Below are 55,019 nucleotides of genomic sequence, written 5' to 3'. Positions count from 1 at the left end.
GGATGAAATCCACGGGGTGGTAGTAGGAAATGAATTGCAGGGCGTCGGCAACGCTCTGAATCAGGTCATCTTGCTTGATCACGGTCATGAGTCGCGCTCCTCTAAAAGACGGGAACATTCAATAAGGTGCTTGCAGCTTGGGTGCATCGGTCGGTCGCAAGCACCTTTCAAGGCACGCCGGGGCTGCTGGCGCGACGCTAAAAAGGCGCGGCAGTATACCGCGCCTCTTCAGGGCATACACGCGCCGGCAGTCATTCGTTGGTCGCATGGTTGGCGCACAATCCCTGTAGGAGCTGCCGAAGGCTGCGATCTTTTGTCTTTTTCTTTAGAAAGCAAGATCAAAAGATCGCAGCCTTCGGCAGCTCCTACAGGGCAATGCACAAGGGTTTTTGACGTCAATTATCAGGCCCGAAAATCGGTGGTCATTTATCGACCGCCCCTCTAAAGTGGCATCCGGTCTGTAGAGTAGGACACTCGGTCAGCCTCCTATCGCACGGTGAGTCAACGATTGACCCATAACGCCATTCAACGCCTTCTGCTCAAGCGCTTTGCCCTCGCTGCCGCCACCTACGGATTGGCCTTGCTGCTGCTGTGGCTGGCGTTTTTCACCGGGCATTACCCGCAGTCATTGAGCAGCGTGGCCACTGGCAGTGCGCTGGTGGTGATCTGCCAGGCGACGTTGTTTGCGCTGTTCTGGTCCGGGCGCAACCAGCGCTTTTCCGACCCGAGCATGACGGAAGCGCAAGTGCTGCTCGGGCTCGGCTGGCAGACCTGGCTGATCGCCCATCTGGGTGAAGCACGTGGCGCATTTCTGGTGTTCTACGTGCTGATCCTGCTGTTCGGTCTGTTCCATCTGTCCCGGCGCGCGTTCATTCGTTGTGCGCTGCTGGTGTTCTTCAGTTTCTGTGCGATCACCCTCTGGGACGGCTACCACTTTCGCCTGCCGGATCCGGCACTGGCGGCATTACAGGTGTGCATCCTGGCGATGGTGCTGGCGTGGCTGGTGATTTACGCGCGCTTCGTCCAGGTTTCACGGCAGCGCATGCGCCAGCGCCGGTTTGCCTTGCAGGCGCATCAGGACACTCTGCGCGGGATGATGCGCCAGCTCGAAGATCTGGTGGCCACTGATGAGCTGACCGGACTGTTCAATCGCCGGCATTTTCTGCGTCTGGCTTCGCGGGAACTGGCGGAGATGGAGCCGGGTGTGGTGCATGGTCTGGCGCTGATCGACCTCGATCACTTCAAGCGCATCAACGATCTGCACGGCCACGCCGCCGGTGATCAGGTATTGCAGGCCTTCGCCGGCGTGGCGGGTGCCTGCTTGCGTGACGGCGACGTGCTGGCGCGCTACGGTGGCGAAGAATTCGTGGTGTTGCTGCCCGACTGCGATGCCGAACGCCTGACCGCCTGTTGCGAACGCCTGCGCATCGCCTTCACCGATGTCGAACTGGTGGGGCTGAACGTGCGTAGCCTCAGCCTGTCGGCAGGCATGACCCTGCTGGAACTGGGCGACGATCTGGACGACGCCTTGCAGCGCGCCGATCAGGCGCTGTACCGGGCCAAGCGCGACGGGCGCAATCGCTGTGCGGCGGCGTGGGAGAATGTGGATGCCTGAACTTCGCGTCGGTGACCGGCAATGGTCGGTGGCGGCGGGCAGCAATTTGCTCGACGCGCTGAATCAGCACGGCGTCGCAGTGCCTTACAGCTGCCGCGCCGGCAGTTGCCATGCCTGTCTGGTGCAGTGCGTGAACGGCTTGCCCGCCGACAGTCGCCCGGATGCCTTGAGCGCCGAACAACGCCAGGAAGGCTGGCGGCTGGCCTGTCAGTGTCAGGTGACGGAAGACTTGCAGGTGCACACTTTCGATCCGATCACCGATGGTCGCCCGGCGGTGGTCGAGGCGCTGGACTGGCTCAGTGATCACGTGCTGCGTTTACGCCTGACCCCGCAACGTCCGCTGCGCTACGCCGCCGGGCAGCATCTGGTGTTGTGGATCAACCAGATTGCCAGACCCTATTCGCTGGCAAGCCTGCCGCAGGAGGATCGCTTTCTCGAATTCCACCTCGACTGCCGCCAGCCCGGCGAATTCAGCGATGCGGCGCGGCGCCTGCAGATCGGCGACCCGATCCGCCTCGGCGAACTGCGCGGCGGCGCCCTGCATTATGACCCGGACTGGCACACCCGACCGTTGTGGCTGCTGGCGGCCGGCACCGGGCTGGGGCCATTGTTCGGCGTGCTGCGTGAAGCCTTGCGTCAGGATCACCAAGGCGCCATTCGCGTCATTCACCTGGCCCATGACGCGCGCGAGCACTATCTGGCCAAACCCCTGGCGGCGCTTGCCGCGCAGCGCGAAAACCTCAGCGTCGAGCTGTGGACGGCGGCCGACTCAGCCGCCGCTTTGGCGCAACTGCGCCTTGTTTCCCGGCAAACCCTGGCCTTAGTCTGCGGCTCAACCGCCAGCGTCGATGCGTTTGCCAAGCGCCTGTACCTGGCCGGACTGCCGCGCAATCAACTGCTGGCGGATGTGTTTCTGGCCCGCGGTTAAGCGCAGATCGTTATCGGATGAGGGAGCTCTTGTGGCGAGGGAGCTTGCTCCCGCTTGAGTGCGCAGCGCTCACAGGCTTTTGTGGCCGCTGCGCGGCCTAGCGGGAGCAAGCTCCCTCGCCACAGATGAACCTTGTAACCTGCCATGTTGAGAAACGCCATGACCGAAGCCATCCTGCTCGAACGCGAACGCGGTTTGCTTACCCTGCGCCTCAATCGCCCGGACAAGAAAAACGCCCTGACCCGTGCGATGTACAGTCGCCTCGCCGAGGCCTTGCAACAGGCCGACAACGACCCTGAAATCAACGCCGTGCTGATCACCGGCAGCGCCGAGTGCTTCACCGCCGGCAACGACATTGCCGACTTCATCCAGCAACCGCCGAGCGACCTCGACAGCCCGGTGTTTCACTTCATGCTCAACCTGCTCGAATGCCGCAAACCGGTGATCGCCGCCGTGGCCGGTGCGGCGGTGGGCATCGGCACCACGTTGCTGCTGCATTGCGATCTGGTCTATGTCAGCCGCGATGCGCGGTTGCGCATGCCGTTCGTCAATCTGGGGCTGTGCCCGGAATTCGGTTCCAGCCTGATCCTGCCGCGTTTGCTCGGGCACGCGAAAGCGGCGGAGCTGTTGCTGCTCGGTGAAGGTTTCAGCGGTGAACAGGCGGCGCAATGGGGTATCGCCACCGAGGCGCTGGGCAGCGGCGAAGCGGCACTGAGCAAGGCACGGGAGATGGCCTTGCGTTTCGATGAACTGCCAGCAGAGGCGGTGCGCATCAGCAAGCAACTGATGAAGGCGCCGGATCGCGAGCTGATCCGTAAAGTGATCGAGGAGGAGGGCGCGCTGTTCACCCAGCGGCTGCGCTCGCCGGAGGCATTGGCGGCGTTGACCGGGTTTATCAAACGCCATTGAGATTTTCGCCGGCCGGGCTGCCCTCATCGCTGGCAAGCCAGCTCCCACAGTTTTTGTGGTGGATGCAAAATCTGTGATCGCCGGCGAACCCTGTGGGAGCTGGCTTGCCAGCGATGAGGCCAGAGCAGATAAAAAATCTGTTGGATCATTATGCAAAAAGCCCCGGCACTCACATGCCGGGGCTTTTGGTTTTCAGCGATACACTCAGACCTGCGGGTCGCCCACGTGCAGGATCTTCATGCCGTTGGTGCCGCCGGTGGTGTGGTAGCTGTCGCCCTTGGTCAGGATGACCCAGTCGCCTTTTTCCACAACGCCGCGTTTGACCAGCTCGTCGATTGCCTTCTGGCTGACTTCGTTCGGTGCCAGCGAGGCCGGGTCGAACGGCACGGTGTACACGCCACGGAACATCGCTGCGCGGGCCTGGGCTTCGCGGTGCGGGGTGAACGCGTAGATCGGCACCGAAGAACGGATACGCGACATGATCAGCGGGGTGTAGCCACTCTCGGTCAGGGCGATGATCGCTTTCACGCCCGGGAAGTGGTTGGCGGTGTACATGGTTGCCAGGGCGATGCTTTCGTCGCAGCGCTCGAATTCCTTGCCGATACGGTGGCTGGACGTCTTGCTGGTCGGGTGCTTTTCAGCGCCGACGCAGATACGCGCCATCGCCTGCACGGCTTCCAGCGGGTACAGACCGGCAGCGGATTCGGCCGAGAGCATCACGGCGTCGGTGTAGTCGAGCACGGCGTTGGCCACGTCGGACACTTCGGCGCGGGTCGGCATCGGGTTCTGGATCATCGACTCCATCATCTGGGTCGCCACGATCACCGCTTTGTTGTGGCGGCGTGCGTGCAGAATGATCTTCTTCTGAATGCCGACCAGTTCGGCGTCGCCGATTTCCACACCGAGGTCACCACGGGCAACCATCACCGCGTCGGACGCCTTGATCAGACCGTCGAGGGTTTCGTCATCGGCCACGGCTTCGGCGCGCTCGATCTTCGCCACCAGCCAGGCAGTACCGCCGGCTTCGTCGCGCAGTTGACGGGCGTAGTTCATGTCGGCCGCGTCACGCGGGAAGGACACCGCGAGGTAGTCGACTTCCATTTCGGCGGCGAGCTTGATGTCAGCCTTGTCTTTTTCAGTCAGGGCCGGCGCGGTCAGGCCGCCACCGCGACGGTTGATGCCTTTGTGGTCGGACAGCGGGCCGCCGATGGTCACCACGCAGTGCAGTTCGGTAGCGGTGGCGGTTTCGACGCGCATCACCACGCGGCCGTCGTCGAGCAGCAGCTCGTCGCCCACGCCGCAGTCTTTCACCAGATCCGGGTAGTCGATGCCGACCACTTGTTGGTTGCCTTCGGTCAGCGGATGGCTGGTGGAGAAGGTGAACTTGTCACCGATCTTCAGCTCGATGCGCTTGTTGGCGAATTTGGCGATACGGATTTTCGGGCCTTGCAGGTCACCCAGCAGGGCGACGAAGCGGCCGTGCTTGGCAGCGAGGTCACGCACCAGCTTCGCGCGAGCCTTGTGCTCGTCGGGGGTGCCGTGGGAGAAGTTCAGACGGGCGACGTCCAGACCAGCCAGAATCAGCTGTTCGAGAACTTCCGGCGAGTTACTGGCCGGGCCAAGGGTAGCGACGATTTTGGTACGACGGACGGACATGCAAAGACTCCTGAGTTCAAGCGCCAGCGAAGGCTACTATGCTCCGAGGGTGTAGTCATTGTTCGAATGCACTACTTATCGTTTTCTTTATTGAACGTGGCAACTTTGGGACAAACGCGCCTGAAGATTTCCGACCAGGGGTCGATACAGAACTCAAGACAGGAGAACCCCCATGCGATTGTTGCCCATTGCCGCCCTTGCCCTCAGCGCCCTTGCCGCCACGGGATGTACCCGTTGGGCGATGAACCACCATCTGAACAACGCCTACAGCGCCTATGATCGGGGCAATTGCGAGCAGGTGATGCTCGAACTGTCCAAGGTCGAACGCGACAGCCGCGCCCGCCCGTATGTGTGGCCGGAAGTGTCGATGATGCGCGGCCAGTGCCTGGAACGGCAAAAAATGTACATCGACGCGGCGCAGACCTACCAGTTCATCATCGCCTCGTACCCTGCCAGCGAATATGCCTTCCGCGCCCGCGCGCGCCTGGAAACCCTGCAGAGCCTGGGGCACTACCCGACCCGCAGTTCGGCAGCCGTGGCTCCTGCGCCGCGTTATTAAGGGTGGTTGTCATACAAACGCTGGCTGACTGTACAGCCTGAGCTATAGTCGAAAGATCCGGGTCTGGAGCCAATGCTCCGATTCCGGGGCAACACCTGCGACTGGTCAGTGGTTACGTGACGGCGAATTGGCGACCGGCACACCGGAAGCGGGGAGAGCGCGGCTGCGATGCAGGCGCGTTCCGAAGCAAAGGTGCGGCTCTGTGATGGAGCCTTGTATGGCGAACTGCGCATGTTTACCGACCGCCGAATAGAACGGCATCAGTTGCCGTACTTCCTCAGAGTGTTCAACAGCGTCACCGACAAACCCATCGGCTTTCTGGGCAACGTGTCCGACGACGGGCTGATGCTCATCAGTCAGTTGCCGATGATGATCGGTGCCGAATTCCATCTTCGTCTGAAAATCCCCGCCAGCGATGGTTGCCAACAGGTGATCGACCTCAATGCGTGCTGCCTGTGGTGCCACGAAGACGCGACGCCCCTGCATTACGACGCCGGTTTCAGCGTGCAGCGTCCACCCCCGGAATATGCGCAACTGGTGCAGGCGTTGAAGCAGTACTTCAGCTTTCAGCCCCTGCCTGCGTCTGCCTGATACAGCGAAAGCCAAAGCAAAAGATCGCAGCCTGCGGCAGCTCCTACAGGAAAATTGCGTTCCCTCTGTAGGAGCTGCCGCAGGCTGCGATCTTTTGATCTTCAAGCCATCAAGGCAATCGCTCGTTCACTGTCCAGCGTCTTCTCCGCCAGCAACAAACCCATCTCGCTCAACTGATAGATCGCCATCGCCAGGTGCCGTGGTTTGTCTTCCAGGCTGTCTGCCAGATCCAGCAGCAGAATGCTCACCGAGGAAAAGGTCTCGTAGGTCTGGATGGCGATGGCTTCGGGATTGAGGTCGGGGGCAACGCGGAACATCTGCATGCCGCGATCCACGGAATTGCGCGAGGGCGGTTCAGGTTTGAGGTAGTGGTCGAGGGCACGCTCGGCGGCTTCGTGGAGCTTTTTTGAATCGGGGGATTGATAGGGGGAAACGGTATCGGTTTCGGGTGGATTCGGAGTTGCTTTGAACATGGCGATTTTCCCTTGAATGATGCCAGCACGATCTCGCGACTAAACGAGAGGGTGGCGGCTGAACGCAGGTTAGTCGACCGGGGGAAACCATCACCAAAAACCGGCGCGCCCGAAGGCGCCCTGCGAACAGCCACCATCGAGTGCGGGGATAGGGAATACCCGACTTGATGACGCTTATACACATTGGTGAATCCCCCGGGCGACTAAACCCGACCACTGATTGGCAGCGGCACGGATCACGTTACGGGGCATCAGCCAAGCGCACAAGCCGGCGGATTCTGGCGGATCTGTAGGCAAAGGCGCAAGGCGTTGTAGTTTGCTGCGCGTGTCGAAGTAAGGCGTGGAAAACATTAGCTGTTTTGGTGATCAACCAAGGTTTTTTTAGACATATTTGATCTTTTCAACTGTCAGTTCTGACAGTGGTGACGCGCAATCAGCGCACGTATGTTGACCCACAACGTGAGCTAGTCATTGCCCGGAGCACTGCTGACATGAGCGACACCTTCGACGACGAAAAAGGCAGGGCCTGGCTGGATGCCGAAAAAGTTCAGATCAGTGATGCGCGGGTTACGGAACTGGAGGACGGGTCGCTCCGGGAGTTGGGCGACGGTGAGCAGTTTTCCGAGGTGTTCTGGGCGGATGCGGTCCAAACAACGCTTTACCAGACCCACCCGCGGGTGGAAGAGCTGCAAACTCAGATGGTGTGCCAGTACAAGTTCGAGAACAACCGGATCTATGTGAAGACCTTGCGTTACAAGATGACCACGCGAGGTCCCGCCGTATACAGGGCAAACATAGATCTTGGCCTGCAGGCCGGCACATGGGTGCGCAAGGATTCCCCTGACTCCATGGCACAAGACACCCTATGGCACGACTATGTTGTCTATATCGACTCCCCGCTCGGACCTCCTGATTTTGGCGTGACGCTGGCAATCCGGGTCGACTATGACGGGAAGAATAATGACGTGGACCCCACTGAAGGCTGGGGGCTGGATATTTACCCGGCGCAGAAACCGATCATCGAGGTACCCGCCAATAACGCAGAAGTCACGATGCCGTTCTCTGTGGCCGGAAAAAACGGTTTCTACGCCGCCAGGATTCGTCTGAAGTACCTGTACAACGGCACTGAAACCATATTCTACGAGATGAACGTGGAGCGGGATGGAACCTGGAGGGGCACCATCAGCCTGCCGGACAATATCCTGTCTTTCTATGCCGAGCAGGTCATACGCGGAGAGTATTCGGGGAACTCCAATACCGTCACCATCCGAAAACCCCCAATTTACGTGGCACCCTACATCCACTCTCCGGCAAACGGCGCGGTGTTCAATTCTGCCAGCGGATTACTGATCAAAGGCCGCGGTACCCGGGGTAAAGTCATTGATGTCATGACACCGGGGGGCGCTGTTTTACACGGCACGACAACCGTAAAGCCTGACGATACATGGGATGCCACATTCGCCCAGGCCAACTATCCCAACGGCGGACGCGTCGATATCACGGCTGGCCACCGTGACATGAATGACTGGACCGATCCGCAATACTTCACGTTGATTTTCGCGCCAACGATCACGACGCCTGCCAGTGCCGCAGTGACCGATCCGCGAGGCCCGATAGAAGGGGGGAGGGCTGCTTCAGGCGCGGTGGTCGAAGTCCTCAAGGACTTCGAACATTCATTCAAGATCGGGCAGGGCACAGCGGATGCCAACGGACAATGGCGCGTCACGACGTTCACTCGAGACATGCCGCCCGGAGCGTTCGCGATTGTCGCCCGGCAAACATTATCAGGGGGCACTTCCGAGATTAGTCTGCCCCGTGTGTTCAAGGTTCGCCCTCCGGCGTTGACCGCAGTCAGCGTTACCTACCCGACCCTCACGAGCACCGAGTTTTCCGGCTCAGGTTTTACCGACGCCACGGTCGAGATAACGATTGTCCGAGGTCCGGCAGGTGCGGCACTGCCACCTGCCGTAGTCGTGGCTGCAGGGAGTTGGAGAACGACCTCACAGAACTGGCCCATCGGCGACTACGATCTGAAGGTCGTGCAAAGGGTTTCCGACAACGCCGGCGGCTGGATTCCCTCCCAAGAGTATCTGTTCAAGACATCTTCAAAACTGCCGCCGCCCACGGATGTGGAATACACCGTCACTGATTTCACTCCTCGATTCACGGGTAAAGGCATAGTAACGGCGACCGTCTACGTCCGGGACAAATCAAGTGGGGGCGAGGTTGCACCGCAGGCTCAGGTGACGGCTCAGGGGTGGGCGACTACCGCAATGAACGCCTGGGAGCCTGGCAGCTCGCGGACCGTGCTTGTGTTGCAGAGAATGGGTGACGCAGAGTCCGAAGCCGTCGAGCGTGTGATCAATATCGAGAAGTTTCCACTGCCGACCAACGTGCAGTACACGGTGGAGAACTACACCCCGACCTTCTCGGGAAACGGGGTCAACGGGGCGACGGTCGTACTACTCAAACCGGGAGGTGAATCGGCGGGTCTGCCGGAAGCCGCGGTGAGTAACCAACGGTGGTCTAGCCGTGCGTCGACCGCTTGGGGGCCAACCTACGGGAGAGAGATTCATATCGCACAAAAGCTGAACGATCAGTGGTCGGACTGGTTGAAGCTGTTTGTTGACATTCCACTGCTGGCCCCGCTGATCACTGCCGTCGAAGACGATGGACTGTCACCAAAAATCTCCGGCACCTGCTGGCCCGGCGCGACGCTGAGCCTGAAGTACAGCGACAGTGCGACCGAGCACCGGCCGGTCGGCACCAGCGGCACGTGGACCTTCAAGCGCGACGCGGGGTTTGCTCCGGACAAGGAGCATACCGTGACGGTGATCCAGACTTTCGCCGGGCGCGCATCGCCGCCAGCCTCGCGAGCGTTTTCGGTCACCCCGGAGCGGCCGCTGATCACCGAGCCGGGTGAAAACTCAGACATGCATTACGACCTGATCGTGCGCGGCATCAACGGCTATAACGGTGCCACGTTGCAGCTGCGTGACGCGCAATTCGGGCGGAATCTGGGTGAGCCGAAACGCCTGACCGCTCATGGCGCCTGGTTCATCGAACTGAAAAAACTCGAGTTTCGCAAATACCAGATCGACGCCAGCCAGACCATTGCTGGCAGGGAATCCCTGCGCAGTGACGTGCGCAGCTACTTTGTAGTGCTGTTGCCGCCAGTCATCGAGGTGCCTGCGCAGAACCAGTCACTGGCGCGCACCTCAACGCTTTCGGGCACTGGCGAACCCTATGGGCAGGTGACGATCTGGCGTGAGAGTCCGAGCGAAATCCTGCTCGAAAAAATCCCGGTCAGCGCCGAGGGCAAGTGGCGTGCCGAGGTCACGTTGCCGGTCGGCAACTACAACGTGAAAGCCCGGCAATTCTTCGAGACCCATGAGTCGAAGGAAAGCCCTGCGCGCACTTACAAAGTGGTGCCCGCCGCGCCAATTATCGAAAGCCCCGGGCGGGGCGTGCACATCGGTCGAGCGGTGGTGGTGTCGGGCTTCGGCTATCCGGGTGACACGGTTGCGGTGGGGCTGACCGGCAGCAATGGCACGCTGCGCGCAAGCAGTCCGGTGCTTGCGGACCGTACCTGGTCGTTGACGCTGGAGCCGGCTCAACTCGGCGGCATTTGCGACCTGGTGGCGGTGTCTTCGCGTGACGGCTTCGACTCTGCGGCCTCGGCGGCCCATCCCGTGGTGCTCGGCACTTACCTGCCCGCTATTGATGAACCGGCGCCGGGACGCTGGCTGGAAAATCCGCTTCGCTTCGTCGGCAAGGGGCGGGCGGGTGTCGGGCGCGTAGTGCCCTGGTTCAACCCTGAGAACCCTCTGAGCGCAGGCATTGCCGTCACCGCTCAAGGCTGGCGCGGCGAGGCGACGCAAGCGTTGCTCCCTGGCGGCCACTGGTGCCGGTTCCAGCAGACCATCACCGATGCTGCGGATGGCTCGACCGTTTCCGACTGGGTGGAAAGCGAGCGTTTCGACATGACAACGATTCCACCGGGAGCGCGACCATGACCGAGCCTGTGATCCGTCCAGTGCAGCAGTTGCTGACGCAAGTGTTCAGCGATGAACAGCGCGAAACCTATGCCGACTTTTGCGAGTACCTGGAAAGCGGCGGCTCGATTTTCCCGCTGGTCGAGCAAGGCGTTCAGGGCCTGGTCAGCGCTTACCGGATGAACCCCGACGACGCCCAGGCCTTTTTACGCAGGGCCAACAGCCTGGCGGTGTACATCCGGCGTCAGTTCATCGAACACTCGTTGAGCGGTTCGACAGCCCAGGTCACTCGCCCTGCCAGCGGTCTGTTGTCGATGGTTGCAGGTCCGAGTTACGAGCAACTGTTCAGCCCGCAGTTCGACGCCTTGTGTCCGCCGCAGGCACTGGAGTCGATCACCTCCCCGGTGGCTTACCTGATCGAGTTGTTGCGCTGGATTGAGGAGAAAATCTACGCCGTTGGCACCGACGAAAGCCTCGATTTGCATGATCGCCGCAAGGATCTGAAACAGCTGCTGGTCGACTTCAACGCTGTGCATCAGGCGGTGTCGGCGCTGGACATCATCGTCCCGGTGCTGGAAACCTTTATCGAGAAAAATGATAAAGCTCCGGATCTGGAAGAGGCGCTGATCCAGGCGCGTTATCCCAATGGTCTGCCTTATTACCAGCATTGGGTCACGCTGGATTATGTCGCCCGTGAACATGGCCTGTCGGTGGGCAATTTCGCGCATATGGTGGATTTGGCCTACCCCTATTTCCTGCAGCCCGATGCATCGGACAACGATGCGGGCCGCGCCTTTACTCACGCGTCGCGGCTGGGGCCTTATCAACGTGAATTGTTGACGGAGGCGCCCACTGCCGACGCGGGAAAAATCGACTATTACGAACGCAATTTCGGTGCGACCGGGGTGGAGTGGCAAAACCTCAATCAGGTGAAATTCTTTGGCGAGCGCACGGGGCTGGACACCCGGGATATCGAGGCATTGCTGTCGATTCGCGGGTTCGCCCCGACGCGTTCGGCCAACGTCAAAATATATGACAGCGAACACCCGGGCGCTGACGAGAGTCAGCGATCCGGCTCGGTGTATCTCAATGCGGCTACCCATCCGGCACTCGGTATTGATCACAGGGGAGAAGGTGCAGCCTTCCTGCATCGTCTGACGCAAGACACGGCCGTGATTGACCGCTACGAACGAATGAATCGCAAGTTGCGCCTGGCCCGCTGGCTGGAGCTGCCCAGTGAGCAGGTGGATGCGTTGTTGGCTGCCGCGATCAAGGCACAGGCTCGTGTTGCCGCGCCGGAGCACCCGTGGTGGATTTCCAGCCACCAGGTGCATGCCCTGGGCTTGTTCCAGTCACTGCGTGAGTACTATGGCTGTTCGGCGGAAGACTTTGCGGCATTCATCGACGATGTGTCGATTTACGGTCGTGCCGGGGTGCCATCACTGTTTGATCGTACCTTCAACAGCGAGGGCGGATATCGCCAGCCGCTGGTGCTGGACGGCGCGACGTTTACAACGCTGCCAGCGCAGGGGGTGGCGGAGTTGACGATCACTCAATTGTGCAGCGGATTGGGCATTGATCTGCAGACTTACGCCTATCTCGCGGTAGCGATCGAACGGGCGCACGGCTTCAACGGTACGCTCAAGCGCACCCCGGCAGTCATTTCGAGCTTTTACCGTTTGGTGAAGTTGCCACGTCTGCTCGGTATCAGCCCGGTCGAAGGGGTGTTGATGCTGACATTACTGGGGGGCGAGAGCTGGGTCGACGGGCTGGCAGGCTCGCCACGTATCCATGCACAGCGCAATGGCGAATCCCCGCCGGACGTGCTCAACCTGATTTACGCCCTGCATTCCTGCGTGTCCTGGTGCAAGGATCGCGAAATCCCCGTGTTGTGGATGCTGCAGCAGGTGGCGCCGCCGCAGGCCCTGGCGGTCGCCACGCAGGCTGAACGTCAGTTGTTCGAGCAGATCCGCAACCTGCTGGCCGCGACGCTGTTCAACAATGCCGGGCTGTCGATGGCCGGTGTACCTTCGCTGGTGGGGTTGGACTGGCTGCAATTGCTGACCGAATTGGTCGACCCCGCAGGTTTGGTCATCGACCTGCAGTTACCCGAGGCGCAATACCTGGGCTTTGCCCGGGAAAAGTTCGACCAGGCAATCAGGGAAGGGCTGGGCGAAAACGACGCCAGCGTGCGGGGCATTCTCGTTGAACGAATGCTCGGCGTGCTGTTGCAGGCACGGGAGGCGCAGGTCTCGGTCGCCAGGGAATGCCTGGCGGTGTACACCGGCCTGGATATCGAACGCGGCTTGCAGATGCTGATCTGGGCGCAGTCCACGGTTTATCAGTTGTTATCCAGCGTCCAGCAGCGCGCCGAGCGCGACGCGCTGGAGGCACTCAGGCCTGCTGCACGTGCCTCGGAACAACCCGATCCGTTGTTGAGTCTGCTCGCCGACATACGACGTCGCAGTACGGTGGCAAGCAAGCTGGATTTGACGGCGGTGTTGCTCGAAGACTTCCTGCAATACGGCCATAAGGCCTGGATGGCTCAGGACGATCGGCATCTGCTGTCGATACGCACGCTGTATTACCTGGCCTCGCTGAACCGGGCTTTCGAGTTGAGCGAGCAGCCGGCCGGCAAGCTGCTCGACTACCTGCGTCAGGTCAATGCCTTGCCCGACCCACTGACAGGCGATGCATTGCGGCTGGCGCAGCAGGCGGCATCGTTGCGACTGGCGGCGTTTTTCGACTGGAGCGTGCAGGAGGTGCGTGAGTGCGTCAGTCGCATCGACCCGACGTTGAAGATCCTCAAGACCCTGCCCCAGCTCGATTTGTTGATGCGCATCCGCGTATTGGCCCGGCACAGCGGCATGGACGCCCTGACGATTTTCCTCGTGGGCAATCTGCCGGAGACCGTAGACAAGGATGCCTATCAGATCGCCGCCGAGCGCGCGCTGCTCAGCCTTTCAGACACTCGCGAGTCGGTGGTTGCGTTCGCCGATGAGGTGGCGCAACCGCTGGTCACCATGACCTGTGTCGTGGACAAGACTGAGGTGGTGGCCGGCAAACCCGGCGAGAAAGCCATGTTTACCGTAACGCTGAAGGACGCCGACAACCAGCCGTTGAGCGGCGTCCATGTGCACTGGCAGGTCAGCCTGGGCACGCTCAAGGAGCAAGCCACTGAGATCGATGGGACGGTGACGGTCGAGTATCTGCCGGGCAAGGTCATGGGGCAGGAAACCCCTCTGTTCTGGCTTGACCTGATCGACGCGCAACAGGCACCGGCCATCAACATCGCCGACGACGCCGGAACACTGTTCTTTCCGTCGCCATTGAGGGCTCAGGTTCCTCTGGAGCCGGTGCCGGCGGGGCAGGAATTCGGGTTGTACGCCGTCCTGCAAGACCCATACAAAAACCTTGGACGCAATCGTCTGGTGCGCTGGTTCGCCAAGGAGGTGGGCGGCGACAGCGGCTCTGTGGTGATCCGGCCCGAACAGAATCATACCGACGGCGAGGGCGTTACACGGGTGTTCGTAGCGAGTCCGTCAGGCGGCACGTTCGAGATCAGTGTGCTGTGCGAGGCCAGTGGCAACTTAATAGTTTTTGACCCGATCACCTTTGCCGCTGCGCCAACTCCCCAATGACAGTATTCGTTGACGGAGCGTTTGCTCGACGATTCAGGAGAAGACCATGACTCAACGCAATCTGGCTCAATTGTTGGAAAAACGCCGTACAGCATTGGTCGAATACTGCATCGGTCAGGTTGCCAGGAACAAATACCCCTTCGTGAAAACGCCGCAGGATCTGTTCGAGTTGCTACGCATGGACCCGCTGGACAACTACCCGGTGCAAAGTTCGTGGGTCGCCGAGGCGACCAGTTGCGCGCAGCAATTCATACATGCGGCCTATCGCAAGCTTGAGCCGGGGTATGAAAAAACCGCGTTCCCGGCGGAGCACCTGAAACTCTGGGAGCTGTACAGCAATTATCCCGACTGGGCGGCGCTGTCGTTGATCTCGGTCTACCCGGAAAATTTCATCAACCCCTTTGTGCGGCAGCGCAAGACCCGGGTGTTCAAGGCACTTGAAAATGACTTGAATCAGACCCGTCTGAGCGGCGATTCGGTGCAGCGGGCCTTGCAGGAGTACCTCAAGGCATTCGAACAGACCTGCAATCTGGACGTTATCAGCGCCTGTCTGGATGGCGACTCGGCGAGCCGGGCAACTTATTACTTCGTCGGTCGTCAGCGGGTGCAGCCTTTTCAGTATTACTGGCGCAAGGCCGACATCGAACTCACCACCGCCGGCAACCCGGTCAATCCGGCGGCATGGAGTGAGTGGCAACCCGTCGACATTCCGACAGGAACCAGGGTTCTGGATATGCGGCCGCTGTTCTGGAGCGGGCGCCTGTGTCTGGTGTGGGCCGAATGGCGCGATCAGGTGGGCAGCCAGGACGATGGGAGCTACTTGCCCCACAGGTTGGACATCAATCTGGCGTTCATGAGCCAGAATGCGCAATGGTCGGCACCGCTGAGCTTGTATAGCGCTGATCAGCGTGACGATACCAGCGCGGGCGCCCGATTGCTCGCGACGACACTGGCCGACCGGGACATTCATCCCAAAGGTCGGTTGGGGGTGTTGCTCACCAACGACAGGTCTGGCGCTGCTGGCCTGAATGTTCGCGCAACCCGTGACGTGCTCTTTCGCCCCATGGCCGAAGACGACGGCAGCTGGCTCGACCATCTGGCGATCCATCGTTTCACCGATGCTTTGATCCTGCAGCATCCCCTGACCCCCACGAATCAGCCGTCAGTTGCGATCAAGAGCCAAACCTCGGGGGCGTTGACGGATTACTACGCCTTGCAGGCGGTGTTTTCGGAGGTGGGAGAAAAGGATTTTCTGTGGGTCAGGGGCCTGTGTCGGTCGACGAATCAGGTGGTAGGGGCGAACGCCGAATTTACTCTGGCGTTGCACAACTCGTCGGGCACTGATCCGAAAGAAATCAAGGGCTCATGGTCTGTCGCGGGTGGTTGGGCCACGGGTTGGATGGCATTGGAGCGCGCGAAAGGAGGATTCACCGGGCTGGTCGAGTTTAGCTTGAGCAGTGCGAATCACGGCAGCAAGAACTTTACGGTCGCGCTGACCGCGATCACCCGCTTCGTGCCGCCAACACTGGAAAAGAACGCGCTGAATGCCGCGCAGTTCATCGGTTTCAGGCAGCCCGGAATGTTGCCGCGCGCTCGTTTGAACTCACTATTCGGCCCGGAGCTGGTGCAGCTCAGCAATATTTCGGTGGATGCCGTGTTGGACTGGAACACTCAGTTCCTCACGGAACCGCCCCCAGTCGCAGGCCCGATCACAGAGCCGAACGGGGCGTTCGACGGCGCCAACGGGTTGTATTTCTGGGAGCTGTTTTTTCATTTGCCGCATCTGGTGGCGGAACGTCTGCGCGCCGAGGATCGCTATCTGGAAGCGCAGAACTGGCTGCATTACGTGTTCGACCCGCAAGCGATCGAAACGTCGGTCGAGCCGAAGCAACCTCGTTATTGGCGCTGCCGCCCCTTGGCGAGCGCCGGGAATGTGGGCCGCGAAACACAGATGCCGACGGACCCGGATGCGATCGCCTATTCGGCTCCCCGGCACTACCAGATTCTGGTGTTCACCGAGTATGTGAAGAACCTGGTCGCGTGGGGCGACTGGTATTACCGCCAGCTCACTCGAGATGCCTTGGTGGCGGCAAAACTGTGTTACGTGCAAGCCGAGTTTCTGATGGGCAAGCCGCCAACTGCCCGGGCGGTGACCCGCTGGCAAGCGCAGACGGTAGATGCCTTGTTGAAACAGAGTGCGACCCGGCCGGCGCTTGAGCAGTTTGAGCAGGAACTGGTGTTTTCCCTGGCGGATATTCCTCCGGCCGCCGAAGCATCACCGTTGATGGGCCTGCTGGCGAACGAGCCGTTCAAACTGCCGATCAATGAGCAGTTGCTCGACCTGTTCGACTGGCCGGGGCAGCGCCTGAACAACTTGCGCAACAACCTGACCCTGGATGGCAAGCCACTGAATGTTCCGCTGTTCAGCCCGCCCACCGATCCCAACCAATTGTTGCGCGATCTGGCCGCAGGCGGGGTCGGTGGGCCGCGGCCGCTGGGCGGACGTCTGGTGGTCGGTGCCTTTCGCTGGCGTGTCACGTACGAGGCGGCGTTGCGCGCCGTGCAGACATTGCAGGAGTACGGCGGCCAGGTTTTGCGCCTGCTTGAACAGCGCGATCGGGCCGAACAGGAAGAACTGCAGCAAGAACACCTGAAGGAGCTGGGCGACTACGCCCGCACGGTTCAAGAGCAATCCATTGCCCAGCTTGAAGCGAACCTCGCGGCCCTGGGCCAGAGTCAGGCCATGGCCCAGCAGCGCGCTGACCGATTCAAGGCCTGGTACGACGAGAACGTGACCGATGCCGAATACCAGGTCATGGAAAAACTGCAGGCAGTCAAATTGATCAATGCCGGCACGCACGCGATCAAGACCGGAGGAGCATTCGTCGGCGCGCTGCCGAATATTTTCGGCTTGGCCAACGGTGGACATCGTCCGGAAAAAATCGCCGATGCCGTAGTTTTTGGTCTGGAAATCGGGGCGATGCTCCTGCAGATCGACGCGGATAAACAAGCCCTGACCGAAACCTATCGCCTGCGCCGCAGAGAGTGGGAGTTGCAACGCGATCAGGCACTGGCCGAAGTCGGGGCGATCGCGCAGCAGATCAGCGCGCAGACATTTGCCCTTGGGGCGGCGAGGGCGAGTCTGGAGCAGACCCTGCGGGCCAACGGTCAGGCGTTGGCGCTTTACAACTACCTGAAGAAACGCGCGACCAATGCAGAGTTGTTCGGCTGGCTGCTGGGCCAGCTCAAGGCCTTGCACTATCAGGCTTACGATGCGGTGGTCAGTTTGTGCCTGAGTGCCCGTGCGTCGTTGAGTGCCGAAACCGGCGATTACGAAACGGGTGAGGCGTTGCCGCAGGTCTGGCTGGACAACCGTCACGGGCTGACCGCCGGTGAACACCTGCGCGAATACCTGTTGCGAATGGATCGCCTGTACCTGCAAAGCCATGAGCGTCGGCTGGAGCGGGTCAAGACCGTTTCATTGCGACAGTTGTTCGATGACAAGGTTGATCCGCAGGCGGGGTTCTCCGACTGGACCCAGGCACTGGACGAACTGATGGCCAAGGGCACGCTGGAGTTCCAGCTGACGCAACTGTCGTTCGATCGCGATCACCCGGGGGAGTACTGCCGGCTGCTCAACCTGGTCGAGGTCGACCTGCCCGCACTGCTCGGACCCTATCAGGATGTACAGGCGACGTTGCTGCAGATCGGCAGCATGACCGCCACACGGGCCACGGCGCAGTCGGTCGAGTACCTGCATCAGCCGGCGGGCAACGTGGCGCCGGCCGAGGTGCTGTTCAATCTGCGCAGTGGCCAGCAGATCGGCTTGTCGGTGGGGATCGCCGACACTGGCATGAACGCCGGCAAACCGGATGAAGGCTTGCTCAACCCGTTCGAGAACACGGGTGCGGTGTCGCGCTGGCAGTTGCACTTTCCCTGGCCGCAGAGCGAGCGGCAAGCGTCGATGCTCAAGTCGCTCAACGACATCATTCTGCGCATCCGGTACACGGCCAAGGCCGGTGAGCCGACGTTTACCCTTGCCGTCAAAGACCTGGTTACCCGGGCATCGGCTTCCCGCCAGTCCCGCAAAGTCAAAGGAGCAGGCCATCATGTTTGAACCAGGCATTCAGGCCGATGACAGCCTGATTCTCAACGGGGATTTCAGCGAGTCTTTGACCCATTGGAAAAAGGGGCCGACTAACGACCGCTGGGTAGCGGTCGTGGGCGAGCTCTACGGAGACGTCTTGATCAGGATGCTTTCAGTTGGCCACCTGAGCTCTGCCTATCAAGAAGTGACCGTACCTGTAACGCCGGACGCCAGAGCCAGGTATGTGCTGAGTTTCCTCTATGAAACGCGGCATACCGAAGCGGGCCGCATGCTGATCACTGATGAACGTGGTACCACGTTGAGAGAAATCCTGTTGCCGCCGGGCAGCCCTCGTAACCTTGAAGAGGACCAGGCACGCATCGCGCTTGGGCTGCCGTTGGAATTCAGGCCGATCCAGTACAACGCCCCTTTCGATCTGCCGTTGCAGCGCCTGGACAGGCTCCGCGTCACTGTAGTCGCTCCGCGTAATGATCCTGATGACATGTATTCGGTGGTCCTGGTCACCCGTATTGATCTGGCCCTGCATCTTGAGCCGGTGGCACTGCAGACGCTGAAACTGGACGATGAGCAATTGCCAGCCAACGTGCCGCTCTACCTGTGCCTGGGCGCGGACGGCGGCTTTCAGCATCGGCTTGAATGTGTCCCCGAACCCGACAGTCCCTGGCTCTACACCAAAGCCGCGCTGATCAGTGACGACAACCCGCAGGGGGCCGTGACTTCGATGCCGGACTGGGGCGTTGATCATCCGCTCGATTCACCGTGGATCCTGCAATGTCCATTGATCGGTGATCAGGCTCCCTATCTGTTCACCCTGAATCTGGTCAACCAATACACCGCTGCGCCGTATCCGCTGCGGATCTCGCTCGGGCATCACCGTCTGGTGTTTCGCGAGGTGCAGGAGGCTGCGTATTACCCGGTGCTGGCGTTGGCGCAATCGGTGCGGCTGGGAGTGCGCGTGGCCTCCTGGTACACCGGTCAGTTTCTGGCCGGGCGCGCGGTGACCTGGACGATTGACGGTCAGCGAGTTCTCGGTGCTGCCTCCACTGATTCCGAGGGCTGGGCGTATCTCGATTATCTGCCCACGGCTGCGGGGGATATCAGCATCGTCGCCTCGGTAGCGAGTCCCTACTATGCCAGCGGGGTCGTGACCACGCCGCTGGCTGTCCGGGTGCTGGCGACTGATCCGTGGAAGGACGTGCTGGCGGTGGTCGAGGGGAATGCCTTGCCCTGGGCGCAAAAGACCGGATACCCCAATCGTGGTTCGACTTATCAGTTGAGCGTCCGGCTGCCTGACGTGTTGCGTGGCACCGAACTGGCCTTGCGCTGGGAAGGCGATTCCGCGGCACAGTTGGGCGTGCAAGTGCGACCCGAACTGGACGAGTCGGTGCCCGTCGTTGCCGCTGATCTGAGCTGGGATCTGATCTGCCGGGACGATCTCGACGGGCGCTTCCAGCTGCAGTTGTCGTGCTCGAAGTTGCTGCTGACCTCAGACAGAAAACCGATGTCGCTGGCACGCAATCTGGTGCGCATTGGCGACGTTCAGGAGGCCAACAAGTTTCCCGTGGTGGACGAGCACGAAAGCGTGCTGCTGCGTGTACAAGTGGTGCATATGATCACCAGCGGTGAAGGCGATCCGGTCAACAATGCGCTGGTGGACTGGGAAACCCCCGAGGGGACGATCTCGACCCGGTCAGGCCTTGGCGGCTGGGCCAGTGTGCTTTACCAACCGACCCGGGCCGGGGAACTGGTTGTCTCCGCCCGCGTGCGCGCGCATGACGAAGCCGTGGCGATGGAGCGACCGTTTGCCGTGAGGGCGCTGCAGAGCAGCCCCTGGAAAGGCAAGATCAAGATCCTGTTCGACGGCAATTTGGTTGACCTGACCGAATTGGGCCTGCTGTGCTGGCGCGGTGAGCCACACACCTTGCGGATAGAAATCACGCCCGGCAGTTCGCTGAGTGGAGAGATGGTCACGCTGCGGTGGCGTGGTGAGCCGCCGGGGATCGGCTTGACCGTCTCGGATATCGACAAGCCGTTGAGGCTTGGGCCATTGGGGCTGGAATGGCACTTCAGTTCGCAGGTCGCATCGAGTACCAGCAGCCTGTTCAGTCTGGCCTTGAGCACCCCGGGGCTTGTATCGCCCCGGGAGTTGTTCGGTCGGTTGATTTCCACGCAACTGACGGATGAATTGACGCTGATGCTGGATCAAGTGACCGCCACTGCCGCGGGTCAGACTCTGTTCCCGTGCATTGGCGCCAGGCACAACTTGCGCTATCTGCCGAAGGCCTTGAGCCCGCTGGCGGGTTTGCAGGCGACGCTGGTGTGGCAAGGCACGCCGGCTGATGACCTGGAAGCGAGCATTGAACCGCCGCTCGATCAAGCTCAAATAATCAGTGACGGTGGTGTTGGCTGGCGGCTGGACTTCACTTCGAGCAAGGTCTTCGGTGCCTTTAGTGTCGGGCTTTTGTTGTCTGCCCTGGATCGCTCCATGAGCACCCATCCGATGCAGCTCGCTCACAACAAGCTGCGAATCGAAGACTGGCGTGAGTCAGCGGTTGACGCCGTCGTCGGCAAGGATAAAGCCTGGAACTGGGTCAGGGTGGTGTCGGCATTTACCGGACAGGCGGTGGCGCAGGCGGCAGTGCAATGGAAGAGCGCAATCGGTGCAGACATTGTCACCAGCGATGACCTCGGTTGGTCGGGTTTTGGCCTGATGCCGGGCACGGCGGGCAAGCAGGAGGTCGTGGCCAATGTGCACAGCCTGTTCGATGGCTATGAAGAGCAACGTACCTTGTCCTTTACGGCACTGGCCCGTGACCCTTGGGAAGAAGTGCGGGTGCGTTTCGATGGGCATGATGAACATCCATGGGGCCGTCACACGTACTTTCCGCGACGCAACGGCTCACATGCCATCGAAGTGCTGCTCCCGGATGGCAGCCCGTTGCTCGATCAGGAACTGACCTTGGGCTTGACCGGCACCGGCCCCGCGGAACTGGGGCTGAGTTTCGAACCTGCGCTTGGCGCATCGCGCCGGCCCTCGGCAATCGGTTTGCGCTATTCCTTGAATTGCGCCGACCTCAAGGACGGTGGCTTCGCGCTGCGCCTGGGCGCCGAGCGCCTTGCCAACCTGTCACCGGCCAACGCGATGTCCCTGGGAGAGGGCGCGCAGGTGTGGAAACTCCGCACCACTAGTAGCGTTCAGCAAGTGGTGGAATGGGAGCAGGAACTGGTCGAGCAGGTGACAGTGGTTGCGTCCACCACCGGTAAAGGCATCGCGGGGGTAGTGGTGACCTGGCGCAACGAAGATCTGGGAACGGTGACCAGCGTGACAGATTTTTATGGGGTGGCCACTGTGCGCTTCAAACCACAGACGCCGGGTGCGGCGGTGCTGACGGCTACGGTGGGGGATGGGGTTTATTCGGAGTCCATCTCGATTTCGTATTCGCTGAGTGTCCCCCGCGAAATTGTCGACGTCGTGGTGGTGCCTGCGCAGGGATACCCCACTGAGGAAGTCGAGGCGATGGCTACAGTGATTTCGGCGTTGACCGGCCTGCCTCTCGCAGGCGTTGAAGTCATGTGGGATCTGCCGGGAGCAACGATTGCCAGTGCTCAGAGCGACGCCCAAGGCAGAGCACGGACAACATTTAAATTGCCATTGCGTAGCGGTGTTCTGGAGGCCATGGTGCGTGGTGGTTTGGGCGGCTGGGATTCTGCTCAATCGTGGGTCGAAGTCACGGAAGATGAGCCGGTACTGGTGGAGTTACACGCGGATGCATTGAGCGTCTATCAGGGAGAAATATTACCAGTATGGGCCCTTGTCGAAGGTCGACATTCCGGGGGGCCGTTTGAGCAAGCGTCTGTTTCTTGGAGCCTTGGTTCACAGATCATTGCGCCTTCCGTGACGCAGGTGGATGGCAAAGCGTATCTGATGGCCGAACCCATGGTTATCGGTGACATAACGCTTACGGCCAGCATCCTGGCGGAAGTAGAAAGCAGCCGAAGTCTGAACATCAAAGTGTTGGATCCTGCTTCGCATCCTGGCCATGCCACGATCAGGGATTTGCGCGAATTGAAAAGTCCGATTAACACGGGCTCGGTCGCGGAGTTCATAGGCACCGTGGTTTCAAGTGTTTCCGGCCAGCCATTGCCCAGGCGAGAATGCTATACCAGCATGAACGGCGAAGCCTTCAAGCTAAGCTATACAGGAGCCAACGGAGAGATCAACGCGGGGTACTGGGCTCATGAGCCGGGTGTGGTCAGCTTTAAAGTGGAAGTTCGAAACCCCGTTGGTCAACCTGAAAAGGCCTCTGCATCTGTACTGGTAATCCGGCAACCCTAAATACCCCCTGTGCGCTTCCAGTCCAGGTAGCGATTGACCAGCCCCACGCTCAATTCGCTGGGGCGCACATCCAGCACCTGAACTGCATGAGCATTCAACTGCTCATGCAGTTCGGCCCGGGCATTGAGGTAGTCCACCGTGCCGCAATAGGTCAGGGCTTCGGGCAGCGTTTGGACCGGGGCATTGCGCACGCGATCAAGGGCTTCCTCGCGCAGGCTGACCACCAGTACCTGATGCTGCTGGCTCAGGCGTTTGACGCTGGCGAGAAGATCCTGGTCATCCTCGTCACGCAGGTTGGTCAGCAGAATGATCAGCGCCCGGCGCTGCTGTCGGGCCAACAGCTGTCGGGTAGCCGTTGAATAGTCAGCGGGACGCTGAGTGCTTTCGAGATCGTAGACGGCGTTGAGCAGGACCTTGAGCTGGCTGGCGCCCTTGATCGGCGCCAGAAAACGCGGTTGCGCGACGGCGAACGTACTCAGTCCTACGGCATCGCCCTGACGCAGGGCCACGTGGCTTAGCAACAGGCAACCATTGAGCGCATGATCGAAATGCGACAGCTCGCCGTCCTGACTGCGCATTTGCCGACCGCAATCGAGCATGAAGATGATCTGTTGGTCACGCTCATCCTCATACTCGCGGGCAATCGGCGTGCGCTGGCGGGCGGTGGCTTTCCAGTCGATCTGGCGCAGGCTGTCGCCTTCGCGAAATTCGCGCAACTGATGAAACTCCAGGCCCTGCCCGCGGCGCTGGCGCTGACGCACACCGAGCTGGCTCAGCCAGTTGTCCACCGCCAGCAATTGTCCGCCGTAGAGTTTTGCAAAGTCCGGGTAGACGCGGATGTCGCCGCTCACGGCGAGCAGGCGTTTGCCTGACCACAGACCGAACGGGCTGGGCAGGTTGATTTCGCAATGTTCGAAGCGCAAGTGACCTCGCTTGAGCGGGCGCAGGCGATAGCCGACCTCACTGAATTGCCCGGGTTGCAGTTCGACCGCCAGCGGCAGGTTGTCGAAACTCAGGCCCTGCGGCACATGGTCGAAAATCTCTACCGCGACCGGCTCAGTGAAATCGTGGCTGAACCGCAGCCGTACCTCGCTCCAGCGTCCCAGGGCCAGACTGCCGGGCATCTGTCGCTGGAGGCGGGGTGAGGGCAGGTTTTTAAGGCGTAGCGCATCAATGATCGCCAACGCCAGCAGAGCCAGGAGCAAGCCCCAGTTGATCGACAACAGCGTTGCGGGCACGTCGATGTCGAGGGCTTGCAGCGCTCCCGTCAACATGCCAATCGCGCATAAGACGGCGAGCCAGATCAGTAGCAGTCGGGAGGGTTTCATCGCGCTGTACCCAGTTGTCTGCTGAAAAGATCGCAGCCTGCGGCAGCTCCTACAGGGGATCGCGCTCTGTGCAGGAGCTGCCGAAGGCTGCGATCTTTTGCTCTCTCCTCAATGCTCACAAGCGCGGCGCCGGCACTTGGTCGAGCAATTGCTGGAGCACCTGATCGACCTGCAAACCTTCGATGTCCAGCTCCGGCGCCACCCGCACCCGATGGCGCAACACCGCGAGCGCGCAGCCTTTGATGTCATCAGGGATCACGAACTCGCCGCCACGCAACAACGCACGGGCGCGGGCGCAACGCACCAGCGCAATCGAGCCACGTGGCCCGGCACCGAGGGTCAGGCCGGGCCAGGAGCGGGTGCTGCGTGCCAAGCGCACGGCGTACTCGAGTACTTGATCATCCAGCGGCAGGTCGCTGGCGATGCGTTGCAAGGCCTGCACATCCTTGGCCTGCAACACCGTGCGCAACGGCTGCACATCGAGCATGTCGGCGCGAGTCGAGCGGCTGACCTGACGTACCATGTTCAGTTCCTGCTCGGCCTCCGGGTAATCCATGCGCACCTTGAGCATGAAACGGTCGAGCTCGGCTTCCGGCAGCGGATAAGTGCCTTCCTGTTCGATCGGGTTCTGCGTGGCGAGCACCATGAACGGCTGGGCGATCGGCAGCGCCCGGCCTTCGAGGGTGACCTGGCGTTCCTGCATCGCTTCGAGCAACGCTGCCTGGGTTTTCGCCGGTGCGCGGTTGATCTCGTCGGCCAGCAGCAAGTTGGTGAACAGCGGCCCCTTGCGCAGCTTGAACTGCTCGGTGTGCAGGTCATACACCGCGTGGCCGGTGACGTCGCTGGGCATCAGGTCCGGGGTGAACTGGATACGTGCAAACTCACCGCCGAAACAGCGTGCCAGCGCCCGCACCAGCAAGGTCTTGCCCAGCCCCGGAACGCCCTCGAGCAGCACGTGGCCGCCGGCAATCAACGCGGTCAGCACATCGTCGATCACGCCATTCTGGCCGATCAGGGCCTTATGCAATTCACCGCGCAGCGCTTGTGCCAACTGACTGGCACGCTGGCGTTGCTGGGCGGCGTGGCTGGCGCTGCCGGGCTCGATCTGTTCACTCATAGCGTGTTCCTCAAGGTTTGCAGGTGGGCCACCTGGCGACTGAAATCAGCGCTGCTCATGCGCTGTTTCGACACCGGGCTCAGGGCCTGACTGATGGCGCGGGTCGGCTGGCGGGTCAGGCGCGACAGCACCAGCCATTGCTCGGCCACGTTCAATTGGTCGAAGCCGGGATGCCGGCGGCGGGCGCGGCGCAACACGTCCTGTTGCAGGGCTTGCAACAGCGTGTGCTGTCCGTTGTGGCGCAGAATGAAATCGGCGCTGGCGCGCAGGTGTTCCTGCAACTGGCGACGGCCACTCGGGGCCGGCGTCTGCAGTGGCCCATGACGCACAGCAACGTGCCACAGGCCGAGGCCGATCAGGGCCAGCAGGGCGACGATGGCTTGCGGGAAGTAACGCCAGAGCAAGGTCAGCAGACCATCGTGTGCGGTGTTGTAAATCAGCGTGACGTCGGTGTCGGCGCTCAGGTACCAGAGCAGCCAGGCATTATCGTGCTTGCTGATGGCCGGGATTTTCCACAGTTCGGCATCGGTGACCACGGTGATCGAGCCGAGGCCGTACGCCAGTTGCATCATGTGCGTGGCCTTGGCGCTGTTGGCCCAGGCTTGAGCGAGATTCTTCGGGTCGTCCAGATGGAACGCGGTGTCGAAACCGGCGTAGGCCGGCGCGTCCTCGTCCTCCAGATAGAGCTTGGTCAGATTCGGGTACGGGTCATCGGCCAGTTCCGCCGGCGGCTCCTTGAGGTCCTTGCTCAGCGACTGGTGCAACTGCACCCGATCCAGCAACAGGTCATCACTTTGTCGGGCCTGCTCATCCCACAGGGCTTCGGCGACGAACACCAGTCGCCCACCGGCGCGAGCCCAGTTCAACACTTGATCGACCTGACGCGGGGTCATGCGCGAGCGCTCGCCGAACAACAGCAGGGTGTGCCGACGCGGATCAATCTCGGGCAGCACTGCCAGCGTTTCGGCGTGGCCGACGTTGAGGCCGCGTTCACGCAAGAACATTTCTGCCGCCAGATACGGATTGGCCTGCGCCTGAGGCGAGGGGCCGTGATCGATCACTTCCTGATAGGGCCTGGCCTTGAGGTACAGATAAACACTCAACGCCGCGAGCAGGGCGACGATCAGCCCGCCGAGCAACCACGCGTTGCGCCGGTTCAAGCGCGCGCTCCCTGCTCGAACAAGGCGCGCCAGCCGTCACACAGCTCCTGTTGCAGATGCGCCGCCGGCACGCGGTGCCCGTAGGCCATGTTCTGCCAGTGCTGTGTCAGGCTGCGACTGAACGCCAGCAGTTCCGGGCGCTGCAATTGCTCGACCCGCCGCAGCACCTGATGCTCGGTGTCGGCGGGTTTCAAGGTCAGGTCGAAGTCGTGCAGCAGACGGCTGAGCAATCCGCGATAGAGCAGGCCCAGCGCCGCGCGCGGCTGGGTCTGCCAGAGTTGTTCGGCACTGGCGGCGATGTCGTCGGGCAAGGATTGCGGGTTCAGGTCCAGGCCGAATGCTTGCTGCGGGGCCGGTGGTCTGACGCCGACGGGCAACTGCGCCCGGCGACTGACGAAGGTGCGCAGGAACTCGCGGTAGCGCCAGATCAGCCAGCCGATTGCCGCAATCAACGCGCCCCACAGCAGCACTTCGATCAACACCGCCAGGGCATTGAAGCGTTTTCCGTCAAGCCAGCCGAGCAGGGTTTTCAGCCATTGCGGGGCCTCGCCGGGTTTGCCCTCGGTCGGGGCTGCCGGGTCGTCGCCAAAGCGATAGCGGGTCACGGATTCTTTATTCTTGAACGGCGGTTGTTCGAGCAGCGCCTTGATGCTGTCGTGCGCAGCCTGACTGGTCAGCGGTTGGTGCAGCAGGCGTGGTGCTTCAGGTGCGCTGGCGGGATCGGACGCAGCCCATACGGGTGGCACCGCGGGCAGCAAAATACAGACCGCCAACAACAAAACCAATGCGCTGCTGTTCAGACGCTGGCGCAAGCGGCGGAACACCAGCTCGATGTCCCAGGCTTCCAGGGTGGTGCGCCGGTTCAGGTACAGGCTGAAACCGCAGGCGACATAAATCGGTTCCCAGAGCACCAGCACCAGCGCGTAGAAGGCGTTGGTCAGGTGCTCCAGCCAGCGCCAATGGTGATCGGCGTCGAGGATCAGCGATTGCCAGTCCCAGTCGGTTTCGATCTGCTGTGGCAGCAGCATGTAGAACAGCACCATCAGGCCGATCCACAGCGCAGTCTCCAGATGCATGCCGATGATCGTCAACCATTGCGCGGCGCCGGCATTGCGTTGCAGTAACGCCTGCAAACGCTGTTGGCGGGCGGTGCCATCGAGACCTTCGAGTTGCACCACCGGCAGCAGGAAGCTGCGGCTCAGGCTCAGGCGGCGCCAGGTCAGGCTGGCCAGCAATTGCGGTTTGAGCAGCCGCGGAAATTCGCGCAGGGCCTGTTTCAGCGTCGGTGTTTCGCCGAACAGGGCCTTGGACAGAATGTACAGCGGCAGGCGTTCGCAGGCCGGTTTCAGCCACCAGAAAATCACCACCGCCAGCGACGGCGAATCCCACAGCAACAGGCTCAGCACGGCGAACAGCGGCAGGGTGACGATGGCCCAACTGGTCATCAGCAGGCGGCGATGCTGCTGGCTCATGAGCACGCCGAGGTCCATGGCTTCCCAGGTGCTGCGCGGGCGGATCGCTACAGTGGCGTCACTCAGGCGCATGGCGTGTCCTTCCGGCCAACAGCAGATAGGCTGCCACGGCGATCCACAGCGCAGCCCCGACCGCATATTTGGTCTGTGGCGCGCCCCCGGTTTTCGACGACCAGTACGCTTCGATGAACGCCGCGATCAGCAGGAACAGCATGACCCCGCACACCAGCAGCACGCTTTTGCGCGCAGCGCTTTTCAACGCTTCACCGCGCGTCTGGCGCCCCGGCGCGATCAACGCCCAGCCGAGTTTCAGGCCGGCGGCGCCCGCCAGGGCAATGGCGCTCAGCTCGAAGGCGCCATGGCCGATCACGAAAGACCAGAACGTCTGGCCGAAACCGATCTCGGTCAGGTGCCCGGCCACCGCACCGATGATCAACCCGTTATAGAGCAGGAAGAACGCACTGCCAACGCCCAGCAGCAAACCGCTGGCGAAGGTCTGGAAGGCGATGCCGATGTTGTGCATCACGTAGTAACCGAACATCACCCAGTCTTCACTGGCCGCCCGTTCGGCCGTACGCCCGAGGTGCCCGGCCACCGGGTCGTACATGCTTTGCATCTCGCGCACCTGTTCGGCGGGGATCAGGTTGTAGACCAGTTCGGGGAAGGCGTACACCAGCAGCGCAAAACCGCTCAGACTGCCGAAAAACAACAGGCCGGCGGCCAGCACAAAGGGCCACTCGGCACGCACCAGACGCGGGAAGTCAGCGAGGATGAAACCCAGCAGATTGGCGCCGAAGCGGCTGCGATGCCGATACAACTGCTGGTGGCCGCGCAACACTTGTTGTTGCAGCGAGTCGATCAGGAAACTGCTGTAGCCGCGCTCCTGCGCCAGCGCCAGATGCTGGCACAGGCGTCGATAAGCCTTGGGGAAACTGGCCACTCGCGAGGTGTCCTTGCCATGTTCAAGGCGTTCGAGGGCCAGCGTGAAGCGCTCCCATTCGGCCTTGTGGCGTGCTTCGAAAAGACTCTGCTTCATGTCGGACCCAACAGGCCGCGGGCGATGCCGTTGAGTTCGCCGACGGCTTTGGGCGCCGGGATGTGCAGCGGTTGGGCGAGCAGGGCGGCCAGTTCATTGACCCGCGCCGGCGACAGTTCAGCCTGGCGTTCGGCGAAGGCGAGCAGGGCGCGTTGTTCGCTGAGGGTGAGCGGGACGGGGGAACGGCGCGGCGACGCATCGGGTAATTGCGGGCGTTGCAGTGGATGTTCGCTGTAGACCACCAGGGTACCGGCGGCGATGTCCCCGAGGCGTTTGAAGGTCGGGTGTTGCAGGCAACTGATCGCTCCGAGGAAGTAGCCGAACGGCAGCAGGTCGACAAAACGCAACAGGTTGCGCAGCAGCGAGGCCGACCAGCCGATCGGTGTACCGTCATCGTGGATCACCCGCAGGCCCATCCATTGCTTGCCCGGCGAACGGCCCTGACGCAGCACTTCGAACAGCACCATGTACCACCAACTGACGGCAAACAGCAGCAGCGAGCCCAGACCCATGCCGAGTTGGCCGAGAAACGCCAGTATCAGGAACAGCGCGCCGAGAATCACCCCGCGAATGCCCAGATCAATGCCGAAGGCCAGGCTGCGCACCATCAGCCCGGCCGGGCGCAACGGCAGGTCGATGCCCTCCGGGGTTTCCACCTGATGGCGGGTATCCAGTGGCGGATTCAGCGGTGCTTTCCGTGGCAGTGCTGTGTTCTCGAGCATGGGCTACCTGAGGGGGCCGGATCGGGATGCAAGGTCCGTCCGATGCTAGCAGCCTCTTGGGGGAAAACGACATAACTATGTATTGCACTTCGTGTGGTGCGCAGTGGTTGATTGACACGGCGCTGGCCGCGATGGCCGTCTAACGCCTAGACTTTGCCGATCTTCAGTTCAGGAACCGCCCGTGACTTCAATCTTCTGGTACGACTACGAGACCACCGGCATCAATCCGCGCAACGACCGTCCGCTGCAGGTCGCCGGGATTCGCACCGACCACGACCTCAATGAAATCGACGAACCGGTCAACCTCTATTGCCAGCCCAGCGAAGACATCCTGCCGCACCCGGCGGCCTGCGCGATCACCGGCATTACCCCGGGGCAACTCGCCGAGCACGGCCTGAGCGAAGCCGATTTCATGACCCGCGTGCATGCGCAACTGGCGGCGCCCGGCACTTGCGGCGCGGGCTACAACACCCTGCGTTTCGACGACGAGATGACCCGCTACAGTCTGTACCGCAACTTCTTCGACCCTTACGCCCGCGAATGGCAGGGCGGCAACAGTCGCTGGGACTTGATCGACGTGGTACGCGCCGCTTACGCATTGCGTCCCGATGGTCTGGTCTGGCCGACCGATGATGCAGGCAAGGTCACCCTCAAGCTCGAACGCCTGACCGCCGCCAACCACATCGACCATGGGCATGCCCACGAAGCACTCTCGGACGTGCGCGCCACCATCGCGCTGGCGCGGTTGATCCGCGAGAAACAGCCGAAGTTGTATGACTGGCTGTTTCAGTTGCGCAGCAAGCAAAAGGTCATGGATCAGATTCGTCTGTTGCAACCGCTGGTGCATATCTCCGGACGATTTTCGGCGGCGCGGCATTTCGTCGGCGTGGTGCTGCCACTGGCCTGGCATCCGCGCAATCGCAATGCATTGATTGTCTGCGACCTGCACCTCGATCCGCAGGGCTTGCTGGATCTGGACGCCGACAGCCTGCGCCAGCGCCTGTACACCCGCCGCGACGATCTGGCCGAGGGTGAATTGCCGGTGCCGCTCAAGCTGATTCACATCAATCGTTGCCCGGTGGTGGCGCCGTTGTCGGTATTGCGTGCTGCCGATCAGCAACGACTGGGCCTGGACATGGCGCTGTATCAGGCGCGTGCTCTGCGGCTAAGTGACGCACAACAAGTTTGGAAAGATAAAGTGGCGGCAATTTACGCCAGCGAAGATTTCACCCCGAGCGAAGATCCGGAACAGCAGTTGTACGATGGATTTATCGGCGATCGTGATCGACGTCTATGCGAGCAAGTGAGGACGGCGGATCCGGCGCAATTAGCGCAAGAACACTGGCCGTTCGATGATGAACGTCTGCCGGAATTACTCTTTCGATATCGCGCACGTAACTTTCCCGATACGTTGAATTCTGAAGAGCAAGAACGCTGGAAAGTATTCTGTCAGCAGCGTTTGTCCGAGCCGCAAATGGGGGCGCCTAATACCCTGCAATCTTTTGCCGAGGCCGCGCAGCAATGGGCGCTTAGTGCTACGCCGATACAGAATCAAGTGCTCAGTGAGTGGCAGAATTATGTCCAGGCATTGCGCAAACGATTGAATCTTTGAAATCGAACATAGTGTGCCCATGAAATGCCGGGCATAAAAAAACGCCAGCGTAGGCTGGCGTTTTTCATGAGCCGCAGTGTCAGTCTGCGACAGGCGTTGCGGCTTAGCCCAGCAGGGTAGCCCAGCCTTCAACCACGTCACCGCCCCACTTGGCTTTCCACTCTTTCAGAGTCTTGTGGTTGCCACCTTTGGTTTCGATGACTTCGCCGTTGTGCGGGTTTTTGTATTGTTTAACTTTGCGCGCGCGCTTGGTGCCGGTAGTTTTTACTGGGGCGCCACGGGTGCCTTTGGTTTTCGATTCCGGATCCAGCAGGGCAATGATGTCGCGCAGGGACTTGGAGTATTCGCCCATCAGGGTGCGCAGTTTGCCTTCGAATTCCAGCTCGGCTTGCAATTTGTCGTCTTGCGACAGGTTCTTCAAACGCGCTTGCAGCTCTTTGATTGCTTCTTCGGTGGCGCGATATTCGTTGATCAAGGACATGGTAACTACCTTATGCGGATGTGTTGAATGGCAGGGGACAGTGCCGCAATAATAGTCAGGCTGTTTCATCAAGTAAACATTTAAGCGTTTTTTTTATTTGAATTAGTTGCGTGAAATAACCGGTAAATTGAACGGTCATTTAAATAATGTGAAGCAGTCATCACCCATATTCAGATTTATCTGGCCGAACAGCGCCAGTGCAGTGCAAACGTGTTGCCGTGCCGGGTGGTCAGGTACCGTCAGCCCTGCTGCCTCGGGGGAAGAGCTCATCAATACTGCAGTTTTCGCGCACAATCGCTAGAATGGCCGCCTTTGCGAAGTTCTGGAGTTTCCCCCTCATGCGCACCTTTCGGTTGGTGATTTCTTGCCCTGACCGCGTTGGCATCGTTGCCAAAGTCAGTAACTTTCTGGCATCCCACAACGGCTGGATCACCGAAGCGAGCCACCATTCGGATAATCAGAACGGCTGGTTCTTCATGCGTCACGAGATCCGTGCCGATTCACTGCCGTTTGGTATTGAAGTGCTGCGCGAGAAGTTTGCGCCGATCGCCGAAGAGTTTTCGATGGACTGGCGCATCACCGACACCGAGCAGAAGAAACGCGTGGTGCTGATGGCCAGCCGCGAATCCCACTGCCTGGCCGACTTGCTGCACCGCTGGCACAGCGACGAGCTCGACTGCGAAATCTCCTGTGTGATTTCCAACCACAACGACCTGCGCAGCATGGTCGAGTGGCACGGCATTCCGTACTATCACGTCCCGGTCAATCCGCAGGACAAGGAGCCGGCGTTCGCCGAAGTGTCGCGCCTGGTCAAGCAGCACGATGCCGAAGTGGTGGTCCTGGCGCGTTACATGCAGATCCTGCCGCCGTCGCTGTGCAGTGAGTACGCGCACAAGGTGATCAACATTCACCACAGCTTCCTGCCGTCGTTCGTCGGTGCCAAGCCGTACCATCAGGCGTCGCTGCGCGGCGTGAAGCTGATCGGCGCGACCTGCCATTACGTGACCGAAGAGCTGGACGCCGGCCCGATCATCGAGCAGGACGTGGTGCGCGTCAGCCACAGCGACAGCATCGAAGACATGGTGCGTTTCGGCCGTGACGTCGAGAAGATGGTGTTGGCCCGTGGCCTGCGTTATCACCTCGAAGACCGCGTGCTGGTGCACGGCAACAAGACCGTGGTGTTCTGATCGAACTCACGTACGCTTGAATAAAGAAGGGCCTGGGCGTTCAATCGTCCAGGCCCTTCTTTCGTTTCAGCCCTTGAGGAACTGCCCGTGAGCGATCCACTGGACAAAGCCACTGCGAAAGCGCCCGCCACCCTGGGCGAGGGCTGTCTGAGCCGTTACGACCCGGAAGACCTGAGCCCGGAAGACGGCACCGAGTTTCCCGGCGCTGCGGAACTCTGGGAGCAGGTGAAACCCGAACCGCACGAAGACAGTGAGTCAGCCTGAAAAGATCGCAGCCTGCGGCAGCTCCTACAAGGGCAATCCTTAGCCACTGTAGGAGCTGCCGCAGGCTGCGATCTTTTGCTCTTTAAATGCGGAAACTGCCGACCAGTTGCTTCAGGCGCGCAGCCTGCTGCTCCAGGTCCGAACAGGCGCGCAAGGTTGCCTGCAGGTTCTCGACGCCTTCCTGGTTCAAGGTATTGATCTCGGTGATATCGACGTTGATCGACTCGACCACCGCCGTCTGTTCCTCGGTCGCGGTCGCCACCGACTGGTTCATCCCGTCGATCTCGCCAATGCGCTGGGTCACGCTGTTGAGGCGTTCGCCGGCGAGGTTGGCGATTTCCACGCTGTCCTGGCTGTGGCGCTGACTGTCACTCATGGTGCTCACCGATTCACGGGCGCCGACCTGTAACTCCTCGATCATGGTTTGCACCTGCTGCGCCGATTCCTGAGTGCGGTGCGCCAGGTTGCGCACTTCGTCCGCCACCACGGCAAAACCACGTCCGGCCTCACCGGCCCGCGCGGCTTCGATCGCCGCGTTGAGTGCCAGCAGGTTGGTCTGCTGGGAGATGCTGGTGATCACTTCGAGAATCTGCCCGATGTTCACGGTTTTGCTGTTCAGCGACTCGATGTTGGTACTGGAGGCGCTGAGCATGCTCGACAGTTGATTCATCGCCTTGATGCTGCGATCCACCACTTGCTGGCCGTCTTCGGCCAGGCCACGGGCGTCACTGGCCTGGTTCGAGGCCTGCGCGGCATTGCGGGCGATTTCCTGGGCGGCGGCGCCCAGTTGATTGATCGCGGCGGCAACGCTGCTGGTGCGCGAGGCTTGCTGGTCGGAGTTGTACATCGACGAGTTGGACGCCGCGACCACGCGCAGTGCGACCTCGTTGACCTGGCCGGTGGCCGACGACACTTCGCGGATCGAACCGTGAATACGCTCGACGAAACGGTTGAACGCGGTACCCAGCACGCCGAATTCATCGTTATTGACGATGGTCAGGCGCTTGGTCAGGTCGCCTTCGCCATCGGCGATGTCTTCCATGGCACGGGTCATCACGTGCAGCGGCTGGATCAGCAGGCGAATCAGCATGCCCAGCAACGCAATGATGATCACCACCGCAATCACCGTGGCAATCACCGCCGAGGTGCGGAACTCACTGAGCATCGAGAAGGCTTTGTCCTTGTCCACCGACAGACCGATGTACCAGTTGACCGACGGCAGGCCTTTGATCGGGGTGAAGCTGACGATACGGGTCTTGCCGTCGACCGTGATTTCACTGAAGTCGCTGCTGATGCGCGGGGTGTCCTGCGGATAGGCTTCTTTCAGTGATTTCATCACCAGTGCCTTGTCCGGGTGCACCAGGATCTTGCCGTCGGCACTGACCAGGAACGCGTAGCCCATGCCGGAGAAGTCCCGGGCGGTGAGGGTGTCGACCAGGGTTTGCAGGCTCAGGTCACCGCCGACCACGCCAACGCTCTGGCCGGCTTTTTTCGAGGCGGTGGCGATGGAGATGATCAACTGGCCGGTGGCGGCGTCGATGTACGGTTCGGTCAGCGTCGACGCGCTGCTGCTCTCGGCACCTTTATACCAAGGGCGCACGCGCGGATCGAAACCGTCCGGCATCTTCACGTCCGGGCGGATGGTGAAGTGACCGGTGGCATCGCCCAGGTAAGTGGCCATGAACGTCGAAGTCAGGGATTTCTGTTCCAGCAGGCTGGCGACGTTAGCCGGTTCCGGATTGATGGCGATGTTCTGGGCGGCGTTCTCGACCAGCAGAATGCGCCCGTTGAGCCAGGTCTGGATGTTATCGGCGGTGACTTCGCCCATCTCGTTGAGATAGTTGTTCAGGTCATCGCGAATCGCGTTGCGTTGCAGCCAGTCGTTGTACAGCGTGAACGAGGCGAAAGCGGCGATGACGATGAGGGCGGCGGCAAGCAAAATTTTATGGCTGAAGCGTAGATTTTTGTTCATGGCTTGGGGTTCCGCTAAGGTCTTAATGTCCTGGGCGTGCTTTTATAAAGGCGCGCAATATGGGCAAGGGTGAAACAAACTGATATTTCCGACTCTCCTTAGGGAAATGTCCGACCAACTTTTCAGTCAGGTTCTCGCCTTTATCTATCGGCCATCGCGAATTAAAGATTAACCATAGGTGACAAAATGCCTGACACATCGCAACTTGTTATCGGCGCCGATCTGGCGGGGCAACCGATTGCTCAGGCCATGCGCCTGGCTAACCGCCACGGGCTGATCGCCGGTGCCACCGGGACCGGCAAAACCGTGACTTTGCAGCGCCTCGCCGAAGCGTTCAGTGACGCCGGGGTTGCGGTATTCGCCGCTGACATCAAGGGCGATCTGTGCGGCCTGGGCGCTGCCGGTAATCCGCAGGGCAAGGTCGCCGAGCGCATCGCCGGGATGCCTTGGCTCGATTACAAGCCGCAGGCTTATCCGGTGACGCTGTGGGACATTCACGGCGCCTCCGGTCATCCATTGCGCACGACCTTGAGTGAAATGGGCCCGCTGCTGATCGGCAGTCTGCTGGAACTGACCGACAGCCAACAGTCGGCGCTGTACGCGGCGTTTAAAGTGGCCGACCGCGAAGGCCTGTTGTTGCTGGATCTGAAAGACCTCAAGGCGCTGCTCAATCACCTCAAGGACAACCCGCAACTGTTGGGCGAAGACGCCGCGCTGATGACCACCGGTTCCAGTCAGGCACTGTTGCGTCGGCTGGCGACTCTGGAGCAGCAGGGCGCTGAGGCTTTGTTCGGCGAACCGGCGTTGCAACTGGAAGACATTCTGCAACCGGCCGCCGATGGCCGTGGGCGCATTCATTTGCTCGATGCCAGTCGTCTGGTGCACGAGGCGCCGAAGGTCTACGCGACCTTCCTGCTGTGGTTGCTGGCCGAGCTGTTCGAGCAGTTGCCGGAGCGCGGCGATGCCGACAAACCGCTACTGGCGCTGTTCTTCGATGAGGCGCATTTGCTGTTCGGAGATACGCCCAAGGCGTTGCAGGAGCGTCTGGAGCAGGTGGTGCGGCTGATTCGCTCGAAAGGCGTCGGCGTGTATTTCGTCACCCAGTCGCCCGGCGACCTGCCGGATAACGTGCTGGCGCAACTCGGCCTGCGCATCCAGCACGGTCTGCGCGCGTTTACCGCCAAGGAGCAGAAATCCCTGCGCGCGGTGGCTGATGGCTTCCGGCCGAATCCGGCGTTCGACACTTTGTCGGTCCTGACCGAACTGGGCATCGGCGAAGCACTGGTCGGTACGTTGCAGGAAAAAGGCACGCCGGAGATGGTCCAGCGCGTGCTGGTGGCGCCACCGCAATCGCGGATCGGGCCGTTGAGCGAAACCGAACGTACGATGCTGATTGCCGGCTCGCCGTTCAAGGGCCGTTATGACAAGCCGATCGACCGCGAATCCGCGTACGAAATCCTGATGGGCCGCAAGGATCTGGCGCCGCAGGCCGAAGTACCGGCGGACAAACCGGCAGCCGAGGAACCGAGCCTGGCCGATCGTGCCGGGGAGTTTCTGGGCACGGCGGCGGGGCAGGCGCTGAAGTCAGCGATGCGCCAGGCGGCCAATAATCTGGGCAAGCAACTGGTGCGCGGGCTGATGGGTTCGTTGCTCGGTGGCAGCAAACGCCGCTAAATGCAAAGATCGCAGCCTGCGGCAGCTCCTACAGGGGAAACACTTTCCACCTGTAGGAGCTGCCGCAGGCTGCGATCCTTTGATCTTGCCTTCAGCTTTTGTCTTTAGCGTGCGCCGCCAGGCGCTCAAGCGCCGCACGCAGGCCAGGATCGCTGATCCCGTCGGCCGTGGACTGAATGGTCGCCGCCGCATCGCTCGACAGGTCCATCGTGTGCCCGACAGCCCCAGGCTGGACGATCGGGGGGCGCACGCTGAATTTGATTCGCGTCAGGTTGGCGAACTCTTCGAACAGCTGCAGTTGCCGTTGCAGGCGTTTTTGCTGGTAGCGCAGGCGTGTGGCCCAATGGCCGTCGGTGACCACCAGCGACAGTTCGCCTTCACGCCACTTGGCCACATGACAATGCGCGCGGGCGGCGGGTTGCAGCTGGCTTTCGAGCAGGCGTTGCAGATGAGCGAGGCGCTGGGCATGACCGAGAATGGCTTTGAGCGGCTTGGCTTCGCGTAGCAGAACGGCGGGCGCTCTGGCTGTAAGGGGGCGAAATGCCATGATCGAACACCTGAAGTAACAGAAACGCCATGTTAGCAGAAAGCTACGGAACCACTCGCCCATTGCTTTTGTCCCTGCTTTACCCATTAAATCAACAACTAACTTCTTGCCTTGATGGGTTGAAGTTGAGCAAAACGCCCTTATTTTAAGTGAGCCCCGTCAAAGCGCAGTGCCAGCATCGTGGAATATCGCCACTTTCCTCACCACCGTTTCCGGGTAGAATGCTCGTTCGCATGCGGCCATGAGGGCTGCACGGGCGACTCACGGGGCCGCCCACCAACCCATTATTGTGGAAGATCCTGCCGATATGTTTGCGCCTTTGTTAAAGAAACTTTTTGGAAGCAAGAACGAGCGTGAAGTCAAACGCATGCTCAAGACGGTGCAGCTCGTCAATGCCTTCGAAGAGCAAATGGTGGCCCTTTCGGACGATCAGTTGCGCGCCAAGACCAATGAGTTCAAGGCCCGTATCGCCAAAGGGGAATCCCTCGACAAGCTGTTGCCTGAAGCCTTCGCGGTCGCCCGTGAAGCGGGCAAGCGCGTCATGGGCATGCGCCACTTCGACGTCCAGTTGATCGGTGGCATGACCTTGCATGAAGGCATGATTGCCGAAATGCGTACCGGTGAGGGTAAAACCCTCGTGGCGACCCTGGGCGTTTACCTCAACGCGCTGTCCGGCAAGGGCGTGCACGTTGTAACCGTGAACGACTACCTGGCCCGCCGTGACGCCAACTGGATGCGCCCGCTGTATGAATTCCTCGGTCTGACCGTCGGCGTCGTGACGCCGTTCCAGCCGCCGGAAGAGAAGCGCGCCGCCTACGCTGCCGACATCACCTACGGTACCAACAACGAATTCGGGTTCGACTACCTGCGCGACAACATGGCGTTCAGCATGGAAGAGAAATTCCAGCGCGAACTCAATTTTGCCGTGATCGACGAAGTCGACTCCATCCTCATCGACGAAGCCCGTACCCCGCTGATCATTTCCGGTCAGGCCGAGGACAGTTCCAAGCTGTACATGGAGATCAACAAACTGATCCCGCAGCTGGAACTGCACGTTGAAGAGGTCGAAGGCCAAGTCACCAAGGCCGGTCACTACACCATCGACGAGAAGACCCGTCAGGTCGAACTCAACGAAGCCGGTCACCAGTACATCGAAGAAATGCTCACCGGCGTCGGCTTGCTGGCCGAAGGCGAGAGCCTGTACTCGGCGCATAACCTGGGTCTGCTGACTCACGTCTACTCGGGTCTGCGTGCGCACAAGCTGTTCCATCGCAACGTCGAATACATCGTGCAGGACGGCCAGGTCGTGCTGGTCGACGAACACACCGGCCGTACCATGCCGGGTCGTCGTCTGTCCGAAGGCCTGCACCAGGCCATCGAAGCCAAGGAAGGTCTGAACATTCAGGCCGAAAGCCAGACCCTGGCCTCGACCACGTTCCAGAACTACTTCCGTTTGTACACCAAGCTGTCCGGCATGACCGGTACCGCCGACACCGAAGCGTTCGAATTCCACCAGATCTATGGCCTGCAGGTCATGGTCATTCCGCCGAACAAGCCGTTGGCGCGTAAAGACTACAACGACCTGGTGTTCCTGACCGCCGAAGAGAAATACGCGGCGATCATCAATGACATCAAGGAAGGCATGGCCCAGGGCCGTCCGATCCTGGTGGGTACCGCGACCATCGAAACTTCCGAGCACGTGTCCAACCTGCTCAACAAGGAAGGCATCGAGCACAAGGTCCTCAACGCCAAGTTCCACGAAAAAGAAGCCGAGATCATCGCGCAAGCCGGTCGTCCGGGCGCCCTGACCATCGCCACCAACATGGCCGGTCGCGGTACCGACATCCTGTTGGGCGGTAACTGGGAAGTGGAAGTCGCGGCGCTGGAAAACCCGAGCCCTGAGCAGATCGCCCAGATCAAGGCCGACTGGCAGAAGCGTCACCAGCAAGTGCTGGAGTCCGGCGGTCTGCAGGTGATCGCCTCCGAGCGTCACGAATCCCGTCGTATCGACAACCAGCTGCGTGGCCGTGCCGGTCGTCAGGGTGATGCCGGTTCCAGCCGCTTCTACCTGTCGCTGGAAGACAGCCTGATGCGCATCTTCGCCTCTGACCGGGTGAAGAACTTCATGAAAGCCTTGGGCATGCAGCCGGGCGAAGCGATCGAACACCGCATGGTGACCAACGCGATCGAGAAGGCGCAGCGCAAGGTGGAAGGTCGCAACTTCGACATCCGCAAGCAACTGCTCGAGTTCGACGACGTCAACAACGAACAGCGTAAAGTGATTTATCACATGCGTAACACGTTGCTGGCCGCTGACAACATCGGTGAAACCATCGCTGACTTCCGTCAGGACGTGCTCAACGCCACCGTCAGCGCACACATTCCCCCACAATCGCTGCCAGAGCAGTGGGACGTGGCCGGTCTGGAAGCTTCGCTGGCCAGTGACTTCGGGGTGAAACTGCCGATCCAGCAATGGCTCGACGAAGACGATCACCTGTACGAAGAGACGCTGCGCGAGAAGCTGATGGTCGAGCTGATGGCGGCGTACAACGAGAAAGAAGATCAGGCCGGTGCCGACGCACTGCGCTCGTTCGAGAAGCAGATCGTTCTGCGCGTGCTGGACGATCTGTGGAAAGACCACCTGTCGACCATGGATCACCTGCGTCACGGCATCCACCTGCGTGGCTACGCCCAGAAGAACCCGAAGCAGGAATACAAGCGCGAGTCGTTCACGCTGTTCTCCGAGCTGCTGGATTCGATCAAGCGCGACTCGATCCGTGTGCTGTCGCACGTTCAGGTGCGCCGCGAAGATCCGGAAGCCGAAGAGCAACGCCTGCGTCAGGAAGCCGAAGCACTGGCCGCCCGCATGCAGTTCGAACACGCCGAGGCCCCGGGTCTGGAGCAACCGGAAATGTTGGGTGAAGAGGTCGATGTCGCCCTCGCCACCGCGCCGGTGCGCAACGAGCAGAAGCTGGGCCGCAACGAACTGTGCTACTGCGGTTCGGGCAAGAAATTCAAGCATTGCCACGGGCAGATTCAGTAACCCCCGTTTCAATCGCTGAAATACCCGCGCCGCGACCGGCTCCTGCCGTCGCGGCGTTTTGCCATTTACACCACCGCCATCACTCTGGGCGGTGCTGACATCATTGAGTAAGGAGCGCATTCATGGCTGTTGGTCTTGGTCCTTTGCCTACGTTGCACCCGGTTGCCGGTTTTGAACTCGGTATCGCCTCGGCCGGCATCAAGCGCCCGGGGCGCAAGGATGTGGTAGTGATGCGCTGTGCCGAAGGTTCGACCGTGGCCGGTGTGTTTACGTTGAACGCTTTTTGCGCCGCGCCGGTGATCCTGGCGAAAAAACGTGTGCAGAACGCTGTGCGTTACCTGCTGACCAACACCGGTAATGCCAACGCCGGTACCGGTGAGCCGGGCCTGGCGGCTGCCGAGCGCACCACCGCCAGACTGGCCGAGCTGACCGGTGTCGATGCCAGTCAGATTCTGCCGTACTCCACCGGGGTGATCGGTGAGCCGCTGCCGGTCGAGAAGATCGAAGGCGCGTTGCAGGCGGCGCTGGATGACCTGTCGGAAAACAACTGGGCAGCCGCCGCCACCGGCATCATGACCACCGATACCCTGCCCAAGGGAGCCAGCCGCCAGTTCCAGCATGACGGCGTAACCATCACCGTCACCGGCATCAGCAAAGGCGCAGGCATGATTCGCCCGAACATGGCGACCATGCTCGGCTACATTGCCACCGACGCCAAAGTCTCCCGCGACGTGCTGCACAACCTGATGCTCGACGGTGCGAACAAGTCGTTCAACCGCATCACCATCGACGGCGACACCTCGACCAACGACTGCTGCATGCTGATTGCCACCGGCAAGGCTGCACTGCCGGAAATCACCCGCGCCGAAGGCGAGCTGTTCAACAAGCTGAAACAAGCGGTATTCGAAGTGTGCATGGACGTGGCCCAGGCCATCGTGCGCGACGGCGAAGGCGCGACCAAGTTCGTGACTGTTGAAGTCAACGGTGGCGGCAATCATCAGGAATGCCTGGACGTCGGTTACACCGTGGCCCACTCGCCGCTGATCAAGACCGCGCTGTTCGCCTCCGATCCGAACTGGGGCCGCATTCTCGCCGCCGTCGGCCGTGCCGGCGTGCCGGACCTGGATGTGAGCAAGATCGACGTGTTCCTCGGCGATGTGTGCATCGCCAGCCGTGGCGCGCGCGCAGCGACCTACACTGAAGCGCAAGGCTCGGCGGTGATGCAGCAGGAAGAGATCACCATCCGCATCGAGCTGGGTCGCGGCGATTGCAGCGAAACCATCTGGACCACCGACCTGTCGCATGAATATGTGAAGATCAACGCCGAATACCGCACCTGATCCAAGGGGTGAGGGTAGGCTGCCGGCCTCTTCGCGGGCAAGCCCGCTCCCACAGGGTCCTGCGGTGTACACAACCTTTGTGAGCGACCAAAACCTCTGTGGGAGCGGGCTTGCCCGCGAAGGCGTTGGTCCAGTCATAACAAGTCTTGAAGCTTTCCACTGACGAAAAGGCGCCACACCATGTCCCTGCACCTGATCATCGGCGACAAACTGCTGTCCTCCTGGTCCCTGCGCGCTGCCCTGGCGCTGGAACTGACCGGCGCTCCCTACACCGAAGAACTGATCAAGCTCGGCAAGCCCGACACCCGCGAGCGCCTGCTCAAGCATTCGCCGACCGCCAAGGTGCCGCTGCTGCAAACCTCTCGGGGCACGGTGGCCGATTCTCTGGCGATTGCCGAATACCTGGCCGAGCAGTTCCCGTCCGAACAGCTCTGGCCCGCCGACCTGTTCGCCCGTGCCCAGGCGCGATCCGCCTGTGCGCAGATGCACAGCGGTTTTTTCGCCATGCGCAATCACATGCCGTTCAACCTGAGCCACGATGCACCGCTGAACCCGGTGCCGCCGGAAGTGAAGGTCGATATCGAACGCATGCTCGCGCTGTGGGCGGAATGTCGCGCGGTGGCCACTGAAACCGGGCCCTATCTGTTTGGCCGGGTAAGTCTGGCCGATGCGTTTTTCGCCCCGATTGCCGTGCGCCTGCGGACTTACCAGGTGCAGTTGCCGGCGGTTGATCAGGCCTATGTTGAAACCGTCTACCAATGGCCTGCCTTCAAGGCGTGGCAGAAGGCTGGACTGGAGGAGTTGAATCCGTGAAACGCGTACACGTCGCGGCTGCCGTCATTCGTGACGACAGCGGCAAAATCCTCATCGCCCGCCGTGCCGACACCCAGCATCAGGGCGGCCTGTGGGAATTTCCCGGCGGCAAGGTCGAGGCTGACGAATCCGTCGAAAGCGCGCTGGCGCGCGAGCTGCAGGAAGAGTTGGGCATTGTCGTCGGCGCCGTTCGTCCACTGATCAAGGTTCGCCACGATTACCCGGACAAACAGGTGTTGCTGGATGTCTGGGAAGTTTCCCGGTTCACCGGTGAACCGCACGGTGCCGAGGGCCAGCCACTGGCGTGGGTAACCGCCAAGGATCTGCTGAACTATGAATTCCCGGCGGCCAATCAGCCGATCGTGGCTGCGGCGCGTCTGCCCGGCGAATACCTGATCACTCCGGAAGATCTGGAAGCCCCGGCCTTGCTGCGTGGCATCCAGAAAGCGATTGCCGGCGGGATCAAGTTGATCCAGCTGCGCGCGCCGAACGGCTATGACCCGAAATACCGCGATCTGGCGGTGGATGCGGTCGGTCTGTGCGCCGGCAAGGCGCAGTTGATGATCAAGGGGCCGTTCGAATGGCTCGGCGATTTCCCGTCTGCCGGTTGGCACATCACCGCCGCGCAACTGCGCAAATACGCCGCAGCAGGGCGACCGTTGCCGGCCGAACGCTGGTTGGCGGCGTCCTGCCATAACGCGGAAGAGCTGGCACTGGCCGAGCAGATGGGCGTGGATTTCGTCACCCTGTCGCCGGTACAGCCGACCTTGACCCACCCGGATGCGCAGCCGTTGGGCTGGGAGCAGGCTTCGACGTTGATCGAGGGCTTTGGCAAGCCGGTGTTCTTGCTTGGCGGGGTTGGCCCGGCGGAGCGCGAAAGGGCTTGGAGTGTTGGGGCTCAGGGTGTGGCGGGGATTCGGGCGTTCTGGCCGGAAGCTTGATTATGTGCTGAGGCCACTGGCCTCATCGCTGGCAAGCCAGCTCCCACAGGTATTGGGTGCACCGCAAATGCGGAGAACGACACAGAACCTTGTGGGAGCTGGCTTGCCAGCGATGGCGGCCGATAAAACACTACATTTCTGTTGGTTTTGCAGCAGGCTGCCACAAAATCTCCGCCACCCCCTGCCGTCGCGCAATCAACCGCGCTGCCACAAACAACAGATCCGACAACCGATTGATATACGCCAGACCAACCCCGGCCAACGGCTCGATCGCGTTCAAATGCTGACAACGGCGCTCGGCACTGCGCGCCAGACTGCGGCACACATGGGCCTGGGCAATCAGCAGCGACCCGCCGGGCAGAATGAAATTCTCCAGCGGCCCCAATTCCTCGTTCCATACATCAATCGCTGCTTCCAAGCGCTCGATTTCCGCCGCATTCAGCGCCTGATATTGCGGCATCGCCAGCTCACCACCGAGGTCAAACAGACGATGCTGGCAAGGCGCGAGCACGTCGATCAGTTCAGTCAGTCCCGGAAACGCCTCGCGCTCGGCGATCAGCCCGGCCAGTAGCACGCCGACCTGACTGTTCAGCGTGTCGACTTCGCCAATGGCTTCGATGCGTGGGTGATCCTTGGGTACGCGGCGGCCATCGCCCAGGCCGGTTTCGCCTTTGTCGCCGGTGCGGGTGTAGATCTTCGACAAGCGAAAGCCCATGGGTTACCTCGGTAGTTGATTGTTTTCGGCGGCAATGGCTGCCGGTTGTGCCAACGGCAGGCGCAGGGTGAAACAGGTGCCCTGACCGGGGGCCGATTGCACTTCCATCTGGCCTTTGTGGTTGTTGGTGATGATGAAGTACGACACCGACAGCCCAAGGCCCGTGCCCTGGCCGATTTCCTTGGTGGTGAAGAACGGCTCGAAGGTGCGCTTGCGCACGCTCTCACTCATGCCGATGCCGTTGTCCTCGACCTGAATCTCGGCCCATGGCGGATTGAGCTTGGTGCGCAGGATGATCCGCCCCGGCTCGCTGTCGTCTTCGCGCTGATGAATGGCTTGCGCAGCGTTTTTCAGCAAGTTGAGCAGCACTTGCTCGAGTTCGTTGGCGGTGCCTGGCACTGGGCCGAGCGCCGGGTCGAACTGGCGGATGATCGCCTGGCCCTTGAAGTCGAAACCGATCGCCAGATCGAAGTCGTTGCCGGCAATTTCCACCGCTTGATCGATCAGCGCGGGCAGATCGCACGGGGCCATTTGCCGGGTGCTGCGCCGGCTGAAGCTGAGCATGTGGGTGACGATTTTTGCTGCGCGGGCGCCGGCCTGCTGGATGCCGTCGAGCAGTTTCGGCACTTCGCGGCTTTGCAGGTAACGGTTGACCGTGTCCAGTTCGATGCCGAGCTGTTCAGCGGTTTCGAGGTTCTTCGGCAGATCCGCCGACAGCCGCCGACGGATGTTCTGCACGTTGTGCAGGATCGCGCCGAGCGGGTTGTTGATTTCGTGGGCCATGCCGGCAGCGAGGCCGCCGACCGAGAGCATTTTTTCCGACTGCACCATCATTTCTTCCAGCGACAGGCGCTGGGTGATGTCGTCGATGCGGATCACTACACCGCGCCCGGCGCCGCCCATCAGCGGGTAAAAGGTCAGGGCGTAGTGCTTGGGCTCGTCGTCCTTGAACCAGGTCACCCGTTCGATCTTCGCCACCGTGTGCTCTTCCACGGTCTGCTTGAGTTGCGGCAGAAACGGCTTGAGCGGTTCGAAGGCGAGGAAAATCGGCTGGTTCAGCGCTTCGTCCAGACGCGTCCCGGAGAGGGCGCTGGCCTCCTGGTTCCACTGGGTCACGTAAAGCTGCTCGTCGAGGGCGATCAGCGCCGAGGGCATCGAGTCGATGATACTGTTGAGGTAGTTCTGGAATCCGGTGAGCTTCTTTTCGATCTTGCTGCGTACCTGGACTTCCAGTTCCAGCTTGCGGTTGGTGTGGCGGGTTTCCTCGGCCAGACCCTGAGCCTGATCATAAGCCGCCTGCGAGTCATCGCGGGCGCGTTTGAGCTGCTGCTCGCGGGCTTCGATGCGCGAGAGCATGGTGTTGAACGCTTCGGCGAGGCTGCCGATTTCATCGTGGTTGCCGCGTGAGGCGCGCAGCGCGTAGTTCTCTTCGCGAGTGACCTGCCGCGACAGCTCTTCCAGCTCATGGATCGGGCGGGTGATCAGGCGTTTGATCTGCCGCGCAATCACCAGCCACAGCAACACACTGAAAATCAGGATGCCGAGGCTGGCAGTCAGGGTGCCGGTGTAGAACGCCATCGGCAGTTCACTGCTGGCGACCAGCAGCAAGTGCCCAGGCGCAGTGCCGGGGCGGGGCAGGGTGATCAACTGGTTGCTGCGAAATTCGGTAAGTTGCCAGGCTTCGATGTGCCGGTAGCGTTCCGGCAGATTGAGTTTGTCGCCCCGCTGTACCTGAGCGATGCGGTCACCCTTGCCGTCGTACAGCGCCGCCGCGCGCAACGGCGAATAGCTGTCGAGTTCCTTGAGCAGGCGTTCGGCGCTTTGTGGCGACTCCAGCGCTTGCGAGACCAGGCTCGGGTTGGAGATCAGCCGGCCGATGGTCTGCAAAGCTTGCGGCGCCATGCTTTCCTGGGAGATGTAATAGGCGGCGCTGATAAAGGTCAGGTTGGCGACCAGTAAAACAGTGGTCAACAACACCAGCAGGGCGGCCAGCAGTTTCTGGCCGACCGGCAGGTTTTCAAGGCGCTGGCGCAATGGCATCAGGTTTATCGCAGCAAAGGAACAAGTGGGCAGCGTAGCCGCTGCTCAGTCGCTGGGCAATCCAAGGCTGTGCAGATGGCTCACTAGCCGCTGCTGTAATTGCTTGAGGTGCGGCAGGTTCAACTGATGACGGCTGGCGACTTTGCAGGCGTGGCCCAGCAGATAGCTGATTTCGGTGCGGCGGCGGTTGGCCACGTCCTGATACATCGACGAGTAATTGGCCGCGGTGGCGTGGATCACTCGTTCGACTTCCTGTTGCAGATTGACCGCGGCTGCCGGTTGACCGCAACGCTCCAGCAATTCGGCAAGTTCCGCGCACAGCGTGGCGACTTCGCATTGATGCTGCTCCAGCCCGCCGTTACGGCAATCATGGAGCACGGTCAGTGGATTGATCGCGCAATTGAGCGCCAGTTTGCGCCACAGCCGGGTGAGGATGTCGGTGCTCCACTCGTGGGGGATTTTCGCCGCCTCAAGATCATCCAGCCAGATCGGCGCCACCGGATGCCCGGCATCGCCCAGCCAGGTGAAACCGTGGCCGGCAAACACCACGCGCCAGTCGCCGTCGCGGAAAGCGCCTTCGGTGCTGGAGGCGCTGATGCAGCGTGCCTGCGGAACGACCGATGCGACGGCGTCCTGACTGCCGAGGCCGTTCTGCAGCAGGATCAGCTCGGCATCAGCGCTCAGGCGCGGAGCGAGGCGGGCGACGGCGCTTTCGGCGTCATAGGCCTTGCAAGCGACCAGCAGGCGGCGGATTGGCTCCGGGTCGTCCGCCGTTTGCGCGGGGACGGCGTAGTTCGTGGCTGCGCCGTGTTCGACCAGCGTCAGACCACCGGCCGCCTGATAGCTGCGCAAGCGCTCGGCATCCCGCACGATCAGGCGCACCGGCAGACCGGCACGGGCCAGACGCGTGGCCCACAGCGTGCCGAGGCTGCCGGCGCCGAGAATGTGCCAGGGGGTGGACATCAGTTTTTCACTCGGTAAGGTACTGGCATGCAAGGCTCGCCGTATCGGTGGGAAAAGACCCGTTATAATGAGCCGGATTTTAACCGCAAGCCAAGCGCGCTCCGTCCTGATCGAGCGCGCCTTTTTATTGGAGAGACTACATGCCGTCGTTCGACGTGGTATCCGAACTGGACAAACACGAGCTGACCAACGCGGTCGAGAACGCCGTGAAGGAACTCGATCGTCGCTATGACCTGAAAGGCAAAGGCAGCTTCGAGTTCAAGGAAAAGGACCTGACCGTCAACCTGACCGCTGAAGCCGGGTTCCAGCTGGAAGCGATGATCGAGATCCTGAAGCTGGCTCTGACCAAGCGCAAGATCGATGTGCAGTGCCTTGAAGTCAAAGACGCTTACGCCTCGGGCAAACTGATGAAGCAGGACGCAATCCTCAAGGAAGGCATCGACAAGGAGCTGGCGAAGAAGATCGTCGCTCACATCAAGGACGCCAAGCTCAAGGTGCAGGCCGCCATTCAGGGCGAGCAGGTGCGTGTGACCGGCAAGAAGCGCGATGACCTGCAGGAAGCCATCGCGGCCCTGCGTGCCAAGGAATTCGGCATGCCACTGCAGTTCAACAACTTCCGCGACTAAGTCCGGTCAGATGGCTGTGGGAGCGGGCTTGCTCGCGAAAGCGGTGTGTCAGGCAACTCATTGTTGAATGACACAGCGCTTTCGCGAGCAAGCCCGCTCCCACTTTTAATTTGTGTACAGCCCCGGGTAGCCGGACATCAGGAGATGAAAGATGGATTTGAATGCTGAGGTAGACAACCTGGTCAAGGCATCCCAGGCGTGGATTCCGATGATCATGGAATACGGCAGTCGCGTGCTGCTGGCGGTGATTACCCTGGCGATCGGCTGGTGGCTGATCAACAAGGTCACGCAAAAGCTCGGCGGTCTGCTGGCCCTGCGCAATGCCGACCTGGCGCTGCAAGGCTTCATCAGCAGCCTGGCGAACATCATCCTCAAGGTGTTGCTGATCGTCAGCGTCGCCTCGATGATCGGCGTGGAAACCACCTCGTTCGTGGCCGCGATCGGTGCTGCCGGTCTGGCGATTGGTCTGGCGTTGCAGGGCAGTCTGGCGAACTTCGCCGGCGGCGTACTGATTCTGCTGTTCCGTCCGTTCCGTATCGGTGACTGGATCGAAGCGCAAGGCGTGGCGGGCACTGTCGACAGCATCCAGATTTTCCACACCGTGCTGCGTACTGGTGACAACAAGACCATCATCGTCCCGAACGGCAATCTGTCGAACGGCATCATCACCAACACCAACCGTCAGCCAACCCGCAAAGTGGTGTTCGACGTAGGTGTGGATTACGAAGCGGATCTGCAAAAGGCGCGTCAGGTGCTGCTGGATCTGGCCAAAGATGATCGGGTGATGCAGGACCCTGCGCCGCAAGCGGTCATTTCGACGCTGGGTGACAGTTCGATCACTGTGTCCCTGCGTGTGTGGGTTAAAACTGCAGACTATTGGGATGTGATGTTCATGTTTAATGAACAATCGCGTGATCGTTTGAAGACAGCCGGGATTGATATTCCGTTTCCACAGCGCGTAATTCGTGTGGTTCAGGAATCGGCAACACAATGATAGGTTGCTAATTAAATGCCTGACTTGTTGGTCAGGCATTTATTACAAGTGACAGGCAATAAAAAAGGCCCATCCGAAGATGGGCCTTTTTTTATGCTTCCAAACTAACCACTGACAATTACAGGATGTTCAGTGGGTATTCGGTGATCAGGCGGAACTCTTTAACGTCGCCTTCGCCCTGGTCGGCGTTAGCAGTGTGCCAGGCTTGACGGATGCGGAACGACAGATCCTTCGCTGGGCCAGACTGGACAACGTACTTGGCTTCGAAGTTGGTTTCGTGGTGTTTGCCATCTTCACCGTAGAGCGGTGCGCCAGTGCTGGTGCGGTATTGGCTGTTTGCAGCCAGACCGGTACCGTCGATATCCCAACCTTTGACGTAACGAACCATGAAGCTCAGGCCTGGTACGCCGTACTCGGCCATTTTCAGGTCGTAACGGGCTTGCAGGGATTTCTCGCCTGGACCGTTGAAGTCAGAGTACTGGATGGAGTTGGCGAGGAAGATCGAGTCGCCGCCACGGTTGTTCTTGCCCACGCCGACGTAGTCGAACGGGGTATCGCCATTAACCTTCTGGAAGGCCAGGGTGAAGGTGTGTGCCTTCAGGAACGACAGCGCGGTTGCCAGGGAGAAGGCGGTGTTGCTGATGTCACCTGCCAGCTTGTCACCGGTATCGGTGGTGCGGTAGATGTTGAAGTCAGTGTTCAGCGAAGTGTCGCCACCGAATGGGGTGGTGAGGTTCACGTTCGCGTAGTACTGGTTCCAGACGTCTTCCAGCTTGGCACCGTAGAGCGATGCGCTCAGGTTTTCGGTGATGCCGTATTTGCCGCCGAAATAGTCGATCGACTTGGCTTCTACGCCAGCGTAGTTCGCATACAGGCCGCCGTTACGGGCGTTCTTGTCCTGGCTGGTCGCCGAGTAGAAGTGACCGGCTTCGAGGTCAAGGTCTTTGACTTCGCTGCTCTGCAGCTGGAAGCCGCTGGCAGTTTGCGGAATGATGCGGGAACCACCGACAGCGAACACTGGAGCAGTGCTTGGCTGTTGGTCACCGACTTTCAGTTCGGTTTTGGAGATGCGGAATTTAACGGCAGCGCCGGCTTTGCCTTGGCTGTCGTTAACGTCGCGAGCGCCGTTGTTCGGATTGACGACATCGCTACGGCTCATGTTACCCGAACCGGAAGTACCGTCACCACCGTCCAGTTTGATAGCCAGATAGCCGAAAGCGTCAACGCCTACGCCGACAGTACCTTGGGTGTAACCGGAGGTGAAATTACCCAGAAAACCTTGTGTCCAGTCTTTCTGGTCAGCGCCACCGTTCTTGTTGTCGCGGTTGAAGTAGTAGTTCTTCAACGTTTCGGTGAGTTTTGCGTCTTCAACGAAACCTTTGGCTTCTGCCTGGTCACTAACAAACGGGGCGGCCGTAGCCAACTGAGTGCTGGCTGCTGCTGCAACTGCCAGTGCGATTGTGCTCCACTTCATCACGCGCATCGTGATTTGCTCCTTTGGTTTTAGAAGAGTACTGCCGTCCCACCTGTTTTATTATCTGGGCGGCTCTTTCTTTTTGTGTCGGCGCAAACTTATATCACGCCGACAATGTTGGCGATACTTGCTCATACAACCTTTCATGTTCTTTACGACAGCGTCGCAAACAGTTGGGTTGATGTCGCAAATTCACAGTACCCATGCAGCCGGGCTGACAACTTTATCGCTGTTTCTGGGCCTTTTTGCATCGGTAAAAAAGAGTCCCTGGCAAAACACTTGAATCTCCATTGGGGCAACCCTGCCACCGTATTGGTTGACCTCAAGCCTCCACTTCCCGTGGTGCGCTTATAGACCATGTGTGTCCTGATGCAACAAGCGTGCACAAAGTGCAGGGCTGCTACGTTTATTTTTCCGAACACCTGCATGAAACTGTAAAAACCGCATAAAAACGGGGGTTCAAGCCCTTTTGTATCAGGTGCTTGACGCATACCTTTACATCGTGTTCTCACGTTCGAGTGGGGCCGTGACAGTTAAAAACGTTACCGGTTCACCCCATCAGTGAGTATTTGGCGGATGCCCGACGCACTGAGCGTAGACGCACTGTGCGGTTTTGGTGCAAAAAATTTACAGGCTGTACCGGATTCGTACAGATTGGGGTGAGTCCGTTGTCGGCGGAGTCAGGTTTGCGGGCTATTTTTCGTGTTCCAAGGTTGTCCTGGCTCTCTGGTGGTGCGTGTGCTCTGCGAATGTCACATGGCGGAGCTCTGCCGGGATGGCCGGGCACGGTCATCGTGAAGCCCGGCGCATTCACAGGTATGCTGCCTGCCTGTCGCTTGGTGCGTTGCCTGTCTGGATGGCCGCTAAGCTGAATTGTGTAGATCAGCCGGGAGTGCACGCAGTGTTTGCTTTAGATTCACGACTTCAACAGGACACCCTGACCATCGGCGACTTCCCGCTCTGCCGACTGCTGTTGTCCAACGATGCGAATTACCCGTGGTTCATCCTGGTGCCGCGTCGCGACGATATCAGCGAGTTGTTTCAATTGGATGTCGCCGAGCAGCAGCAGTTGTGGCAGGAAACCACGGCGCTGGCAGAACTGCTCAAGGACCTGTTCGACGCCGACAAGATGAACGTCGCAACCCTGGGCAATGTTGTCAGTCAGTTGCATATGCATGTGATCGTGCGCAAACGTGATGATGCGGCATGGCCGGCGCCGGTCTGGGGCAAGCACCCGGCCAAACCTTACAGCGCCGAGCAGATCGCTGGCATTCGTGAGCGGCTGCGCCTGGTGCTGACCGAACACTTCACGTTTCTGGAGGGCTGAGCCATGAACCTTGAAGAACGCGTTACCGAGCTGGAAAGCCGTCAGGCCTTTCAGGATGACACCATTCAGGCGTTGAATGACGAACTGGTGGCGCAGCAGCGGGTGATCGAGCGCCTGCAACTGCAGATGGCAGCGTTGCTCAAGCGCCAGGAAGAAATGGTCGGGCAGTTTGATTCCTTCGAGGAAGAGGCGCCACCGCCACACTATTGATTTCGGCCCTTGTGTACGGGCATAAAAAAAACCGCGATCAGCCTGGCTGCTCGCGGTTTTTTCTTGCCTTGGATCAGCGACGCGGCAGGGCGGCGATCACGTCCTCGGCTTGCAGGCCTTTATCCCGGTTCATCACCGAGAACTCTACGCGCTGGCCTTCGACCAGTACGCGGTGGCCTTCGCCACGGATTGCACGAAAGTGCACGAAAATATCATCGCCGGAATCCCGGGAGATAAAGCCGAAACCCTTGGAAGTGTTGAACCACTTGACGGTGCCGGTATCGCGGTTGCTCATGTCATAGCTGACAGGCGCGGCAGCCGGTGAAGATTTGTAGAAGCTCACAGCCAGATGCACAACCACGGCAACCAGGGCGATCACCAGGCTGAACAGCACGGCCGGTTGACCGGCGATGACGGGCATCGGTGCGATCAGGGTCAGGGTTTGCAGGACGACAGTCAGCACGAGAAGAGCGCTGACCAGATTTTGCAGATGCTGGCGCGGGCCTTTGTTCCAGTAAGGGATCACTGGAGCAATGATCAGGTTCAGCAGGCCGAAAAAGGCCAGGTAAAGTGCATCGGGCTGTTGCAGGTAAGGAACGGCTTCGGATTTCAAGCTGGGTATGAACGACAGCAGCAAGGCTGCTGCGCCCATTAGCAGGTGGACGATTTTCAACATTTTGATTGGCTCACGTTATGACGGCTCACAAGGAAGAGCTGAAGGCGCACGGTTCGCTTCGGAACAATAAAGAGGCGTTGGACACGTGCCCGGCATCAGCCTATGCGCGACACCCCCGAAAAATGGGGCGTAGCGACACACTGCCTATTTAACAGCAAAGCCTGCAGCTACTCAAATTACCCCGGCCAGCGGCACCGGCCCGGTCGATTTGTCGCACGGCGAGTGAAGATTGCCGGCTGCGAGGTGGCGGCTGCCTTGCTAGAGTGGGGCTGCACCTGTTGGATGAATTCAATCGCCTTAGGGGGTAAACATGGCAATCGATATCGGTATCAATGAAGAAGACCGCAAGTCCATCGTCGAGGGGCTGTCGCGGCTGCTGTCGGACACCTACGTGCTGTATCTGAAAACCCATAACTTCCACTGGAACGTCACCGGTCCGATGTTCAGGACCCTGCACCTGATGTTCGAAGAGCAGTACAACGAGCTGGCGCTGGCGGTGGATCTGATCGCCGAGCGTATCCGCGCTCTGGGTTTTCCGGCGCCGGGGGCCTACGCGACTTACGCGCGTCTCTCCTCTATTAAAGAAGAAGTCGGCGTGCCGAGTGCCGAGGACATGATCAAGCAATTGGTCGATGGCCAGGAAGCCGTGACGCGCACCGCTCGCGGCATCTTCCCGCTGTTGGACAAGGTCAGTGACGAGCCGACGGCCGACCTGCTGACCCAGCGCATGCAAGTGCATGAGAAGACCGCCTGGATGCTGCGCGCGCTGCTCGAGACCTGATAAGCCGTTGCGCGGATGTCCAAGGGTGGTGGATGTCCGCGCGCTGTTTCAAGTCTTACTGAACATGTCGGCTTATCCTACGCAGCTGGGCAACTAGTCATCTGGCGCTGACTTTGCGTCTGCGGTTTTATGAAGACACAGGATGTTGTCTTGATAAAACGCAGCGATGGCAAAGGAGTGTCAGCGATATGGTAGGTGGAGACAGGCGAAGCGAACACGTCGGTTCGCAGCAGGAAATGAAGGTCGATCCGTTTGTCAGGGGTTTCGATTTCGAGCTGATCCGGCCGTTGTCCAGGTCGATACGCTTGAACGGGTTTGCCACGTGCTTGAGGCTCGAGCAGGTTTACTGGAACATTCTGGGAGAGATGGCCGGACACAACGGCTGTTCGGTCAGTACGCTGCTGTCCCATGTGGATCGCGAAGTGCACCTGCGCCACGGCGGGGTGAAAAACTTCAGCGGTCTGGTGCGGGTGGTGTGTGTGATGAATGGCCTGAGGGATACCCCGTCGGCCGCAATGCCCTGAAAGGGCGATACTTGAAATGACATGGCGGGCTGTGCAGTCTTACGGCTGCACAGCCCGCATTTAATGGATATAATCCCGCTCTTTCGCCGCAAAGCCCTGCGCGCGGTGGCAATCTGATCGCCGAGACACCCCCATGCCGATGTACGATTATCAATGTGCTTCCTGTGGTCATCAGTTGGAAGCCATTCAAAAGATCAGCGAGGCACCGCTGGTCGACTGCCCTGCCTGTCAGGCGCCAGAGCTCAAAAAACAGCTGTCCATGCCGGGTTTTCGCCTCAGCGGCAGCGGTTGGTACGAAACCGATTTCAAGACCGGAGCCAAGAAGAATCTGGCCGGTGGCGACAAATCTGACTAGGGTTCAGGCCCAGGTCGAACGACACGCGTGAGATTGCCGATCGCTTGAATGCGATGGGATCTCCACCGAATTTCGAATTACGAGAAGCGAAACCACTACCATGATGCGCAGCCATTATTGCGGCCAACTGAACGAAAGCCTGGAAGGCCAGGAAATTACCCTTTGCGGATGGGTTCACCGTCGTCGCGACCACGGCGGGGTGATTTTCCTCGATATCCGTGATCGTGATGGTCTGGCTCAGGTGGTGTTCGATCCGGATCGCGCCGAGAGCTTCGCCGCCGCCGATCGCGTGCGCAGCGAATACGTCGTGAAGATCACCGGCAAGGTGCGTCTGCGTCCGGCCGGTGCGACCAACGCCAACATGGCGTCGGGCATGATCGAAGTGCTGGGCTACGAGCTGGAAGTGCTGAACGAAGCGGAAACCCCGCCGTTCCCGCTCAACGAATACTCCGACGTCGGCGAAGAAACCCGCCTGCGCTACCGCTTCCTGGACCTGCGTCGTCCGGAAATGGCCGAGAAGCTGCGTCTGCGTTCGCGCATGACCACCAGCATCCGTCGCTACCTCGACGAGAACGGCTTCCTCGACGTGGAAACGCCGATCCTGACCCGTGCAACTCCGGAAGGCGCCCGCGACTACCTGGTGCCGAGCCGTACTCACGCCGGTTCGTTCTTCGCCCTGCCGCAATCGCCTCAGCTGTTCAAGCAGCTGCTGATGGTGGCCGGTTTCGACCGTTACTACCAGATCGCCAAGTGCTTCCGCGACGAAGACCTGCGTGCCGACCGTCAGCCTGAGTTCACTCAGATCGACATCGAG

42 protein-coding genes and 1 pseudogene are annotated in these 55,019 nt (G+C 60.5%); 25 read left to right on the top strand and 18 right to left on the bottom strand.

From position 1 onward, the window contains the following. The coding region (locus tag ACIOUG_RS14490; RefSeq protein WP_401066499.1) for a hypothetical protein at nucleotides 1–88 on the bottom strand (88 nt) is incomplete at its 3' end. Nucleotides 89–508: 420 nt separating this feature from the next. Between ACIOUG_RS14490 and ACIOUG_RS14485 the strand changes: the two genes are divergently transcribed. From ACIOUG_RS14485 to ACIOUG_RS14475, 3 genes are all read left to right on the top strand, one after another. Further along, nucleotides 509–1,615: a GGDEF domain-containing protein gene (locus ACIOUG_RS14485; protein WP_401066496.1), complete on the top strand. Its 1,107-nt coding sequence runs from the start codon at nucleotides 509–511 to the stop codon at nucleotides 1,613–1,615. Then, complete coding sequence (locus ACIOUG_RS14480; protein ID WP_401066494.1) at nucleotides 1,608–2,543, top strand: iron-sulfur-binding ferredoxin reductase; 936 nt, start codon at nucleotides 1,608–1,610, stop codon at nucleotides 2,541–2,543. The genes ACIOUG_RS14485 and ACIOUG_RS14480 overlap by 8 nt, the downstream gene beginning before the upstream one ends. A gap of 159 nt (nucleotides 2,544–2,702) precedes the next feature. Next, nucleotides 2,703–3,452 (top strand): enoyl-CoA hydratase-related protein, encoded by a 750-nt coding sequence (locus tag ACIOUG_RS14475; protein WP_401066493.1) that lies wholly within the window; start codon nucleotides 2,703–2,705, stop codon nucleotides 3,450–3,452. Between the two features lie 204 nt (nucleotides 3,453–3,656). On the opposite strand, the gene pyk is transcribed toward ACIOUG_RS14475, so the two are convergent. Further along, nucleotides 3,657–5,108, bottom strand: a complete 1,452-nt coding sequence (gene pyk / locus ACIOUG_RS14470) for a pyruvate kinase (RefSeq protein ID WP_003227610.1) — start codon at nucleotides 5,106–5,108, stop codon at nucleotides 3,657–3,659. 172 nt (nucleotides 5,109–5,280) lie between these two features. On the opposite strand from pyk, the gene ACIOUG_RS14465 reads away from it, so the two are divergent. Continuing rightward, a complete protein-coding gene (locus tag ACIOUG_RS14465) occupies nucleotides 5,281–5,667 on the top strand; it encodes a tol-pal system YbgF family protein (protein ID WP_401066491.1) in 387 nt (128 codons plus the stop codon). Nucleotides 5,668–5,898: 231 nt separating this feature from the next. Then, complete coding sequence (locus ACIOUG_RS14460; protein ID WP_401066490.1) at nucleotides 5,899–6,258, top strand: PilZ domain-containing protein; 360 nt, start codon at nucleotides 5,899–5,901, stop codon at nucleotides 6,256–6,258. 101 nt (nucleotides 6,259–6,359) lie between these two features. On the opposite strand, the gene ACIOUG_RS14455 is transcribed toward ACIOUG_RS14460, so the two are convergent. Continuing rightward, complete coding sequence (locus ACIOUG_RS14455; RefSeq protein ID WP_401066488.1) at nucleotides 6,360–6,731, bottom strand: DUF6124 family protein; 372 nt, start codon at nucleotides 6,729–6,731, stop codon at nucleotides 6,360–6,362. A gap of 491 nt (nucleotides 6,732–7,222) precedes the next feature. Between ACIOUG_RS14455 and ACIOUG_RS14450 the strand changes: the two genes are divergently transcribed. The 4 genes from ACIOUG_RS14450 to ACIOUG_RS14435 are packed head-to-tail and all read left to right on the top strand — an operon-like array spanning nucleotide 7,223 to nucleotide 22,811. Beyond that, nucleotides 7,223–10,747 carry a hypothetical protein gene (locus ACIOUG_RS14450; RefSeq protein ID WP_401066486.1) on the top strand — a complete coding sequence of 1,175 codons (3,525 nt, stop codon included), beginning with the start codon at nucleotides 7,223–7,225 and terminating at the stop codon, nucleotides 10,745–10,747. Continuing rightward, the gene (locus ACIOUG_RS14445; protein ID WP_401066485.1) at nucleotides 10,744–14,367 is read left to right on the top strand and encodes a Tc toxin subunit A; all 3,624 of its coding nucleotides are present in this window, start codon (nucleotides 10,744–10,746) and stop codon (nucleotides 14,365–14,367) included. The genes ACIOUG_RS14450 and ACIOUG_RS14445 overlap by 4 nt, the downstream gene beginning before the upstream one ends. A 46-nt stretch (nucleotides 14,368–14,413) precedes the next feature. Beyond that, the gene (locus ACIOUG_RS14440; protein ID WP_401066483.1) at nucleotides 14,414–18,484 is read left to right on the top strand and encodes a neuraminidase-like domain-containing protein; all 4,071 of its coding nucleotides are present in this window, start codon (nucleotides 14,414–14,416) and stop codon (nucleotides 18,482–18,484) included. Beyond that, entirely contained in the window at nucleotides 18,477–22,811 is a 4,335-nt protein-coding gene (locus tag ACIOUG_RS14435; protein ID WP_401066481.1) for a hypothetical protein, read from the top strand. The genes ACIOUG_RS14440 and ACIOUG_RS14435 overlap by 8 nt, the downstream gene beginning before the upstream one ends. Here ACIOUG_RS14435 and ACIOUG_RS14430 read toward each other — a convergent pair. The 6 genes from ACIOUG_RS14430 to ACIOUG_RS14405 all read right to left on the bottom strand — a co-directional run bounded on the left by ACIOUG_RS14430 (nucleotide 22,808) and on the right by ACIOUG_RS14405 (nucleotide 29,646). Next, on the bottom strand, nucleotides 22,808–24,139 hold the full coding sequence (locus ACIOUG_RS14430; RefSeq protein ID WP_401066480.1) for a DUF58 domain-containing protein: 1,332 nt from the start codon (nucleotides 24,137–24,139) through the stop codon (nucleotides 22,808–22,810). The two genes, ACIOUG_RS14435 and ACIOUG_RS14430, sit on opposite strands and share 4 nt — an antisense overlap. Before the next feature lie 115 nt (nucleotides 24,140–24,254). Next, nucleotides 24,255–25,256 (bottom strand): AAA family ATPase, encoded by a 1,002-nt coding sequence (locus ACIOUG_RS14425; RefSeq protein WP_401066478.1) that lies wholly within the window; start codon nucleotides 25,254–25,256, stop codon nucleotides 24,255–24,257. Continuing rightward, entirely contained in the window at nucleotides 25,253–26,416 is a 1,164-nt protein-coding gene (locus ACIOUG_RS14420) for a DUF4350 domain-containing protein (protein WP_401066476.1), read from the bottom strand. The genes ACIOUG_RS14425 and ACIOUG_RS14420 overlap by 4 nt, the downstream gene beginning before the upstream one ends. Then, nucleotides 26,413–27,960 carry a DUF4129 domain-containing protein gene (locus tag ACIOUG_RS14415; protein ID WP_401066474.1) on the bottom strand — a complete coding sequence of 516 codons (1,548 nt, stop codon included), beginning with the start codon at nucleotides 27,958–27,960 and terminating at the stop codon, nucleotides 26,413–26,415. The genes ACIOUG_RS14420 and ACIOUG_RS14415 overlap by 4 nt, the downstream gene beginning before the upstream one ends. Then, complete coding sequence (locus tag ACIOUG_RS14410) at nucleotides 27,947–28,924, bottom strand: stage II sporulation protein M (RefSeq protein WP_401066472.1); 978 nt, start codon at nucleotides 28,922–28,924, stop codon at nucleotides 27,947–27,949. Before ACIOUG_RS14410 ends, ACIOUG_RS14415 begins: the two co-directional genes overlap by 14 nt. Beyond that, nucleotides 28,921–29,646, bottom strand: coding sequence for an RDD family protein (locus ACIOUG_RS14405; protein WP_401066470.1), 726 nt, complete (start codon nucleotides 29,644–29,646; stop codon nucleotides 28,921–28,923). Before ACIOUG_RS14405 ends, ACIOUG_RS14410 begins: the two co-directional genes overlap by 4 nt. A gap of 181 nt (nucleotides 29,647–29,827) precedes the next feature. Between ACIOUG_RS14405 and sbcB the strand changes: the two genes are divergently transcribed. Further along, a complete protein-coding gene (sbcB, locus tag ACIOUG_RS14400) occupies nucleotides 29,828–31,258 on the top strand; it encodes an exodeoxyribonuclease I (protein WP_401066469.1) in 1,431 nt (476 codons plus the stop codon). 103 nt (nucleotides 31,259–31,361) lie between these two features. On the opposite strand, the gene mvaT is transcribed toward sbcB, so the two are convergent. Further along, a complete protein-coding gene (gene mvaT, locus ACIOUG_RS14395) occupies nucleotides 31,362–31,739 on the bottom strand; it encodes a histone-like nucleoid-structuring protein MvaT (protein ID WP_401066467.1) in 378 nt (125 codons plus the stop codon). A 338-nt stretch (nucleotides 31,740–32,077) separates the two neighbouring features. Here mvaT and purU point away from each other — a divergent pair, with 338 nt between their 5' ends. Next, nucleotides 32,078–32,926 (top strand): formyltetrahydrofolate deformylase, encoded by an 849-nt coding sequence (gene purU, locus ACIOUG_RS14390; RefSeq protein ID WP_401066465.1) that lies wholly within the window; start codon nucleotides 32,078–32,080, stop codon nucleotides 32,924–32,926. Nucleotides 32,927–33,013: 87 nt separating this feature from the next. Continuing rightward, nucleotides 33,014–33,190 carry a hypothetical protein gene (locus ACIOUG_RS14385; RefSeq protein WP_401066463.1) on the top strand — a complete coding sequence of 59 codons (177 nt, stop codon included), beginning with the start codon at nucleotides 33,014–33,016 and terminating at the stop codon, nucleotides 33,188–33,190. An 82-nt stretch (nucleotides 33,191–33,272) separates the two neighbouring features. Here the strand turns inward: ACIOUG_RS14385 and ACIOUG_RS14380 are convergent, their stop codons facing one another. Both ACIOUG_RS14380 and ACIOUG_RS14375 read right to left on the bottom strand, forming a co-directional pair. Further along, complete coding sequence (locus ACIOUG_RS14380) at nucleotides 33,273–34,037, bottom strand: methyl-accepting chemotaxis protein (RefSeq protein WP_371917866.1); 765 nt, start codon at nucleotides 34,035–34,037, stop codon at nucleotides 33,273–33,275. 93 nt (nucleotides 34,038–34,130) lie between these two features. Further along, nucleotides 34,131–35,162, bottom strand: a pseudogene (locus tag ACIOUG_RS14375) (cache domain-containing protein); the annotation flags it as partial. 186 nt (nucleotides 35,163–35,348) lie between these two features. On the opposite strand from ACIOUG_RS14375, the gene ACIOUG_RS14370 reads away from it, so the two are divergent. Then, the gene (locus ACIOUG_RS14370) at nucleotides 35,349–36,836 is read left to right on the top strand and encodes a helicase HerA-like domain-containing protein (protein WP_401066461.1); all 1,488 of its coding nucleotides are present in this window, start codon (nucleotides 35,349–35,351) and stop codon (nucleotides 36,834–36,836) included. A gap of 91 nt (nucleotides 36,837–36,927) precedes the next feature. Here the strand turns inward: ACIOUG_RS14370 and ACIOUG_RS14365 are convergent, their stop codons facing one another. Further along, nucleotides 36,928–37,383, bottom strand: coding sequence for a DUF721 domain-containing protein (locus ACIOUG_RS14365; RefSeq protein ID WP_401066460.1), 456 nt, complete (start codon nucleotides 37,381–37,383; stop codon nucleotides 36,928–36,930). 307 nt (nucleotides 37,384–37,690) lie between these two features. Here ACIOUG_RS14365 and secA point away from each other — a divergent pair, with 307 nt between their 5' ends. The 4 genes from secA to ACIOUG_RS14345 all read left to right on the top strand — a co-directional run bounded on the left by secA (nucleotide 37,691) and on the right by ACIOUG_RS14345 (nucleotide 43,520). Further along, on the top strand, nucleotides 37,691–40,426 hold the full coding sequence (secA, locus tag ACIOUG_RS14360) for a preprotein translocase subunit SecA (protein ID WP_401066458.1): 2,736 nt from the start codon (nucleotides 37,691–37,693) through the stop codon (nucleotides 40,424–40,426). A 122-nt stretch (nucleotides 40,427–40,548) separates the two neighbouring features. Continuing rightward, the gene (gene argJ, locus ACIOUG_RS14355) at nucleotides 40,549–41,766 is read left to right on the top strand and encodes a bifunctional glutamate N-acetyltransferase/amino-acid acetyltransferase ArgJ (RefSeq protein ID WP_401066457.1); all 1,218 of its coding nucleotides are present in this window, start codon (nucleotides 40,549–40,551) and stop codon (nucleotides 41,764–41,766) included. Between the two features lie 180 nt (nucleotides 41,767–41,946). Next, on the top strand, nucleotides 41,947–42,579 hold the full coding sequence (locus ACIOUG_RS14350; RefSeq protein ID WP_401066455.1) for a glutathione S-transferase family protein: 633 nt from the start codon (nucleotides 41,947–41,949) through the stop codon (nucleotides 42,577–42,579). Then, on the top strand, nucleotides 42,576–43,520 hold the full coding sequence (locus ACIOUG_RS14345; protein ID WP_401066454.1) for a Nudix family hydrolase: 945 nt from the start codon (nucleotides 42,576–42,578) through the stop codon (nucleotides 43,518–43,520). The genes ACIOUG_RS14350 and ACIOUG_RS14345 overlap by 4 nt, the downstream gene beginning before the upstream one ends. A gap of 130 nt (nucleotides 43,521–43,650) precedes the next feature. Here ACIOUG_RS14345 and ACIOUG_RS14340 read toward each other — a convergent pair whose 3' ends face one another. From ACIOUG_RS14340 to ACIOUG_RS14330, 3 genes are read right to left on the bottom strand one after another with little or no spacing between them, the layout of a single operon-like run. After that, complete coding sequence (locus ACIOUG_RS14340; protein WP_401066452.1) at nucleotides 43,651–44,235, bottom strand: cob(I)yrinic acid a,c-diamide adenosyltransferase; 585 nt, start codon at nucleotides 44,233–44,235, stop codon at nucleotides 43,651–43,653. Nucleotides 44,236–44,238: 3 nt separating this feature from the next. After that, nucleotides 44,239–46,275, bottom strand: a complete 2,037-nt coding sequence (locus tag ACIOUG_RS14335) for an ATP-binding protein (protein ID WP_401066450.1) — start codon at nucleotides 46,273–46,275, stop codon at nucleotides 44,239–44,241. A 45-nt stretch (nucleotides 46,276–46,320) separates the two neighbouring features. After that, complete coding sequence (locus ACIOUG_RS14330) at nucleotides 46,321–47,238, bottom strand: putative 2-dehydropantoate 2-reductase (RefSeq protein WP_401066448.1); 918 nt, start codon at nucleotides 47,236–47,238, stop codon at nucleotides 46,321–46,323. Nucleotides 47,239–47,378: 140 nt separating this feature from the next. Here ACIOUG_RS14330 and ACIOUG_RS14325 point away from each other — a divergent pair, with 140 nt between their 5' ends. Both ACIOUG_RS14325 and ACIOUG_RS14320 read left to right on the top strand, forming a co-directional pair. Further along, a complete protein-coding gene (locus ACIOUG_RS14325) occupies nucleotides 47,379–47,864 on the top strand; it encodes a YajQ family cyclic di-GMP-binding protein (protein WP_003227548.1) in 486 nt (161 codons plus the stop codon). Nucleotides 47,865–48,015: 151 nt separating this feature from the next. Further along, nucleotides 48,016–48,858, top strand: a complete 843-nt coding sequence (locus ACIOUG_RS14320) for a mechanosensitive ion channel family protein (protein WP_102355034.1) — start codon at nucleotides 48,016–48,018, stop codon at nucleotides 48,856–48,858. A 118-nt stretch (nucleotides 48,859–48,976) separates the two neighbouring features. Here the strand turns inward: ACIOUG_RS14320 and ACIOUG_RS14315 are convergent, their stop codons facing one another. Further along, nucleotides 48,977–50,341 (bottom strand): OprD family porin, encoded by a 1,365-nt coding sequence (locus ACIOUG_RS14315; RefSeq protein ID WP_007962090.1) that lies wholly within the window; start codon nucleotides 50,339–50,341, stop codon nucleotides 48,977–48,979. 892 nt (nucleotides 50,342–51,233) lie between these two features. On the opposite strand from ACIOUG_RS14315, the gene ACIOUG_RS14310 reads away from it, so the two are divergent. Together ACIOUG_RS14310 and ACIOUG_RS14305 are read left to right on the top strand one after the other, a co-directional pair. Continuing rightward, the gene (locus ACIOUG_RS14310; RefSeq protein ID WP_401066446.1) at nucleotides 51,234–51,659 is read left to right on the top strand and encodes an HIT family protein; all 426 of its coding nucleotides are present in this window, start codon (nucleotides 51,234–51,236) and stop codon (nucleotides 51,657–51,659) included. 3 nt (nucleotides 51,660–51,662) lie between these two features. After that, nucleotides 51,663–51,869, top strand: coding sequence for a SlyX family protein (locus ACIOUG_RS14305; protein WP_401066444.1), 207 nt, complete (start codon nucleotides 51,663–51,665; stop codon nucleotides 51,867–51,869). 73 nt (nucleotides 51,870–51,942) lie between these two features. Here ACIOUG_RS14305 and ACIOUG_RS14300 read toward each other — a convergent pair whose 3' ends face one another. Further along, nucleotides 51,943–52,545, bottom strand: coding sequence for a cold shock domain-containing protein membrane protein (locus ACIOUG_RS14300; RefSeq protein ID WP_401066442.1), 603 nt, complete (start codon nucleotides 52,543–52,545; stop codon nucleotides 51,943–51,945). A 310-nt stretch (nucleotides 52,546–52,855) separates the two neighbouring features. On the opposite strand from ACIOUG_RS14300, the gene ACIOUG_RS14295 reads away from it, so the two are divergent. The 4 genes from ACIOUG_RS14295 to ACIOUG_RS14280 form a co-directional block, all read left to right on the top strand. Further along, a complete protein-coding gene (locus tag ACIOUG_RS14295) occupies nucleotides 52,856–53,326 on the top strand; it encodes a Dps family protein (RefSeq protein WP_401066440.1) in 471 nt (156 codons plus the stop codon). 188 nt (nucleotides 53,327–53,514) lie between these two features. Beyond that, entirely contained in the window at nucleotides 53,515–53,850 is a 336-nt protein-coding gene (locus tag ACIOUG_RS14290; protein ID WP_401066438.1) for a ribbon-helix-helix domain-containing protein, read from the top strand. Between the two features lie 133 nt (nucleotides 53,851–53,983). Continuing rightward, complete coding sequence (locus tag ACIOUG_RS14285) at nucleotides 53,984–54,205, top strand: FmdB family zinc ribbon protein (protein WP_003227532.1); 222 nt, start codon at nucleotides 53,984–53,986, stop codon at nucleotides 54,203–54,205. 100 nt (nucleotides 54,206–54,305) lie between these two features. Beyond that, nucleotides 54,306–55,019: amino acid--tRNA ligase-related protein (locus ACIOUG_RS14280; RefSeq protein ID WP_401066436.1), on the top strand; the 714-nt coding region annotated here is incomplete at its 3' end.

This window comes from Pseudomonas sp. NPDC087803, from assembly GCF_044742995.1.
GTDB lineage: Bacteria > Pseudomonadota > Gammaproteobacteria > Pseudomonadales > Pseudomonadaceae > Aquipseudomonas.
The sequence above is the reverse complement of the archived record's forward strand: the minus strand, read 5'-3'. Positions and strand labels throughout refer to the sequence as shown.

Coding starts and splice junctions, on each gene's coding strand:
- ACIOUG_RS14480 (WP_401066494.1), top strand. CDS start 1,608: ATGCCTGAACTTCGCGTCGGTGACCGGCAATGGTCGGTGGCGGCGGGC.
- ACIOUG_RS14475 (WP_401066493.1), top strand. CDS start 2,703: ATGACCGAAGCCATCCTGCTCGAACGCGAACGCGGTTTGCTTACCCTG.
- pyk (WP_003227610.1), bottom strand. CDS start 5,108: ATGTCCGTCCGTCGTACCAAAATCGTCGCTACCCTTGGCCCGGCCAGT.
- ACIOUG_RS14465 (WP_401066491.1), top strand. CDS start 5,281: ATGCGATTGTTGCCCATTGCCGCCCTTGCCCTCAGCGCCCTTGCCGCC.
- ACIOUG_RS14460 (WP_401066490.1), top strand. CDS start 5,899: ATGTTTACCGACCGCCGAATAGAACGGCATCAGTTGCCGTACTTCCTC.
- ACIOUG_RS14455 (WP_401066488.1), bottom strand. CDS start 6,731: ATGTTCAAAGCAACTCCGAATCCACCCGAAACCGATACCGTTTCCCCC.
- ACIOUG_RS14450 (WP_401066486.1), top strand. CDS start 7,223: ATGAGCGACACCTTCGACGACGAAAAAGGCAGGGCCTGGCTGGATGCC.
- ACIOUG_RS14445 (WP_401066485.1), top strand. CDS start 10,744: ATGACCGAGCCTGTGATCCGTCCAGTGCAGCAGTTGCTGACGCAAGTG.
- ACIOUG_RS14440 (WP_401066483.1), top strand. CDS start 14,414: ATGACTCAACGCAATCTGGCTCAATTGTTGGAAAAACGCCGTACAGCA.
- ACIOUG_RS14435 (WP_401066481.1), top strand. CDS start 18,477: ATGTTTGAACCAGGCATTCAGGCCGATGACAGCCTGATTCTCAACGGG.
- ACIOUG_RS14430 (WP_401066480.1), bottom strand. CDS start 24,139: ATGAAACCCTCCCGACTGCTACTGATCTGGCTCGCCGTCTTATGCGCG.
- ACIOUG_RS14425 (WP_401066478.1), bottom strand. CDS start 25,256: ATGAGTGAACAGATCGAGCCCGGCAGCGCCAGCCACGCCGCCCAGCAA.
- ACIOUG_RS14415 (WP_401066474.1), bottom strand. CDS start 27,960: ATGCGCCTGAGTGACGCCACTGTAGCGATCCGCCCGCGCAGCACCTGG.
- ACIOUG_RS14410 (WP_401066472.1), bottom strand. CDS start 28,924: ATGAAGCAGAGTCTTTTCGAAGCACGCCACAAGGCCGAATGGGAGCGC.
- ACIOUG_RS14405 (WP_401066470.1), bottom strand. CDS start 29,646: ATGCTCGAGAACACAGCACTGCCACGGAAAGCACCGCTGAATCCGCCA.
- mvaT (WP_401066467.1), bottom strand. CDS start 31,739: ATGTCCTTGATCAACGAATATCGCGCCACCGAAGAAGCAATCAAAGAG.
- purU (WP_401066465.1), top strand. CDS start 32,078: ATGCGCACCTTTCGGTTGGTGATTTCTTGCCCTGACCGCGTTGGCATC.
- ACIOUG_RS14380 (WP_371917866.1), bottom strand. CDS start 34,037: ATGTACAACTCCGACCAGCAAGCCTCGCGCACCAGCAGCGTTGCCGCC.
- ACIOUG_RS14370 (WP_401066461.1), top strand. CDS start 35,349: ATGCCTGACACATCGCAACTTGTTATCGGCGCCGATCTGGCGGGGCAA.
- ACIOUG_RS14365 (WP_401066460.1), bottom strand. CDS start 37,383: ATGGCATTTCGCCCCCTTACAGCCAGAGCGCCCGCCGTTCTGCTACGC.
- secA (WP_401066458.1), top strand. CDS start 37,691: ATGTTTGCGCCTTTGTTAAAGAAACTTTTTGGAAGCAAGAACGAGCGT.
- argJ (WP_401066457.1), top strand. CDS start 40,549: ATGGCTGTTGGTCTTGGTCCTTTGCCTACGTTGCACCCGGTTGCCGGT.
- ACIOUG_RS14350 (WP_401066455.1), top strand. CDS start 41,947: ATGTCCCTGCACCTGATCATCGGCGACAAACTGCTGTCCTCCTGGTCC.
- ACIOUG_RS14340 (WP_401066452.1), bottom strand. CDS start 44,235: ATGGGCTTTCGCTTGTCGAAGATCTACACCCGCACCGGCGACAAAGGC.
- ACIOUG_RS14335 (WP_401066450.1), bottom strand. CDS start 46,275: ATGCCATTGCGCCAGCGCCTTGAAAACCTGCCGGTCGGCCAGAAACTG.
- ACIOUG_RS14330 (WP_401066448.1), bottom strand. CDS start 47,238: ATGTCCACCCCCTGGCACATTCTCGGCGCCGGCAGCCTCGGCACGCTG.
- ACIOUG_RS14325 (WP_003227548.1), top strand. CDS start 47,379: ATGCCGTCGTTCGACGTGGTATCCGAACTGGACAAACACGAGCTGACC.
- ACIOUG_RS14320 (WP_102355034.1), top strand. CDS start 48,016: ATGGATTTGAATGCTGAGGTAGACAACCTGGTCAAGGCATCCCAGGCG.
- ACIOUG_RS14315 (WP_007962090.1), bottom strand. CDS start 50,341: ATGCGCGTGATGAAGTGGAGCACAATCGCACTGGCAGTTGCAGCAGCA.
- ACIOUG_RS14305 (WP_401066444.1), top strand. CDS start 51,663: ATGAACCTTGAAGAACGCGTTACCGAGCTGGAAAGCCGTCAGGCCTTT.
- ACIOUG_RS14300 (WP_401066442.1), bottom strand. CDS start 52,545: ATGTTGAAAATCGTCCACCTGCTAATGGGCGCAGCAGCCTTGCTGCTG.
- ACIOUG_RS14295 (WP_401066440.1), top strand. CDS start 52,856: ATGGCAATCGATATCGGTATCAATGAAGAAGACCGCAAGTCCATCGTC.
- ACIOUG_RS14290 (WP_401066438.1), top strand. CDS start 53,515: ATGGTAGGTGGAGACAGGCGAAGCGAACACGTCGGTTCGCAGCAGGAA.
- ACIOUG_RS14285 (WP_003227532.1), top strand. CDS start 53,984: ATGCCGATGTACGATTATCAATGTGCTTCCTGTGGTCATCAGTTGGAA.